This is a genomic window from Virgisporangium ochraceum, assembly GCF_016863655.1.
Classification (GTDB): Bacteria; Actinomycetota; Actinomycetes; order Mycobacteriales; family Micromonosporaceae; genus Virgisporangium; species Virgisporangium ochraceum.
In genome coordinates this window covers 1-56,497 of record NZ_BOPH01000009.1, presented here as the reverse complement: position 1 = coordinate 56,497, position 56,497 = coordinate 1, and the positions used below count along the sequence as shown (strand labels likewise).

Annotated in this window: 51 protein-coding genes (1 of these 51 cut by a window edge); 34 read left to right on the top strand and 17 right to left on the bottom strand. The window is 71.2% G+C overall.

The window, feature by feature from the left end; genetic code table 11:
- The 8 genes from Voc01_RS03520 to Voc01_RS03485 all read left to right on the top strand — a co-directional run.
- Positions 1 to 522, top strand: partial view of an ATP-binding protein gene (locus Voc01_RS03520; RefSeq protein ID WP_203925780.1) — the 3' portion only. 591 nt of this gene lie to the left of the window's left edge; only the last 522 of its 1,113 coding nucleotides appear in the window; its start codon lies off the left edge, out of view; its stop codon occupies positions 520 to 522.
- The gene (locus Voc01_RS03515) at positions 519 to 3,281 is read left to right on the top strand and encodes a DUF5682 family protein (protein ID WP_203925779.1); all 2,763 of its coding nucleotides are present in this window, start codon (positions 519 to 521) and stop codon (positions 3,279 to 3,281) included. The genes Voc01_RS03520 and Voc01_RS03515 overlap by 4 nt, the downstream gene beginning before the upstream one ends.
- Before the next feature lie 73 nt (positions 3,282 to 3,354).
- The gene (locus Voc01_RS03510) at positions 3,355 to 4,620 is read left to right on the top strand and encodes an aldehyde dehydrogenase family protein (RefSeq protein ID WP_203925778.1); all 1,266 of its coding nucleotides are present in this window, start codon (positions 3,355 to 3,357) and stop codon (positions 4,618 to 4,620) included.
- Positions 4,620 to 5,321, top strand: a complete 702-nt coding sequence (locus Voc01_RS03505; RefSeq protein ID WP_203925777.1) for a GntR family transcriptional regulator — start codon at positions 4,620 to 4,622, stop codon at positions 5,319 to 5,321. Before Voc01_RS03510 ends, Voc01_RS03505 begins: the two co-directional genes overlap by 1 nt.
- Before the next feature lie 145 nt (positions 5,322 to 5,466).
- A complete protein-coding gene (locus Voc01_RS03500) occupies positions 5,467 to 6,798 on the top strand; it encodes an MFS transporter (protein ID WP_203925776.1) in 1,332 nt (443 codons plus the stop codon).
- Position 6,799: 1 nt separating this feature from the next.
- The gene (locus tag Voc01_RS03495; RefSeq protein WP_203925775.1) at positions 6,800 to 7,771 is read left to right on the top strand and encodes an SPFH domain-containing protein; all 972 of its coding nucleotides are present in this window, start codon (positions 6,800 to 6,802) and stop codon (positions 7,769 to 7,771) included.
- The gene (locus Voc01_RS03490) at positions 7,768 to 8,058 is read left to right on the top strand and encodes a hypothetical protein (protein ID WP_203925774.1); all 291 of its coding nucleotides are present in this window, start codon (positions 7,768 to 7,770) and stop codon (positions 8,056 to 8,058) included. Before Voc01_RS03495 ends, Voc01_RS03490 begins: the two co-directional genes overlap by 4 nt.
- Positions 8,059 to 8,069: 11 nt before the next feature.
- Positions 8,070 to 8,777 (top strand): class I SAM-dependent methyltransferase, encoded by a 708-nt coding sequence (locus tag Voc01_RS03485; RefSeq protein ID WP_203925773.1) that lies wholly within the window; start codon positions 8,070 to 8,072, stop codon positions 8,775 to 8,777.
- Here the strand turns inward: Voc01_RS03485 and Voc01_RS03480 are convergent.
- Positions 8,761 to 9,414, bottom strand: a complete 654-nt coding sequence (locus Voc01_RS03480; protein WP_203925772.1) for an NAD(P)H-binding protein — start codon at positions 9,412 to 9,414, stop codon at positions 8,761 to 8,763. The two genes, Voc01_RS03485 and Voc01_RS03480, sit on opposite strands and share 17 nt — an antisense overlap.
- A gap of 60 nt (positions 9,415 to 9,474) precedes the next feature.
- Here Voc01_RS03480 and Voc01_RS03475 point away from each other — a divergent pair, with 60 nt between their 5' ends.
- The gene (locus Voc01_RS03475) at positions 9,475 to 9,942 is read left to right on the top strand and encodes a helix-turn-helix domain-containing protein (RefSeq protein ID WP_239159911.1); all 468 of its coding nucleotides are present in this window, start codon (positions 9,475 to 9,477) and stop codon (positions 9,940 to 9,942) included.
- A 10-nt stretch (positions 9,943 to 9,952) separates the two neighbouring features.
- Positions 9,953 to 10,387 (top strand): VOC family protein, encoded by a 435-nt coding sequence (locus tag Voc01_RS03470; protein WP_203925771.1) that lies wholly within the window; start codon positions 9,953 to 9,955, stop codon positions 10,385 to 10,387.
- On the opposite strand, the gene Voc01_RS03465 is transcribed toward Voc01_RS03470, so the two are convergent.
- Entirely contained in the window at positions 10,374 to 11,033 is a 660-nt protein-coding gene (locus tag Voc01_RS03465; protein ID WP_203925770.1) for a hypothetical protein, read from the bottom strand. The genes Voc01_RS03470 and Voc01_RS03465 overlap by 14 nt on opposite strands.
- A gap of 165 nt (positions 11,034 to 11,198) precedes the next feature.
- On the opposite strand from Voc01_RS03465, the gene Voc01_RS03460 reads away from it, so the two are divergent.
- The 4 genes from Voc01_RS03460 to Voc01_RS03445 are packed head-to-tail and all read left to right on the top strand — an operon-like array spanning position 11,199 to position 14,999.
- Positions 11,199 to 13,208 (top strand): sensor histidine kinase, encoded by a 2,010-nt coding sequence (locus tag Voc01_RS03460; RefSeq protein ID WP_203925769.1) that lies wholly within the window; start codon positions 11,199 to 11,201, stop codon positions 13,206 to 13,208.
- Positions 13,205 to 13,846 (top strand): response regulator, encoded by a 642-nt coding sequence (locus Voc01_RS03455; RefSeq protein ID WP_203925768.1) that lies wholly within the window; start codon positions 13,205 to 13,207, stop codon positions 13,844 to 13,846. Before Voc01_RS03460 ends, Voc01_RS03455 begins: the two co-directional genes overlap by 4 nt.
- A 58-nt stretch (positions 13,847 to 13,904) precedes the next feature.
- A complete protein-coding gene (locus Voc01_RS03450; RefSeq protein WP_203925767.1) occupies positions 13,905 to 14,594 on the top strand; it encodes a hypothetical protein in 690 nt (229 codons plus the stop codon).
- A 45-nt stretch (positions 14,595 to 14,639) separates the two neighbouring features.
- Complete coding sequence (locus tag Voc01_RS03445) at positions 14,640 to 14,999, top strand: MmcQ/YjbR family DNA-binding protein (protein ID WP_203925766.1); 360 nt, start codon at positions 14,640 to 14,642, stop codon at positions 14,997 to 14,999.
- Here Voc01_RS03445 and Voc01_RS03440 read toward each other — a convergent pair.
- Positions 14,985 to 15,824, bottom strand: a complete 840-nt coding sequence (locus Voc01_RS03440) for a sigma-70 family RNA polymerase sigma factor (RefSeq protein WP_275423685.1) — start codon at positions 15,822 to 15,824, stop codon at positions 14,985 to 14,987. The two genes, Voc01_RS03445 and Voc01_RS03440, sit on opposite strands and share 15 nt — an antisense overlap.
- Before the next feature lie 67 nt (positions 15,825 to 15,891).
- Between Voc01_RS03440 and Voc01_RS03435 the strand changes: the two genes are divergently transcribed.
- The gene (locus Voc01_RS03435; protein WP_203925764.1) at positions 15,892 to 16,557 is read left to right on the top strand and encodes an NAD(P)-dependent oxidoreductase; all 666 of its coding nucleotides are present in this window, start codon (positions 15,892 to 15,894) and stop codon (positions 16,555 to 16,557) included.
- Positions 16,558 to 16,600: 43 nt separating this feature from the next.
- Here Voc01_RS03435 and Voc01_RS03430 read toward each other — a convergent pair whose 3' ends face one another.
- Positions 16,601 to 18,943, bottom strand: coding sequence for a glycoside hydrolase family 65 protein (locus Voc01_RS03430; protein ID WP_203925789.1), 2,343 nt, complete (start codon positions 18,941 to 18,943; stop codon positions 16,601 to 16,603).
- 92 nt (positions 18,944 to 19,035) lie between these two features.
- Positions 19,036 to 19,785 carry an HAD family hydrolase gene (locus tag Voc01_RS03425; protein ID WP_203925763.1) on the bottom strand — a complete coding sequence of 250 codons (750 nt, stop codon included), beginning with the start codon at positions 19,783 to 19,785 and terminating at the stop codon, positions 19,036 to 19,038.
- Positions 19,786 to 19,941: 156 nt separating this feature from the next.
- Between Voc01_RS03425 and galE the strand changes: the two genes are divergently transcribed.
- Entirely contained in the window at positions 19,942 to 20,928 is a 987-nt protein-coding gene (gene galE / locus Voc01_RS03420; RefSeq protein WP_203925762.1) for a UDP-glucose 4-epimerase GalE, read from the top strand.
- A 4-nt stretch (positions 20,929 to 20,932) separates the two neighbouring features.
- Here galE and Voc01_RS03415 read toward each other — a convergent pair whose 3' ends face one another.
- Positions 20,933 to 21,466 (bottom strand): YbhB/YbcL family Raf kinase inhibitor-like protein, encoded by a 534-nt coding sequence (locus Voc01_RS03415; RefSeq protein ID WP_203925761.1) that lies wholly within the window; start codon positions 21,464 to 21,466, stop codon positions 20,933 to 20,935.
- A 129-nt stretch (positions 21,467 to 21,595) separates the two neighbouring features.
- On the opposite strand from Voc01_RS03415, the gene Voc01_RS03410 reads away from it, so the two are divergent.
- Complete coding sequence (locus Voc01_RS03410) at positions 21,596 to 22,663, top strand: coiled-coil domain-containing protein (protein WP_203925788.1); 1,068 nt, start codon at positions 21,596 to 21,598, stop codon at positions 22,661 to 22,663.
- 4 nt (positions 22,664 to 22,667) lie between these two features.
- Here Voc01_RS03410 and Voc01_RS03405 read toward each other — a convergent pair whose 3' ends face one another.
- The gene (locus Voc01_RS03405) at positions 22,668 to 24,926 is read right to left on the bottom strand and encodes a beta-galactosidase (RefSeq protein ID WP_203925760.1); all 2,259 of its coding nucleotides are present in this window, start codon (positions 24,924 to 24,926) and stop codon (positions 22,668 to 22,670) included.
- A gap of 152 nt (positions 24,927 to 25,078) precedes the next feature.
- On the opposite strand from Voc01_RS03405, the gene Voc01_RS03400 reads away from it, so the two are divergent.
- The 5 genes from Voc01_RS03400 (at position 25,079) to Voc01_RS03380 (ending at position 31,668) form a co-directional block, all read left to right on the top strand.
- Positions 25,079 to 26,080, top strand: a complete 1,002-nt coding sequence (locus tag Voc01_RS03400) for a LacI family DNA-binding transcriptional regulator (protein ID WP_203925759.1) — start codon at positions 25,079 to 25,081, stop codon at positions 26,078 to 26,080.
- Positions 26,081 to 26,199: 119 nt separating this feature from the next.
- Positions 26,200 to 27,867 carry an ABC transporter substrate-binding protein gene (locus Voc01_RS03395; protein WP_203925758.1) on the top strand — a complete coding sequence of 556 codons (1,668 nt, stop codon included), beginning with the start codon at positions 26,200 to 26,202 and terminating at the stop codon, positions 27,865 to 27,867.
- A 40-nt stretch (positions 27,868 to 27,907) separates the two neighbouring features.
- Positions 27,908 to 28,903: an ABC transporter permease gene (locus Voc01_RS03390; protein ID WP_203925757.1), complete on the top strand. Its 996-nt coding sequence runs from the start codon at positions 27,908 to 27,910 to the stop codon at positions 28,901 to 28,903.
- Positions 28,900 to 29,826, top strand: coding sequence for an ABC transporter permease (locus tag Voc01_RS03385; protein ID WP_203925756.1), 927 nt, complete (start codon positions 28,900 to 28,902; stop codon positions 29,824 to 29,826). Before Voc01_RS03390 ends, Voc01_RS03385 begins: the two co-directional genes overlap by 4 nt.
- Before the next feature lie 3 nt (positions 29,827 to 29,829).
- Positions 29,830 to 31,668 (top strand): ABC transporter ATP-binding protein, encoded by a 1,839-nt coding sequence (locus tag Voc01_RS03380; RefSeq protein WP_203925755.1) that lies wholly within the window; start codon positions 29,830 to 29,832, stop codon positions 31,666 to 31,668.
- On the opposite strand, the gene Voc01_RS03375 is transcribed toward Voc01_RS03380, so the two are convergent.
- The 4 genes from Voc01_RS03375 to Voc01_RS03360 form a co-directional block, all read right to left on the bottom strand.
- Positions 31,614 to 32,627: a hypothetical protein gene (locus tag Voc01_RS03375; RefSeq protein WP_203925754.1), complete on the bottom strand. Its 1,014-nt coding sequence runs from the start codon at positions 32,625 to 32,627 to the stop codon at positions 31,614 to 31,616. The genes Voc01_RS03380 and Voc01_RS03375 overlap by 55 nt on opposite strands.
- Complete coding sequence (locus Voc01_RS03370; protein ID WP_307781554.1) at positions 32,621 to 32,944, bottom strand: PadR family transcriptional regulator; 324 nt, start codon at positions 32,942 to 32,944, stop codon at positions 32,621 to 32,623. The genes Voc01_RS03375 and Voc01_RS03370 overlap by 7 nt, the downstream gene beginning before the upstream one ends.
- A 47-nt stretch (positions 32,945 to 32,991) precedes the next feature.
- Positions 32,992 to 34,797 (bottom strand): GH39 family glycosyl hydrolase, encoded by a 1,806-nt coding sequence (locus tag Voc01_RS03365; RefSeq protein WP_203925753.1) that lies wholly within the window; start codon positions 34,795 to 34,797, stop codon positions 32,992 to 32,994.
- Positions 34,798 to 34,918: 121 nt separating this feature from the next.
- Positions 34,919 to 35,071 carry a hypothetical protein gene (locus Voc01_RS03360; RefSeq protein WP_203925752.1) on the bottom strand — a complete coding sequence of 51 codons (153 nt, stop codon included), beginning with the start codon at positions 35,069 to 35,071 and terminating at the stop codon, positions 34,919 to 34,921.
- A 630-nt stretch (positions 35,072 to 35,701) separates the two neighbouring features.
- On the opposite strand from Voc01_RS03360, the gene Voc01_RS03355 reads away from it, so the two are divergent.
- Positions 35,702 to 36,805, top strand: coding sequence for an XRE family transcriptional regulator (locus tag Voc01_RS03355; RefSeq protein ID WP_203925751.1), 1,104 nt, complete (start codon positions 35,702 to 35,704; stop codon positions 36,803 to 36,805).
- Positions 36,774 to 37,922 carry a hypothetical protein gene (locus tag Voc01_RS03350; RefSeq protein WP_203925750.1) on the top strand — a complete coding sequence of 383 codons (1,149 nt, stop codon included), beginning with the start codon at positions 36,774 to 36,776 and terminating at the stop codon, positions 37,920 to 37,922. Before Voc01_RS03355 ends, Voc01_RS03350 begins: the two co-directional genes overlap by 32 nt.
- Here the strand turns inward: Voc01_RS03350 and Voc01_RS03345 are convergent.
- Together Voc01_RS03345 and Voc01_RS03340 are read right to left on the bottom strand one after the other, a co-directional pair.
- Positions 37,894 to 38,979, bottom strand: a complete 1,086-nt coding sequence (locus Voc01_RS03345) for an MFS transporter (RefSeq protein ID WP_203925749.1) — start codon at positions 38,977 to 38,979, stop codon at positions 37,894 to 37,896. The two genes, Voc01_RS03350 and Voc01_RS03345, sit on opposite strands and share 29 nt — an antisense overlap.
- 144 nt (positions 38,980 to 39,123) lie before the next feature.
- A complete protein-coding gene (locus Voc01_RS03340; protein WP_203925748.1) occupies positions 39,124 to 39,843 on the bottom strand; it encodes a FadR/GntR family transcriptional regulator in 720 nt (239 codons plus the stop codon).
- 97 nt (positions 39,844 to 39,940) lie between these two features.
- Between Voc01_RS03340 and Voc01_RS03335 the strand changes: the two genes are divergently transcribed.
- From Voc01_RS03335 to aceB, 4 genes are read left to right on the top strand one after another with little or no spacing between them, the layout of a single operon-like run.
- Positions 39,941 to 41,386, top strand: a complete 1,446-nt coding sequence (locus Voc01_RS03335) for an FAD-linked oxidase C-terminal domain-containing protein (protein ID WP_203925747.1) — start codon at positions 39,941 to 39,943, stop codon at positions 41,384 to 41,386.
- Positions 41,386 to 42,459 (top strand): FAD-binding oxidoreductase, encoded by a 1,074-nt coding sequence (locus Voc01_RS03330; RefSeq protein ID WP_203925746.1) that lies wholly within the window; start codon positions 41,386 to 41,388, stop codon positions 42,457 to 42,459. The genes Voc01_RS03335 and Voc01_RS03330 overlap by 1 nt, the downstream gene beginning before the upstream one ends.
- Positions 42,459 to 43,742, top strand: coding sequence for a (Fe-S)-binding protein (locus Voc01_RS03325; protein WP_203925745.1), 1,284 nt, complete (start codon positions 42,459 to 42,461; stop codon positions 43,740 to 43,742). Before Voc01_RS03330 ends, Voc01_RS03325 begins: the two co-directional genes overlap by 1 nt.
- Entirely contained in the window at positions 43,739 to 45,313 is a 1,575-nt protein-coding gene (aceB, locus tag Voc01_RS03320) for a malate synthase A (RefSeq protein ID WP_203925744.1), read from the top strand. Before Voc01_RS03325 ends, aceB begins: the two co-directional genes overlap by 4 nt.
- Here the strand turns inward: aceB and Voc01_RS03315 are convergent.
- Both Voc01_RS03315 and Voc01_RS03310 read right to left on the bottom strand, forming a co-directional pair.
- A complete protein-coding gene (locus Voc01_RS03315; RefSeq protein ID WP_203925743.1) occupies positions 45,310 to 47,883 on the bottom strand; it encodes a helix-turn-helix transcriptional regulator in 2,574 nt (857 codons plus the stop codon). The genes aceB and Voc01_RS03315 overlap by 4 nt on opposite strands.
- A gap of 18 nt (positions 47,884 to 47,901) precedes the next feature.
- Entirely contained in the window at positions 47,902 to 48,627 is a 726-nt protein-coding gene (locus tag Voc01_RS03310) for a cytochrome P450 family protein (protein ID WP_203925742.1), read from the bottom strand.
- 64 nt (positions 48,628 to 48,691) lie between these two features.
- Between Voc01_RS03310 and Voc01_RS03305 the strand changes: the two genes are divergently transcribed.
- The gene (locus Voc01_RS03305) at positions 48,692 to 49,432 is read left to right on the top strand and encodes an ArsR/SmtB family transcription factor (protein ID WP_203925741.1); all 741 of its coding nucleotides are present in this window, start codon (positions 48,692 to 48,694) and stop codon (positions 49,430 to 49,432) included.
- Here Voc01_RS03305 and Voc01_RS03300 read toward each other — a convergent pair.
- Positions 49,389 to 50,210, bottom strand: coding sequence for a helix-turn-helix domain-containing protein (locus tag Voc01_RS03300; RefSeq protein ID WP_203925740.1), 822 nt, complete (start codon positions 50,208 to 50,210; stop codon positions 49,389 to 49,391). The genes Voc01_RS03305 and Voc01_RS03300 overlap by 44 nt on opposite strands.
- Positions 50,211 to 50,227: 17 nt before the next feature.
- Between Voc01_RS03300 and Voc01_RS03295 the strand changes: the two genes are divergently transcribed.
- Genes Voc01_RS03295 through Voc01_RS03285 form a run of 3 tightly spaced genes read left to right on the top strand, consistent with a single transcriptional unit; the run spans position 50,228 to position 52,315 of the window.
- Positions 50,228 to 50,509 carry a hypothetical protein gene (locus tag Voc01_RS03295; RefSeq protein ID WP_203925739.1) on the top strand — a complete coding sequence of 94 codons (282 nt, stop codon included), beginning with the start codon at positions 50,228 to 50,230 and terminating at the stop codon, positions 50,507 to 50,509.
- Complete coding sequence (locus tag Voc01_RS03290) at positions 50,493 to 51,305, top strand: class I SAM-dependent methyltransferase (protein ID WP_203925738.1); 813 nt, start codon at positions 50,493 to 50,495, stop codon at positions 51,303 to 51,305. Before Voc01_RS03295 ends, Voc01_RS03290 begins: the two co-directional genes overlap by 17 nt.
- A 5-nt stretch (positions 51,306 to 51,310) precedes the next feature.
- Positions 51,311 to 52,315 carry an ABC transporter substrate-binding protein gene (locus tag Voc01_RS03285; protein WP_203925737.1) on the top strand — a complete coding sequence of 335 codons (1,005 nt, stop codon included), beginning with the start codon at positions 51,311 to 51,313 and terminating at the stop codon, positions 52,313 to 52,315.
- A gap of 6 nt (positions 52,316 to 52,321) precedes the next feature.
- Here Voc01_RS03285 and Voc01_RS03280 read toward each other — a convergent pair whose 3' ends face one another.
- Positions 52,322 to 53,827: a class I adenylate-forming enzyme family protein gene (locus tag Voc01_RS03280; RefSeq protein WP_203925736.1), complete on the bottom strand. Its 1,506-nt coding sequence runs from the start codon at positions 53,825 to 53,827 to the stop codon at positions 52,322 to 52,324.
- 81 nt (positions 53,828 to 53,908) lie between these two features.
- Between Voc01_RS03280 and Voc01_RS03275 the strand changes: the two genes are divergently transcribed.
- Both Voc01_RS03275 and pgm read left to right on the top strand, forming a co-directional pair.
- Positions 53,909 to 54,358 (top strand): PaaI family thioesterase, encoded by a 450-nt coding sequence (locus Voc01_RS03275; RefSeq protein ID WP_203925735.1) that lies wholly within the window; start codon positions 53,909 to 53,911, stop codon positions 54,356 to 54,358.
- A gap of 300 nt (positions 54,359 to 54,658) precedes the next feature.
- Positions 54,659 to 56,281, top strand: coding sequence for a phosphoglucomutase (alpha-D-glucose-1,6-bisphosphate-dependent) (gene pgm / locus Voc01_RS03270; protein WP_203925734.1), 1,623 nt, complete (start codon positions 54,659 to 54,661; stop codon positions 56,279 to 56,281).
- Positions 56,282 to 56,497 lie beyond the last annotated feature (216 nt).

Here is a 56,497-nt window from a genome sequence, read left to right as displayed (position 1 = left end):
ATCATCGCCACCGCGAACAGCCGCGACCGTGGGGTCAACGACCTGTCGTCGGCGCTGAAGCGGCGGTTCAACTTCGTGCGCATCCCGGTGGTCACCAACAAGAAGGCCGAGGCGGAGATCGTCCGGTTCCGCACCACCGAACTGCTGCGTCGCCACCAGATCGAGCTTGAGGTGCCGCCGTCGCTGCTCGACATCCTGCTGCAGAGCTTCGCCGACCTGCGGGCCGCCGCCGACGCCGCCACCAGCGACGACGAGAAGCTCGAGTCAGCGCTGTCGACCGCCGAGCAGATCGGCGTGCTCGAAGACGCCATCCTGCACAGCCAGTTCTTCGGCGACCGCCAGCTACGCGCCGACACCCTGGGCAGCTCGCTGGTCGGGTCGCTGGCCCGGCGCAGCCCGGAAGACCTGGCGATCCTGAACAAGTACTGGCACGGCGTCGTCGAGCCCCGCAGCAAGGACGCCGGTGGCGAGTGGCCCGGGTTCCTGGCCGGCGGCAAGCAGACCATCGACACCCTGTCATGAGCGGTCCCGGTAGCGCCGCGCCGTTCGACGCGCTGCGCACCCAACTGCTCGACGCCGCGGCCGCCTTCACCGGCACGCCGGCGGCCCTCGACAGCATCCTCACCGGCATCGTCGACGACGTCGACCGGGCGCTCCGGGAGGAGCTCGAGATCTTCCCGGTCTGCCACCACTCGCCGGCATCGGCGCTGGCGATGGTGCGCCGGCTGCGCGAGAAACAACCGAAGGTCATCTACCTGGAGCTGTGCGAAGACCTCCGTCCGCTGCTCGACGAGCTGCGCAACTGCCGCCTCCCCGTGGCGGTGCAGGCGTTCGCGTCCGACCTCGACCAGTTCCCGAAGGACTGGTCACCGCTGAGTGTCGTGGCTCCGATCACCGAGGCGTCGGCCGAGTACCAGGCGATCGCGTACGCGCTCGACACACCCGGGGTCGAGCTGGTGCTGGTCGACCGGTCCGTCGACCACGTCTTCCAGTGGGAGCCGCGGAAGGAGGAGAAGGAGGAGACGCCCGACGACGAGGAGGCCGCCCTGCACGGCGACGCCGTCGGCGTCGAGATCGGAGACCTGCGGCCCGGCTTCGCCGCGCTGGAGGAGCACCTGCTGCGGCACGGCAAGGTGCGGCACTGGTCGGAGTGGTGGGACCAGTACGTCGAGCAGCCGCTCGGCGGCGCCGACTACGCCACCTACCGGCAGGCGATGGTGCTCATCGGCAGCCTGTTCCGCCGGCTGGGCACCGACCGCCCGGGCAAGGTCCGCGTCGACGAGGACCGCGAACGGTACATGTGGACCCGCATGCGCGAACACCTGGCGCAGTCGGGTGTGGACAGGTCCGACTGCCTCTACGTGTGCGGCGCGTACCACGCCGCCAGCCGGGTGGAGGAGTTCGGCACGACGGAACAGAGTCCACAGTGGACCATCACGCCGCGTACGAAGACGCGGTGGCTCTACGGGCTGATCCCGTCGAGCTACTCCGCGATCGAGGCGCAGTTCGGGTTGGCCTCCGGTTCCGTGTCGATCGCGGCGGCCTCGTACGCGAAGTCGGTGACCCGCGGCAAGCTCAAGCCGTTCCGCCTCGCCGGCCAACAGGGAAAGACACCGAAACTGCCGCCGCCGGTACAGGACACGCCGGCCAAGGACGAGCTGACCGGCTTCCTCCAGTCGCCACCGGTGCTCGACCAGCTCGACGAGGAGGAGCTGCTCGGCTGGTCGGTCGAGATCGTGCGGCTGGCCCGGAAGAACGGCTACCTCGCCAGCACCGCCGACGCGATCGCGGTGTTCGAGACCTCGATCCTGCTCGCCGGCATGCGGGGGCGCGCCCGACCGACCCCGTACGACTTCCAGGACGCGGCGATCACCTGCATCGAGAAGGACGTCGTACCGGGGCGGCGCGACGTGCGGCGGCTGTGCGAGATCCTGCTCGGCGGCGACCGCGTCGGGCAGGTCGGGTACGACGCGCTGCCGCCGCTGGCGAAGGACGTCTACGACCGGCTCGGCCCGCTCAACCTGAACCTTCAGCAGCGCACGCTGCGCAGGGCCCTGCTCGACTTCAACGCCGACCCGCAGCTGCGACCGGTCTCCGACCTGCTGTGGATGCTGCGCTACCTGCTGCCCGAGTACGCGGTACGTCCGATCATGGGTTCGCGCGGGCTCGGCGAACGGTCGATCCAGGAGTCCTGGGACCTCGACATCGCCCGCCACCAGCGGCAGATCATCGAGCTCGGGTACGAGGGCGTCACCGTGGAGCAGGTGCTCGAACAGCGCCTGCGTCGCGAGGTCTGGAAACCCAAGGCCACGGCCGCCGTCGCGCTCAAGGCCGTCGAAGACGCGACGGTGTTCCTCGACAGCCGGAGGTTCACCGACGAGCTGGGCGCGCGGGCCGTCGACCTGCTCTCCAGCGAGCGGACCGTCGACGACGCGCCCGAGGTGCTCAAACGGATCCGGCGCCTGCTCGCGCACTACCGGGCGACCGAGCCGGCGCTGCCGGCCTGGTGCGAGCAGTTCGTCAAACAGGGCTACGCCCACTACTGCACGCTGCTGCCGACGTCGTTCGTCGACGAGGACACCGGCGTGCGTCAGGTCGCCGCGATGCTCGGGTTCCTCTTCTCGATGGAGAGCCTCGCGTTGTCCCTCGGCTGCGACCGGTCGCAGCTGGAGCTGGCCGTGAAGCAGTCGCACCCGGAGGCGCCGGCGAAGGTCGCGCTGCTGTGGGCCGCCCACCACCAGCTCGGGCTGCTGCCGCTGCCCCAGCTGCGGGAGCGCTGCGACGACCTGCTCGGCAACCCGCTGGTGGTGCCGGCGTTCCCGCAGTACCTCAGCGGGTTCGTGCAGGCGCTGGAGCCGGCGCCGACGCTCAGCGCGTTCGTGGTGGAGCTGCTGTCGAAGGCGTTCGCCCGGCTGCCCGACCGGGTGCTGCTGCCCTGGCTCCCCACGCTGATCACCACGTTCAAGGACCAGGCCGGCGAGCTGGTGCCGGTGCTGATCCGCGAGGCCGCCCGCACGTTCCCGGCGACCCTGCCGGCGATCGACGCCTGGACCCCGCCGTGGGAGGGCAGCACGGCGGCGGCACCGAAGAAGGCGCCGGCCGGTGGACCCGCGACCGACCTGCTCCGGGCCCACCCGGAACCGGTCGAGACCCTCGCGGCCGTGCTCGGTTGCACCGGCGGCTGGCAGGAGCAGGATCAGGACGGGCTCGGCGACCTGCGGGCGCTCCTCACGCGGTACCCGGACCCGGCGAACGACCTGGCCGGGCTCATCACGGTGTAGTCGGCTTGACTCCGAAGTGCGGCTGGTGGTTTTGTAGAACAATCCGCCAGTCGCACTTCACCGGAGCCTGCCCATGACCCCGACCGACGCTGCTCGCGCCGTGGCGGACGCCGCTGCCCGCGCCTCGGCCGCCAGCCCCGCGCTCGCCGCCGCGGGCCAGGAGCAGATCGACACCGCCATCCGCGCCATGGCCGACCGGCTCTCCGACGCCGGGGTGACAGCCACGGTCCTCGAGGCCAACCAGGTCGACTGCGCCACGGCCAAGGAAGCCGGCATGGCCGGCGGGCTGCTCGATCGCCTCCGGCTGACCCCGGCCCGCCTCACCGACATGGCCGGCCAGCTACGCCAGCTCGCCGACACCGAGGCGCTGCCGACCCGGCAGAAGGTACGGACGCTCGACGGCGGACTCCTCGTCGAGGAGTGGCGCCGCCCGGTGGGCGTCATCGGGGCGAACTTCGAGGCCCGTCCCAACGTCGCGGTCGACGTCGCGTCGCAGCTGATCAAGTCGCGGAACGCGGGGGTGCTGCGCACCGGCTCGGCGGCGATCGGGTCGGCCGCCGCGCTGGTCGACCTGGTCGTCGCTCCGGCGCTCACCGAGGCGGGCCTGCCGGGAGACGCGGTGCAGCTGCTCCGCGTGCCCGGACGCGAGTCGGCCGAGGCGCTGGTCACCGAGCCGACGAAGATTCCCCTGGTGATCCTGCGCGGCAGCGGCGAGAGCACGCGCACGCTGGCCGCCCGGGCGGCGCTGGCCGGGGTCAAGACGCTGGCCCACGCCGACGGCGGCGGCGTCCTCTACATCCACCCCGCCGCCGACCGGACGCTCGCCGACCGGCTCATCGACGACGGCCTCGACCGCCTCGGCGTCTGCAACCGGCTCAACCTGCTCCTGGTCGACAGGGCGATCTGGGACGAGACGGTGCCGCGAGTCGTCGACGCGCTCGCCGCCCGCGAGCCGAAGATCGCCGCGTCGCTGCCGCCGCACCAGCACGTGGTCGGCTACGAATGGGCGCTCGACGACGACAACGAGGCCACCGTGACGATCGCACCGGCCGACGGCGAGCTCGACGCGGCCGACATCGCCAACCGGGAGACCTCCGGCCTGGCCGCGACGATCGTCACCGAAGACGCACAGGCCGCAAGCCGCTTCCTCAAGGCATACGTGGGCACCGGCGCGTTCTGGAACGCCTCGACCCGCCGGCTCGACGGGTTCAAGCTGCTCGGCGTCCCCGAGACGGGCATCAACGTCGACCGGGTGCCCGGCCCGCGCGGACCGGTGACGTTCCGCGACCTCTACCTCCGGCAGTACGTGGTGGTGCCGGAAGACCGGACGCTGGGCTGATGGCCCGCGGCGAAGACACCTGGGCCGAACGGCTGGCCGAGGACCGGGTCGCGCTCACCGGTGGCAGCCGCTCCCAGCTGCTCGCCGGGAAGCTGCGCCAACGCATCACCGAAGGCGTGTTCCGGCCCGGCGAGCGGCTGAGCGAGGAGGCGTTGAGCGAGGCGCTCAGCGTCTCCCGCAACACGCTGCGGGAGGCGTTCCGCCAGCTCGCCCAGGAGGGCGTGCTCGTGCACGAGTTCGGCCGGGGCGTCTTCGTCCGCACGCTGAGCATCGACGACGTCCGCGACATCTACACGATGCGCCGCATCCTCGAACTGGCCTCGGTGCGCAACCTGCCGAACGCGCCGGCCGGTGCGCTCGACGAGATCCGGCTGGCGGTGGAGACCGCCGAGGAGGCGGCCGCCCGGTCCGACTGGGGCGGGGTGGGCAGCGCGAACATGCGGTTCCACCAGGCCGTCGCGGAGCTGGCCGGCAGCCACCGGGTGCGCGAGGCCCTGCGGCGGGTGCTGGCCGAGCTCCGGCTGGTGTTCGTCGTCATGGACGACCTGCGCGAGTTCCACGAGCCGTACCTGAAGTCGAACCGGGAACTGTACGAGATGCTCGCCGCGGGCGACGTCGCCGGCGCCGAGGTGGCGTTCGCGCAGTACTTCGACACCGCCGAGACCCAGCTCCTCACCGCTTACGCGAAGCAGCGCTCGTAGGGAAAGCGGACGTGGCGGAGCAGCCCGCACGCGCGTCCCATAGAAGATCTTGCTCTTCCCTCTTGACCGATCGGCTTGTTGAACAAAAGAATTGTAGGACGGCAACGACCACGCGGAGGCGGTTCAAGCACGGGAGGTAGGCAGCATGACTCAGCACGTCAAGGCAGGGGCACACAGCAGTCGGCGACGGGTGATCGTCGCGAGCCTCATCGGTACCTCACTGGAGTGGTACGACTTCTTCCTCTACTCCTCGGCCGCGGCCCTGGTCTTCGGCAAGCTGTTCTTCCCGACGTTCGACCCCGTCACCGGCACCCTCCTCGCATTCGCGACCCACGCGGTCGCGTTCGTCGCGCGTCCGCTCGGTGGCATCGTCTTCGGACACTTCGGCGACCGGGTCGGCCGCCGCGGGGTGCTGGTCGCGACGCTGGTGCTCATGGGCACCGCCACGATGCTCATCGGCGTGCTGCCCACCTACGCGCAGTGGGGCGTGGCCGCGCCGGTCGCGCTGGTCGTGCTGCGGTTCCTGCAGGGCCTCGGCCTCGGCGGCGAGTGGGGCGGCGCCGTCGTCATGACGCTCGAACACGGCGAAGAGAACAAGAGGGGACGGGCCGCCGCGTGGCCCCAGGTCGGCGTGCCGGCCGGGAACCTGCTGTCGGCGGGCGTCCTCTGGGTCATGAACTTCGCGCTCACCGACGCCGCGTTCCTGTCCTGGGGCTGGCGGGTGCCGTTCCTGCTGTCGGGCGTGCTGCTGCTGGTGGGCCTGTGGATCCGGGTCGCCGTCACCGAGTCCCCCCAGTTCGAGGCGATGAAGAGCGAGCAGGGCACCGCGAAGGTCCCGCTGTTCGAGGTGCTGCGCACGCACCCGCGCGGCCTGCTCACCGCGATGGCCGCCCGCATCGGCACCGACGTGGCGTTCTACGTGTTCACGCTGTACCTGCTGACGTACGTGACGACCACCGTCGGCCTGCCGCGGCAGGCCGGGCTCACCGCGGTGCTCGTCGGCTCGGGTCTGCAACTGTTCCTGATCCCGTTCTTCGGCGCGCTGTCCGACCGCGTCGGCCGGCGGCCGGTGTACGCGGCCGGTGCCGTGGCGGCGGCGGCCTGGGCGTTCGCGTTCTTCCCGCTGCTCGACACCGGCAACCGCCTGGTGATCGTGCTCGCGGTGGTGGTCGCGCTGATGACCCACGCGGCGATGTACGGGCCGCAGGCCGCGTTCGTCGCGGAGATGTTCTCCACGCGGCTGCGCTACTCGGGCGCGTCGATGGGATACCAGGTGGCCGGCATCCTCGGCGGCGCGCTGGCGCCGATCATCTCGGTGAAACTGGTGCAGACGACGGGATCCGCGCTCTCGGTGTCGGTGTACGTGCTGGTGGCACTGATGATCACCGGCGTGGCGCTGTGGTTCGCGCCGGAGACCGCCCACGTGTCCGAACGCGCCGCGACGGAGCCGGCCGCGCGCGAAGGGGTGGCGGCCTGACATGCGGGGGTTCAGCTTCGGCGCGTTGGGCGTCGCGCTCGTCATCGCCCTGGTGGGGTCGGTCGTCGGCCTGTGGGCCGGGTTCGCGAAGACCGACGGCGGCGAGGTCGCCGTGGTCCGCAACGGCGGCTGGTTCGACGACAACCGGATCCGCCAGGTGATCCAGCCCGCCTCCGGGCTCACGTGGGTGGGCATGTGGTCGAAGGTCCACCGGTACCCGGCGCAGCAGCGCTACTACACGATGACCGCCGACCCCGAGCGCGGCGGCCGGCCCGGCATCGACCTGGCCCGCTCGCCGTCGGGCGACGGCGTGGAGATGGGCATCGAGGCGACGATGTACTTCACGTTGAACCTCGACGCGCAGGTGCTGCGCACCTTCGACGACAAGTACGGCACCCGCCAGTTCCGCTACGGCAAGGACGACCTGCTGTACGCCTGGGACGGCGTCGACGGGTGGAACGCCTTCTTCGACGGCGCGGTGCGTCCCGTGATCGACAACGCGCTGCGGTTCCAGCTGAGCACGGTGACGTGCGCGGAACTGGTGTCGTCGTGCGCGCTCGTGCAGTTCGGTGCCAACGGCACGGTGCCGGCGTCGACGCCCACGGTCGCGGCGGCGGGCGCGCAGAACAACGCCAACATCTCGAAGATCGAGGCGGCGCTGAACGAGACGCTGGCCAAGGACATCGAACGCAACCTCGGCGGCCCGTTCCTGCAGAACATCCGGTTCAACCTGGTGCGGGTCACGCTGCCCGGTCCGGTGCAGGAGGCGGTCACCAAGGCGCAGGCCGCGTTCGCCGCGGTGAGCGAGGCGCAGGCGCGGGTCGCGCAGGCGCAGGCCGAGGCCGAGGCGAACAAGAAGCGGCAGGAGGGCTACAACGCCTGCCCCGCCTGCGCGCAGATCGACATGATCAAGGCGCTTCCGCCCGGCGTCACCACGTACGCCCCGGGCAGCGGCGTGGCGGTCGGGCAATGAGAACCGCCCTGCTCGCCGTGGTGGTCGTGCTCCTGGAGCTGCTGGTGATCTGGGGACGCGAGGCGGTGCTGCGCTACCGCGGGCGCCGCCCGACGTGGGAGGTGGCCTCGTACACCGACCGCGACCGCACGCTCGTGCTCCTGCGCCTGGTCGACCGCGCCGGGACGGTCGTCGACGAGCACCTGGTGGCCGCCGTCCCCGGCGACGCCTACGACCGGCAGCGCCACCTCCTGCAGGCCCACCTCGAAGCCGAAGGACGAGCGATGCGCATGAACGGCGCGAGGTAACGTCGCCGTGCATGGAGGCACCCTCGCCCGGCGACCGGGCCCGCCGGCTGGCCGCGGAGGCACTGGCGGCCGACGACCCGACCGGCTGGTTCGAGCGGCTCTACCGCGGCGACCAGACCGTCCCCTGGCACCAGGGCGGGCCCGACCCGTTCCTGGTCAGGTGGGCGGCCGACCGCAACCTTGACGGCAGCGGTAACTCGGCGGGCCGCTTGACCGCGGGCGAAGAAGTGCGCTTCGCCCGCTCGCGGCCCGCTGGCCTGACCGCGCTGGTGATCGGAGCCGGGCTGGGTGACGACGCGGAGTTCGTCGCCGGGCTCGGCTTCGACACGGTGGCGTTCGACGTGGCGCCCAGCGCGGTCGAGCGGGCGCGACGGCGGTTCCCGGACTCCACGGTGCGGTACGAGGTGGCCGACCTGCTCGACCTGCCGGCGGACTGGCGGTTCGACCTCGTGGTCGAGAACTTCACCGTGCAGTCCCTTCCGGTGGGACTGCGTGAGCGGGCGATCGCGGCCGTGGCGGCCACCGTCGCGCCGGGCGGCACGCTGATCGTCCACGCCACCTACCGCGACCCGGCCGTGGAGCGTCCGGGGCCGCCGTGGCCGCTCACGCGGTCCGATCTCGAGCTTTTCGCCCTTGAACCGGTGACGGTGACGCAAATCCCCGAGCCGGGCCACCCGGAGCTGGCAACCTGGCAGGCCGAGTTCACCCGTCCGGGGTAGCGAGCCGCTTCAGGTCCCTCGTGCGGAGGATGCCGCCCTCGGCGTCGCCGAGAGCGGCTTCGATCAGGCCCCGCGCGAGCTCGTCGGCGGTGATGGCCAGGCCGGGCGTGGTCGCGTTCAGCACCGGGAACACCGCGCGCGTGAACGCACCGGCGCGGTCCCCGGCGGGCCGGATGTAGCCCGGACGCGCGATGAACAGCCTTCGCAGCCCGTTGCCGCCCAGCTGCCGCTCGGCCTCGGCCTTCACCCGGGCGTAGGGGAGCGGCAGCCGACCGGCGCCGGCTGCACTCAGGTGCACGAACGTGTGCTCCGGACTGCGTTCGCGGAGGATGTCGGCCGCGGCCAACGGATAGGTGAGCGTCACCTCGCGGTAGGCGACGGCGCTGCCCGCCCGCCGGCGTGACGTGCCCAGACAGAAGAAGCACGCACCCACGCCGGTCAACTGGTGGGCCAGCGACTCGGGGTGGCTGAAGTCGTGACAGTGGATGTCGACCAGCCGCGGGTGCTTGACGCCGATCGGCCGGCGGGTGATCGCCCGAACCTCGGCGACGCGCTCGTCGGCCAGGCACCTGGCGACGACAGCCGAGCCGGCGGTGCCGGTGGCGCCGAACACCACGACCCGCACCGGATCGGACATCCGCTGTGCCTCCCCGAAGCTATCCCCTGACCCGGCCGCACGAATATTAGCCTGACGGACGTGACCCACTCCGTGGCCGTGCAGTTGCTCGCGCACCTGCGCCGCGCCCGCGATCACATCGACCGGCACTACGCCGAGCCGCTCGACCTCGACTCGCTCGCCAGGGTGGCGGGCGTGTCGAAGTACCACTTCGTGCGCAGCTTCGAGGCCGCGTACGGCGAGCCGCCCATCCGCTACCTGACCCGCCGTCGCATCGAACGGGCACAGGACCTCCTCCGGCACGCCAACCTGACCGTCACCGAGATCTGCATGATGGTCGGGTTCGCGAGCCTCGGCTCGTTCTCGTCGAGGTTCACCCAACTGGTGGGGGAGAGCCCGACCGCCTACCGCGACCGGTGGGCCGCCCGCGGAGCGGCCCACGTGCCGGGCTGCTGGCTCTTCATGCGCGGTGTACGGGACCACGGCGGTACAAGTACAGGCACGAGTTCAGCAACCTCGGAGAAGCACACAGAGCAACAGCGCGAGTAGCGTCAGCGACATGATCACAAACGTTTCCCTGGTCACGCTGTACTGTCTCGACCAGGAAGAAGCCAAGAACTTCTACGTCGACGTGATGGGCTTCGAGGTCGGCGTCGACATCACCATGGGTGAAGGGTTCCGGTGGGTGACCCTCAAGCAGGCCAGCCAGCCCGAGCTCGAGATCACGCTCATGGTCCCCGGCCCGCCGCTCAACGAGGAAGCCGCCGCGTTCTACCGCCGGCAGCTGGAGAAGGGTGAGAAGGGCGGCCTGGGCCTGCAGGTCGACGACTGCCGCAAGACCTACGAGGAGCTGGTCGCCAAGGGCGTCACGTTCATCCAGGAACCGGCTGACCGCCCCTACGGCGTAGAGGCGGTCATGCGCGACATTTCCGGAAACTGGATCGTGCTGGTCGAGAAGAAGGCCTTCACACCGGCTGACTTCACCGACGCGTGAGCTCCGGGCGGAAGGCCAGGATCAGGCCGAGCGCGAGGTAGCCGACCAGCAGGTGACCGATCGCGACCACCAGCGCGACGGTCCCACCGACCGCCACGAACACCGGAACGGTCACCGGCGCCCAGCTCTCCGCCACCATCGGCCAGCCGCGGGCCGGCCCGCGCCACCGGCCGGTGATCGCCACCTTCACGCCGATGATCGCCATGCCGAGCATCGACAGCGGCCAGAACGCGTCGAGGATGGCCAGCCACAGGTCGTCCCGGAAGGCGGGGACGGCGCCGTGCAGCACGGTCCAGACGGTGGCGAGGGTCAGCAGGACGTACTCGACCCGCAGCATGCCGCGGGCGATCTTCGACACGCCCGTGGCCCGCGTCTTCAGCTGAGCGCCGACGAGCGCGAACAGGCCGATCTGGAACGGTAGGGCGCTGAGGTCGCCGATCGTGATGCCGATCGAGGACTCCGGGGTGTTGCCGACCAGCGCCAGCCCGGTCACCCAGCTGAGCGTGCCGGCGGCGACCATGATGCCGGCCCGGCGCACCGTGCGGTCGGTCGCGGCCGCCGAGGCGGCGGAGGCCTCAGCGGTGGCCGGGGAGGAGGCGAGCGGGACGTCGGTGCGGGCCGGAGCGGGGTTGGTCGAGATGCTCATGTCAGGTCCTTCGGAAGAGGTCGTGGTGACACCGAGAACTCTCGGAGAACCGCGTCCCGGGCCGGCAGGGCCCGCGATCCCGGATCGGGTCCCGCCCGGTGTCCCGACCCGGACGGGACCGTTGTCCCGACGACTGCGGGACTGCTGACCTGCGACGATCCGTATGTGAAGCACATAGCGGTGATCGCCGTGGCCGTCGCGGCGACGGTGGCCGCGGCCGTCCTCGACCTCCAGGTGCCGGGCGCGCACCGCCGGTTGCTCGACCTGGAGGCGGGGTGGCTCGCCGGCATTCCGGGTGTGGCGCTCGCGGTTCCCGGCGCGCTGCTGCTCGGACGGATGCCGCGCCACCCGGTCGGCTGGATCCTGTGCGTCACCGGTCTGCACTGGAGCCTCGACGGCTTCGCGTCGAGCTGGCTGGCCTACGCCACCCTCGACACGCCCGCGAAGCCCGGTGCCGAGCTCGCGTTCTGGGCCTACCAGCGGCTCGGTGCCAGTCTCCTGCTCGCGCTCCCGCTGGTCCTGTTGTTCTATCCCGACGGACGCCTGCCGGCCGGACGGTGGTGGCGCACGGCGGCGCTCGCCAGCCTGGCCGCGACGGCGTCGTTCCCGCTGGTGCTGCTGCTGGTGCCGGCGGGCATCGCGCAGGAGCAGCAGACCGGCGAGGCGCTGCCGCCGCAGTTCGCCGCCCTGGACCTCGACCTGACCACGGTCGCGCTGCGGGAGAGCTTCTGGCAGCCGGCGTTCGCGGTCTCGCTCGCCCTGGCTCCGCTGAGCCTGCTCGTGCCGTTCGCCGTCGTCGTGCGGAAGTACCGGCAGGACCGCAACCGGATGCGCTGGCTGCTCTGGGCGGCGGTCGTCGACCTGCTGGTGATGCTCTCGACGCTGGTGCTGCCCGGCGCGTTCACCTCGCCCGGGCTGACCGTCGCGGTGTGCGTCACCGGGGTCGCGGTGACGATCGGGATCGTGCGGCCCGATGTCACCGACGTCGACGAGCTGCTCAACGGCACGCTCCGGTACGGCGCGCTGGCGTTCGCGGTGGTGGCCGTCGACGCGCTCGTGCTCGCGGTCACCAGCGCGGTGGCCGAGCGCGACGCGGCGGTGCTCGCGCTGCTGCTGGTCACGGCGGTCTACGGTCCGCTGCGGCACCGCCTGTGGCTGCTGGCCCGGCGGGTGCTGTTCGGTCGCCGGCACGACCGGTACGGGGTGGTCGCGAGCCTGGCCGAGCAGCTCGAACGGTCGCCGGCGCCGGAGGAGCAGCTGCTCGCGGTCGCGCGGACGGTCGCCGAGGCGTTCCGGTCGCCGTTCGTCGCGGTCGAGGTCGACCGCGCCGGTTCGGCGTCGTTGGTGGCGTCGTACGGGACCCGTCCGGAGCGCACCCAGGTGCTGCCGGTCACCTACCGCGGTGAGGCGGTCGGCCGGCTGGTGCTCGGGCGGTCCGGTCGGCTCCGGTCGCTGTCCGCGCGCGACGAAAGGCTGCTGTCGGACGTGGTGCGCCAGGCGGCCGCGGCCGCACGGGCCGGGCACCTCGCGGAGGAGCTGCAGCGCAGCCGGCACGCGATCGTCACGGCGCGGGAGGAGGAGCGCCGGCGGCTGCGCCGCGACCTGCACGACGGGCTGGGTCCGAGCCTGGGCGCGGTCGCGCTGCGCATCGACGCGGCCCGCAACGTGCTCCGCAGGGACGCGGCCCGTGGCGACGAGATGCTGGTGCAGGCCCGGGAGGACGCGCGGGCGGCGCTGGCCGACGTGCGGCGGCTGGTGCACGACCTGCGCCCACCGGCGCTCGACGACGTCGGCCTGCTGGGCGCGGTGCGTCAGCAGGCGGCCCGGATGCCGGCCGGCCTGACCGTGCGGGTCGACGGCGAGGGCCTCGACCGGTTGCCGGCGGCGGTGGAGGTGGCCGCGTACCGGATCGTGTCGGAGGCGCTGGCGAACGTGGTCAAGCACGCGTCGGCGTCGTCGTGCGCGGTGCGCCTGGCCGTCGAGGGCGACGAGCTGGTGGTCGAGGTGACCGACGACGGCGTCGGCATCCGCGCCGACACCCCGGCCGGCGTGGGGCTGGTGTCGATCCGCGAACGCGTCGCTGAGCTGGGCGGACACTGCCGGATAGAGTGCCCGGGCGAGCACGGGACCGTGGTGCGCGCGGTGCTGCCGATGCTGGAGGTCGTACCCACATGATCAAGGTCCTGGTCGCCGACGACCACCCGGTGTTCCGTGACGGGCTGGCGATGCTGCTGGGGTCGGTCGACGGTTTCGAGGTGGTCGGCACGGCCGCCAACGGGGTCGCGGCCGTCGCATCAGCGGTCGAGCTGCGCCCGGACGTGGTCGTGATGGACGTGCAGATGCCCGAGCTGAACGGCGTCGACGCGACCCGTCGCCTGGTCGCCGAGGCGCCCGAGGTCGGGATCCTGGTGCTCACGATGTCGGAGGACGACGGCACCGTGTTCGCGGCCGTGCGGGCCGGCGCCCGCGGCTACCTGGTCAAAGGCGCCGAGCAGGAGGAGATCGTGCGGGCGATCACCACGGTCGCGTCGGGCGGGGTGGTGTTCGGCGCGGCGTTGGCGATGCGCGTCGCGGAGTTCTTCGCCGGGGCGCCGGCGTCGGCGGTGGCCGAGCCGTTTCCGCAGCTCACGGCGCGTGAGCGGGAGATATTGGACCTGTTGGCGGCCGGCCGGTCGAACGGTCAGATCGCCGCCACCCTGTACCTCTCGCCGAAGACGGTGCGCAACACCGTCTCGAACGTGTTCGCGAAGCTGCAGGTGGCCGACCGGGCGGAGGCCATTGTCCGGGCCCGGGAGGCGGGCCTGGGGCAGTAGCGGTAGCCGGTTGGTTGCAGCCGCTCAGCCCGTCGTCCGGTACGCCGATGGGTCCCGTGTGAGCAATGCCCCTCGGCTGCGGCGGTCCGCGCCCCGGCCCGAGCGCCCCGCGCCCGACGAGCCCGCGCCGCGCCCGCGCGACCGGATGTTCGTCGTGTCGCTCGCGGTTGCCCTGGCGACCGTGCTGGGCGGCTGCTCGCTGCTCGGGCTCGGCTCCGACGGGGAGTCGGACTCGTCGGGTGGTCAGGACGGCAGCACGATCGCCGGCGAGGGCGCCGAGTGGTTCTGGTACCAGCAGGGCCAGCGGGCAGCCTCACCGGCCGCGCCCGCGCTGCCGGCGCCCACGACGGGCGGCCCCATCACCGTCACCGTTCCGGGCACCCCCGCCCAGCCGCCCTACAGCGGCCGCCCGTACTGCCTGGGCCGCCTGCGCGCCGACACCATGTACTGGCTCAACGCCACGCCCGGGGTCGGACAGGCCAGCGTCAGCTGGATGAGCCTCGGCGACCCGCGCATCGTCGAGTACAAGATCGCTGCGGTGCTGCAGAACCGTCCGGGTGGCTCGGTGCCGCCGGCCACCTGGACCACCGTTCCCAAACCCAACGGCTGCCAGCAAATGAACGCCACCGTCACCGGCCTGACCAGAGGAAACTGGTACGTCTTCTGGCTCGATGTCGTGGTCACCACGTTGCCCACCGGTCGCCGCGAGCCGATGATCGGCCGGTCGCCGGCGTTCCTGGTGCAGTAGCGCGCGGGCCGAAAGGTACAAGACGGCCGGCCTACGCTGACAGACATGGCGACCTGGGACGACGTGCGCCGGCTCGCGCTGGCGCTGCCCGAGACCACCGAAGACGGCATGAGCTGGAAGGTGCGGGGCAAGGCGTTCGCCTGGGAGCGCCCGCTCCGCAGGAAGGACCTCCAGGACCTCGGCGACGCGGCCCCCGACGGTCCCATTCTCGGCGTGCGCACCGACGGCATCGGCCCGAAGGAGACGCTGCTCGCCGACAGCCCGCACATCTACTTCACGACGCCGCACTTCAACGGCTACCCGGCCGTGCTGGTGCGGCTCGGCGAGATCGGCGTCGACGAGCTGGCCGAGATCCTCCGGGACGCCTGGTACGTGCAGGCCCCGAAGCGCCTACGGCAGGCTTGACGGAAGGCTCAGCCCGGCCAGCCGGTCGGGGTCGGCGAGGATGTGGATCGCCGTCACCCGGTCGCCGCGCACGGTCAGCGCGATCACCGCGAACGGCTGGCCGCCGGGTGCCGGCACGAACCCGACCGCGCCGTTGACCAGCACCCGCCGGGCGAACGGCGCCATCCGCGCGTAGCTCAGCACCTGCGGCGCCACGTCGTCGGCGCCCCGGAGCGCCACCGGCGTCCCCGCGTCGGCCCGCAGCACGACGTCGGGGGCCAGCACCTCGACCAGCGCCGTGAAGTCACCCGCCCGGGCGGCCGCCAGGAACGCGTCGGCGACCTTCCACTGGCGGGTCAGGTCGGCGTCGGGCTGCACCGCGGCGTCGCGGATCCGCCGCCGGGCCCGGCTGGCCAGCTGCGCGGCGGCGTTGGGCGACCGGCCGACCAGCCGGCCGATGTCGTCGAACGGCACGCCGAGCGTGTCGTGCAGCACGAACGCGAGCCGCTCGGCCGGGGTCAGCGTGTCGAGCACCACGAGCAGGGCCAGCCCGACGGCGTCGGCGAGGAGCACCTCGTGTTCGGGGTCGAGCCCGTCGGGGGCGGTGACCACGGGGTCGGGCAACGGCTCTTCGGGACGCGCGGCGCGCCGGCGCAGCTGGTCGAGGCAGACCCGCGCGGTGATCGTCGTCAGCCAGCCGGCGACGTTGGCGACGTCGCCGGTGTCGGCGCGGCTGGCCCGCAGCCAGGTCTCCTGCACGGCGTCGTCGGCCTCGGTGAGCGAGCCGAGCATCCGGTATGCCACGGCCCGCAGCCGGGGCCGGTGGGTCTCGAAGTCCACGGTCAGGTTCCTCCGTCGGGGTGCGTCATCAAGGTGACGGATCAGCGCCCGCAAACCTGACGAGGAGTCTCCAGTGAACCTGACAATCGTCGCCGCCACCGGCGGCATCGGCCGGCAGCTCGTGACCCAGGCCCTGGCGGCCGGCCACACGGTCACCGCGGTCGTCCGGAACCCGGCCGCGGTCCGGGCTGACCTCCGGACGGTGAAGGTGGATCTCACCGCGCCCGACCCGGCCGCGCTCGCCGACGCGGTGGCCGGCGCCGACGCCGTGCTGTCGGCCGCGGGCGCCCGGGCGCGGTCGGACTCCGGGGTGGCCGAGCGCGGCACGCGGGCGGTCGTCGACGCGATGAAGGAGACCGGCGTGCGCCGGCTCGTCGTGGTCAGCGCCGCGCCGATCGGCACCGTCGCCTCACCGGACCGGCCGCACCCGCCCCGCCACGACCCCGGCGAGGGCGTGGTGATGCGGTACCTGCTCACGCCGATCGTGAAACGCGTGTTCCGGGCCAACTACGCCGACCTGGCCCGGATGGAGGACGTGATCCGGAACAGCGGCCTCGACTGGACGATCGTCCGCCCGCCCAAGCTCACCGACAAGGCGCTCACCGCGTCCTATCGAACCGCCTACGGCCGCAACCTGCGCGGCGGCCTCAACGCCTCGCGCGCAGACGTGGCCCACTACATGCTGCGGTCGCTCATCGAACCGGAGTCGGTGGGTAGGACGGTGGGGATCGCTTCCTGAAGGGATGGAGCCCGGGTTCAGCCGGGCTCCTCCACTTGTCGAACTACCTGGGTGCGCGCTTCACCGGTGCGCGGCCGTGGGGCTGGTGCACCGGCGGCCGGTTCTGCGGCAGCGGCGGGATCTGCATCACGGTCGGCTGGCCGCTGGTGATCGTGACCAGCTCACCGTGGTGATGGATCGACAGCGTGCTGTCGTGGCTGCCGTTGCGCAGCGAGTACGTCACCTCGGTGGGCCGGACCTCCAGGCGGATCCGCAGGCCCCGCCACAGCAGCGAGAACTCCATCCGCTCCAGGTGCTCCGGCAGCCGCGGGGCGAACGACAGCTCGCCGCCGTGGTCGCGCATGCCGCCGAAGCCGCACACGAGCGCCAGCCACGAGCCGGCCAGCGCCGCGACGTGCAGACCGTCGCCGGTGTTGCCGGCCAGGTTGTGCAGGTCGACCAGCGCGGCCTCGGCGAGGTAGTCGTGCGCCAGCTTCAGGTAGCCGACCTCGGCCGCCAGCACCGACAGCGTGCACGCCGACAGCGACGAGTCGCGCACCGTGAACTGCTCGTAGTGCACGAAGTTGCGCTGCTTCTCCTCGAACGTGAAGGAGTCGCCGCACCAGTGCAGCGCGAGCACGAGGTCGGGCTGCTTGATGACCTTCTTGCGGTAGATGTCGAAGTACGGGAAGTTCAGCAGCAGGGGGTACTTCTCCTGCGGCGTGTTCTCGAAGTCCCACTCCTGCAGCCGGGTGAAGCCCCCGTGCTGCTGGTGGACCCGCAGCTCCTCGTCGTACGGCAGGTGCATGGCCGCGGCCGCGACCCGCCACGCCTTGGTCTCCTCTTCACTGACGTCGAGCTCGGCGGCCTTCTCCGGGTGCCGGTTGGCCGCGTCGGCCGCGCACACCAGGTTCCGCTGGGCCATCAGGTTCGTGTAGAGGTTGTCGTTGACCACGGCGGTGTACTCGTCGGGGCCGGTGACCCCGTCGATGTGGAACTTCCCGTGCCGGTCGTGGTGCCCGAGCGAGTGCCACAGCCGCGCGGTCTCCACCAGCAGTTCCAGGCCGGTGTCGCGCTCGAAGTCGAGGTCGCCGGTGGCGTTGACGTAGCGCACCACCGCCGACGCGATTCCCGCGTTGTTGTGGAACGCCGCCGTACCGGCCGGCCAGTAGGCCGAGCACTCCTGGCCGCGCACCGTGCGCCACGGGAACGCGGCACCGTTGAGCCCGAGCGTCTGCGCGCGCTCCCTGGCCAGGTCGAGCGTGCTCTGCCGCCAGCGCAACACGTGCGCGACCACGTCCGGATGGGTGTAGGTCAGCGCCGGCAGCATGAACATCTCGGTGTCCCAGAAGATGTGGCCGTCGTAGCCGGGGCCCGACAGGCCCTTCGCCGGGATCGACCGGTTCTCCGAACGGGCACCGCTCTGCAGCAGGTGGAACAGCGCCAGCCGCACCGCCTGCTGGATCTCCGGGTCGCCGTCGAGCTGCACGTCGGAGGCGTCCCAGAAGACGTCGAGGTACTCGCGTTGCTCGCGGCACAGGCCGTCCCAGCCGGCGTACCGGGCACTGGTGATCGCGGCGCCGACCTGGTCGCGCAGCGCCGGCAGCGACCGCCGGCTCGACCAGCCGTACCCCACCATCTTGACGATGCGCAGCTTCTCGCCCGGCTTGAGCACGCACGCGACGGTGGTGCGCACCCAGTCGGGGAACGCCTCCGTCTTCACGTCGACCTTGCCCGGGCACTCGACGATGTGGTCCATGGCCGCGGCCATGCGCAGCCCGCTGGCCCGCGTCTGGTGCACGAGCAGGCCGCCGGAGTTGCCGGTGACCAGGTGCTCCTCCGACACAAGCGGCGCTTCCAGGGCCTTCTCCACGCGGGGGTCGGCCCGCGTCGTCGGCAGCTGCTCGTTCGCCACCAGTTCCGACTGGACGATCAGCCGCAGCGTCTCGTCGACCGCCTCGACCTCGTAGCAGATCGCGGCGATGGCCCGGTGCGTGAACGACACCAGCCGGGTGGAGTTCACCCGCACGGTGTCACCCGCCGGTGACGCCCACTCCAGCTCGCGGTGCAGGGTGCCGGCCCGCAGGTCGAGGACCCGGTCGTGGCAGCGCAGGTCGCCGTAGCGCACGTCGAACGGCTCGTCGTCGACCAGCAGCCGGATCGGCTTGCCGTTGGTGACGTTGATGATCGACTGGCCGGACTCCGGGAACCCGTAGCCGGCCTCCGCGTACGGCAACGGGCGCAGCTCGTAGAACGAGTTCAGGTAGGTGCCCGGCAGGCCGTGCGGTTCACCCTCGTCGAGGTTGCCGCGCAGGCCGATGTGCCCGTTCGACAGGGCGAAGATCGACTCCGACCAGGCCAGCTGCTCCAGGTCCAGGTTCTTCTCCCGGACGGCCCACGGCTCGATCTCGTACTCCGGGCGGGGACCCGCCTCGACGTCGACGACCTGGACGTAGTCGTCGCCCTGGACGTACTCGTCGGGAGTCTGGACGTACTCGGTCACTTCGCGTCCTCGTCCAATAGCTCTGAAAGATCGCGCACGACGATGTCGGCACCCTGTTCGCTCAGCTCCGCCGCCTGCCCGACCCGGTCGACGCCCACGACGTAGCCGAAGTCGCCGGCGCGGCCCGCGGCGACGCCGGCCAGCGCGTCCTCGAACACGACGGCCTCGGACGGCGCGACGCCCAGGTGGCGTGCGGCGGCGAGGAACGTGTCGGGCTCCGGCTTGCCGCGCAGACCCTCCTGGCGCGCGACGATGCCGTCGACGATGTGCTCGATGTACCGGTCGAGGCCGGTGGTGCGCAGCACGTCACGGGCGTTGGCGCTGGCGGAGACGACGGCCCGGCGGAGACCGGCGGCTTCGGCGGCACGGAGGTAGGAGACCGAGCCCTCGAACACGTCGACGCCCTGTTCGCGGATGGTCTTCAGCAGCAGTTCGTTCTTCTTGTTGCCCAGGCCGTTGACGGTGTCGGCGCCGGGCGGGTCCTCCGGGGTCCCCTCGGGCAGCGTGATGCCACGCGAAGCGAGGAAGGTTCGGACGCCGTCGGCCCGCGGGCGGCCGTCGACGTAACGGTTGTAGTCAGCCTCTGTATCGAACGGAACGAACGGTTCCCCGGTCTCGTCTGAACGGTCCTTCAGGAACTCGTCGAACGTCGCCCGCCATGCCGCATTGTGAACGGCAGCGGTGTGGGTAAGCACGCCGTCGAGGTCGAACAAGCATGCTTTGACGGTGGTTGGCAGGCCTAGCACGGAGAGAATGTACATGCCGGTAACCAATGTCACCCACCGGTCTGAAACTAAGGCGGCCGCAACTCTCCGTGGCACAATGGCGCGGTTCCGATAGGGGGATCGTGAGGGCTCGTTCTCCTTCGGTTCGAAGGAATTCAGCGTCGTCGAGGAGTGCAGATGAAGGTTCTGGTCACCGGTGGGGCGGGTTACATCGGCAGCACTGTGTGTTCGGCCCTGCTCGATCGGGGGATCCAGCCGGTCATCCTCGACAACCTCGTCACCGGTCGCGAGCAGTTCACCGAGGGCCGCGTCTTCTATAGGGGTGACATCGCCGACGGCGCCCTTGTCGACGAGATCTTCGCGGCGCACCCCGAGACCGGGGTGGCCATCCACTGTGCCGCCCTCATAGTGGTACCCGAGTCGGTCGACAACCCGCTGCGCTACTACCGCGAGAACGTCTCCAAGACCGTCGACCTGCTCGAGCATCTTCGCCGTAATGGCTGCGAGAGGGTCCTTTTCAGTTCATCGGCGTCGATGTACAAGCCCGGCGAGGACTTCGCTGTCGACGAATCCGCGGCGATCGAGCCGACCAGTCCGTACGCGCGGACCAAGTTCATGGTCGAGGGAATCCTAGGGGACGTCGCAGGGGCGGGGCAGCTCCGCGCGATCTCGTTGCGCTACTTCAACCCGATCGGCGCCGACCCGAAGATGCGCACCGGCCTGCAGACGCGCAACCCGTCCCACGCCCTGGGCAGGATGATCGTGGCCTGGGAGGCCGGCGAGACGTTCACCATCACGGGGGTCGACTGGCCGACCCGCGACGGCACGGGCATCCGCGACTACATCCACGTCTGGGACCTGGCCCTGGCCCACGTGCAGGCCGTCGTGCGGTTCGACGAGATCCTGCCGGAGCCCGGCTACCGGGCGATCAACCTGGGCACCGGCAACGGCACGACCGTGCGCGAACTGGTGGCGGCGTTCAACGCGGTGATCGGCGGCGAGCTGCCGGTGGCCGAGGCGCCGCCCCGGTTGGGCGACGCGGCGGGGGCGTTCACGCGCTCGTCGCGCGCGGCCACGTTGCTGGAGTGGGCGGCCGAGTTCAGCATCGAAGACGGGATCCGCCACTCGTTGGAGTGGCGGACCCTCGACAACGAGCGCGCGTGAGCTGTCAGCGCTGGTACGTCCCGCGGAGGATGCCGCGGGCGAGCGTGTGGAACGTGAGGTTGAACCCGACGTAGGCGGGCGTCGCCGACGAGTCGAGGCCGAGGTCCTCGACGTCGAGCGCGTGCACGGCGAACACGTACCGGTGCACGATGTCACCCTCCGGTGGCGCGCATCCGCCGTAGCCGGCCTGCCCGTAGTCGTTGCGGGCGTGGAACGCGCCGCCGGGCAGCGGGCCGGAGCGGGCGGCGTCGGTGAGCAGCTCGGTGGTGTCGGCGGGGATCCCGACGAGCACCCAGTGCCAGAAGCCGCTGCCGGTGGGCGCGTCGGGGTCGTAGCAGGTCACGGCGAAGCTCTTCGTCTCCGCGGGGAAGCCCGACCAGCGCAGGTGCGGGCTGGCGTTGTCGCCGCCGGCGCTGTCGTGCGCGTGCCGCTTGTCCAGCGGTTGGCCCTCGCTGAAGTCGTTGCTGGTCAGCTCGAAGGTGGGCTTGGCCGGCAGAAGGTCGAACGGGTCGGGCGCGGTGCCGCGGTCGAGGCTCATGGCGGGCTCCTTCAGGCAGGTGCGAATCACGAACCACGCTACCGGGAGCGCCCGGTCCACCCGACCCGGGAACCCGTTATCAATCGGTGACGTACCTGTACGTGAGGTTTACGTTCGGTTGGGGTGATCATGGTGCTCGTCCGGTCCGCGGTCGCAGGTCTCGTCCTCGTGGCGGCGTGCCTGTTCGGGGTCGCCGCTCCCGCCCATGCCGACCCGGGTGAGGACCTGGCGGCCGACCTGCAGAGCCAGCTCGAGGCCGCCAGCCGCGGCTACCTCGACGCCGAGGCGAAGCTGGCCGACTCCCGCAAGCGGCAGGCCGACCTCGCGTCGAGGCTGGCCGCCGCCGAGGCGAAGGTGGCCGCCGCCCAGCCGCAGGCGAACGAGATCCTCGCGGCCACCTACCGCACGGGCGGAACGGCCAGCGCCGCGTCGCTGCTGCTCGGTGCCGGCTCGGCGGGCGGCTTCGTCGACCGGGCCGCGAGCCTGCGGGTGGTCGCCGCCCGCAATGAGCGCCTGCTGCGGGACCTGACCGAGTCGCGCCGGCAGCTGGCCGCCGCCAAGGCCGCGATCGACGCCGAGGTCAAGCTCCAGGAGCAGCAGGTAGCCGTGATGGCCAAGAGGAAGGCCGACGCCGAGCGCGCGCTGGCCAACTACGGCGGCGGCGCCACCGACGGTCCCACGGCGCCGGCACAGCCTCCGGCCGGCTCCGGCTCTTCCGGCTCCTCCGGCGGCTCGTCCGGTGGCGGCTCGTCCGGCGGTGGCAAGCCGCCGCCCGCACAGCCGGCCCCGGGGAACGGCACCTTCCCGGCCGAGCGCTGCTCCGCCGACGACCCCACCACCAACGGCTGCCTGACCCCGCGCACGCTCCACGCGCTGAAGCAGGCCCAGTCGGCCGGCTTCACCCGGCACGTCGGCTGCTACCGGTCCCAGGAGGACGGCGGCGAGCATCCCCGCGGCCGGGCCTGCGACTTCGCCGCGCAGAAGAACGGCTTCGGCGGTGTGGCGTCCGGCGGCGACCGCACCTACGGCGACAACCTGTCGGTCTACTTCATCGACAACTCCCGGCGCCTGGGCGTGCTCTACGTGATCTGGTTCAAGCGCATCTGGCTACCGTCGAGCGGCTGGCGCGCCTACACCCGCGGCCGCGGCGACCCCAGCAGCGACCACACCAACCACGTCCACCTGAGCATCCGCTGACGTTCTAGAAGCGGACCCGGACGCGGGCGTCGGTGGCCGTCACGACGGGGCCGTCCGCTGTCCCGCCGTCGACGTCGGCCGGGTCGCGGTCGAAGACCGCGAGGTCGCCATGGGGCCCCTGGGTCGGCCGGAGCACCACCTCGTCGCCCGTGCGGGCGACCAGCTCGCACGTGGTCTCCAGGAGGGTGGCCGTACCCACGCCGACGCCGTACGGCAGCATCACGCCGGCGCGGGCGGGAACGTGCAGCCGCCGTCCGGTCAGCACGGGACGGTCGCGGTAGGACAGGGCGAAGTCGGCGTCGCTCGGGCCGAGGTTCAGGACGTGCAGCAGCCGCTGGCCGGAGGTGTCCACTGTGGACGTCAGCAGCAGGCCGGGTTCGGCCGCGTCGTGGCGCAGGCGCGGGGTGACGCCCAGCGTGGCCATGCAGGTACGCCAGAAGTCCAGATGGGCCGGGTAGTCGGTGGCGACCAGCAGCGCGACGCCGGCGCCGTGGTGCACCCGGACCCCGCACACGGCCTCGGATCCGGCCACGCGGAGCACCGGGTCGCCGCCGGCGAGGTACTGGGCGTAGCCGACCCGCACCTCCGGCCGTCCGTCGGCGACGACCGACGGGAAGTAGTGCGGCGTGCCGTCGACCCGGCCCGTCACGCGGACGCCGAGCGCGTCGGCCAACGCCGTGCACGGTGCGCCGTCGGCGTCGTACCGCGGGAGGACGCCGTTCAGCAGCAGCCGCCCGCCGTCGGACACGTAGGCGGCCAGCCGCTCCTGCACCGCGCGTCCCAGCGTCGACGCGCTCGCCAGCACCAGCACGGGCGGAAGAGCGCCCGGGGACTGCACGTCGACGGCCGGGAACGAGTACCCGGCCAGCAGCAGCGAGCGGGCCAGGATGTCGCGCGGGCCCATGCCGCGGAACCGGGCGAGGTCGGCCACCTGCTCGGCCCGCGCTGACGACGCCGGGTGGTGGTACTCGGTCAGGTAGTGGTCGGGTACGAAGGCCAGCGCGAAGCCGTCGTCCTCCTCGTCGCCGTCCGCCAGAAGCTCCGACGCCCCGCGCACGGCGGCGAACGCGTCGCGGACGGCGCTGAACGCCGCGCCGCACCGGCCCTCCGGATCGACCGGGGCCGCGAACCCGTGCCGCTCGCCGGTGAACGCGATGCGGTCGTTGCCGTCGCCGACGGGCCTGTCCAGCAACGGGTTGCGGCCACCGGTGAACAGGTACAGGTTGAGCAGCCGGTTGCCCTGGGCCACGCACATGCGCGTCTTCAGGTCGACGGCCTGCGGTGGAACCAGCTGCGACAGGTCCTCGGCGTAGTCGCCGGAGCCCGCCTCGAACTCCAGGGACGTCAGCGGCTGGTCGGCGTCCAGCGACGCGGCCAGGAACGCGTTGGAGGTGTAGAGGTCCGGCGCGTTCCCGACGGTGAGGTCGCCGAGGTAGTGGTCGGAGCCGGCGGTCAGCTGCGGCACACCGCGGTAGCTCTCGAAGAGCTGGCTGATGCCGATCGGGAACGTGCGGCCGCGGCCCTCGTCGGTGCCGTGCACGTTGATGAGAAACGGAACGCCGTCGACCCCCTGCCTGATCGCAGCGTCGCGCAGGAACGCGACGTAGCGGCGGTAGCGGTCGCGCATGTAGCGGCCGAGCTCGTCGTGTACCGCCAGCGAGCGGTCCTCGGTCGGGTGGTGGAAACGTTCGTCGGGGAGGTCGGGGGAGTTCGAGACCCACGACAGCATGCCGATCTCGTTGTCGAGCTGGACGCCGATCACCGGGCCGCCACGGGGCGCGAGCCGCGCCGCGAGCATCGGCATGACCGCCGCGTACCAGCCCTCGGCGGCCGCGAGGAAGTCGGCCGCCAGATAATCCAGCGTCCTGGTGGGTACAACCCCACCATCCCAGGTGGTGGGTTGCAGATGCGGCGTATCGGTGTACAGGCGGTAGGGCACGCCCTCGTTCTTGAGCTCGGCCATGACGAACGGTCCGGGCCGGGCGATCGCGCGCAGTCCCTTGCCGTGCGCCAGATCGAGGAAGCCGGCGACGTCGCGCCGCGGGTGGGTGCGCCCGGTGAGGTCGACGCCGCGGTCGGGCAGCTCGTGCCACAGCCACGGGATGTAGGTGGCGACCGTGTCGCAGCCGGCCTCGCGCAGCTTGTCGAGCCGGTCGCTCCAGTCGCCCGGGTCCAGCCGGAAGTAGTGGACCTCGCCGGAGAGCACGAGCTGCGGCCGCCCGTCGATCAGGATCCGGCGGCGGCGCAGTTCAACCTGGGACATCCGGGGCCTTCCATATGTCGATCAGACATAGCGGGCGCATCTGTTGCGGAGTTCTCGGGGCCTGCTTATGGTTCCTGTAACCGGTTTCTGTGAAACGCACGTTACGGAAGAGGGATGTCTTGAGCAACTCCCACCGGATGACCGTCCGCGAGATGGCGCGCCTGGCAGGCGTGTCGGTGGCGACGGTGTCCCGCGTCTTCAACGGCACCGGGCAGGTGTCGGAGGAGATGCGGCAGCGGGTCCTGGAGTCCATCAAGGCGCACGGCTACCAGCCCGACCACCGGGGCCGGGCGCTGGCCGCCCGCCGCCACAACGCGATCGGACTGGTGTTCCCGGGCCTCGCCGGGCCGTACTTCGGCGAGCTGATCCAGGGCTTCGAGCTGGAAGTGGTGCAGTCGCAGGCCGCCGTGCACATCCTGTGCACCCACATGCGCAGCGACTCCGACGAGCAGGTCATCGAGATGGCCCGGCGCGTCGACGGGCTCGCCGTGCTCGGCGGCACGGTGTCCGACGACGCCGTGCTGCGGCTGGCCGGCGCGCTGCCGGTGGTCGTGCTCGCCGGTAAGGGTCCCGGAGCGGTGCCGTCGATCCGCGCCGAGAACCACGACGCGATGCGCGCGCTCACGACGCATCTCCTGGAGACGCACGGGCTGCGCGACCTCATCTTCGTCGGCAGCCCCGACGGCTCACCCGACATCAGCGAGCGGTGGGACGGCTTCCGCGCCGCGCACCGCGACACCGGCCGCGCGCAGCGGCGGCGGCCCGTCCGCGCGGCGCTCCGGCAGGAGGACGGCGTGCAGGTGGCGACCCAGCTCCTGAAGCGCGGCCCGCTCCCGCAGGCGATCGTCTGCGCCAACGACGAGACCGCGCTCGGTGTGCTCGTCGGCCTGCTGGGCGCCGGCGTGCGCGTGCCCGAGGACGTTGTCATCACCGGGTTCGACGACGTGCAGATGGCCGGCCTGGTCGCACCGGCGCTGACCACCGTGCGGCAGCCGATCCGGGAGCTCGCGGCCGAGACCGCGCGGCAGCTGCTGCGGGCCAGCACCGACCCGCCGCAGAGCCGGCTGCTCCCCACCGAGCTTGTGATCCGCCGCAGCTGCGGCTGCGCCGGAGCAAGGAACACCACGGGGGATCCCGCCCGCCGGGACCCGTAAACACACCTCTCTCAGACCCGAAACGCACCACATCCGAGGCCGGCGGCCGCGGGTGCGATGCCCTACACCCCCGAACCGTCTGGCGCCCGTCGGGCGTCGCAATCAGGAGGTCGCGCAACGTGAGACGCGGAAAGCGCTTCCGGATCGCCGTCATAGCCACCGCCGCCGCACTCGTGGTGTCCGCCGGCTGCACCGGAACCGAAGGCCAGAGCGGCACCAGCTCCGGAGACAGGATCGACTACCTGAACTTCGGCGGCTTCGGCGGCGGCAGCAACCCGCAGCCGAACTACAACCCGTACCTCGAAGCCACCCGGCTGGAGGCCTACGGGTATCTGTTCGAGCCGCTGATGCAGTTCGACAACTACGCCTGTGAAGCCAAGCCGTGGCTCGCCACCAAGTGGGAGTGGAAGGACGCGTCGACGCTCGTCTTCACGATGCGCGACAACGTGAAGTGGAACGACGGCCAGGCGTTCACCGCCAAGGACGTCGAGTTCACGTTCAACATGCTCAAGCAGCACAAGGCGCTCGACCTCCGTGGCCTGTGGCGCTACCTGTCCGCGGTCACCGCGCCCGACGACAAGACCGCACAGTTCACGTTCAACGGTCCCGGAGCCGCCGCGTTCACCGAGATCGACGACGTGCGGATCGTTCCCAAGCACATCTGGGAGAAGCAGTCCGACCCGGTGACGTTCGTCAACGCCGACAACCCGGTGGGCACCGGGCCGTTCACGGTGAAGTCGTTCAACGGCCAGCAGTTGGTGATCGCGCGCAACCCCACCTACTGGCAGGCCGACAAGGTGAAGGTCGACGAGGTCCGCTTCAACAGCGACCAGGGTGACTCGCAGGTCAACCAGCTCAAGCTGAGCCGCGGCGAGTTCGACCACAACGCCATGTTCGTGCCCGACATCCAGAAGACCTACGTCGACCGGGATCCGAAGAACAACCACTACTGGTACCCGGCCGAGGGCACGATCGCGTTCTACATGAACCTCACCAAGGCGCCGTTCAACGACGTGGCGTTCCGCAAGGCGCTGCTCACCGCGATCAACCGCCAGGAGATCGCCGACAAGGCGCAGCTCGGCTACGTGAAACCGGCCAGCCAGACCGGCATCCGGATGCCCAACCAGGAGGACTTCATCCCGTCGGACATCGCCGACAAGGGCGTGCAGAAGTTCGACAGCGCGAAGGCCGACGCGGCGCTCACCGCCGCCGGCTACAACAAGGGCGCCGACGGCAAGCGGCTCGACAAGAGCGGCAAGCCGATCGCGTTCAAGTTCGCGGTGCCCGGCGACTGGAGCGACTGGGTGGCCGCCCAGCGGATCATCATCGAGAACCTGAGCGCGCTCGGCTTCAGCATCACCCAGGACGGACCGGCGTTCCCGGCGTACGAGAACGACCGCGCGATCGGCAACTTCGACGCGGTGCTCGGCGTGTACGGCGGAACCTGCAACATGTTCCGCAACTTCCAGGAGGCGCTGTCGAGCGACGTGTCGGCACCGGTCGGACAGAAGGCCACGAGCAACTTCGTGCGTTGGAACGATCCCCGCACCGACGAGCTGATCGACAAGCTGTTCGGTGCGCAGGACAAGAACGCGCAGAAGCCGATCGTCGCCGACCTGGCGAAGATCATGATGGACCAGGTGCCGGTGATCCCGCTCTGGTACGGGGCCCGGTGGTTCCAGTACTCGACGAAGAAGGCCACGGGCTGGCCCAACGAGAAGGAACCGTTCGCCATGCCCACGGACAACCTGCTCTGGATCACCAACCTGAAGCCGGCCGCGGGGTAGGTCCCCCGCCCGGTCTCTATCCACGGAAGGAGCTCACGCCGTGGCCTACTTCGCCAGACGATTCCTCTTCTTCATCGGCACTCTATGGGCCGCGGTGACCCTGAACTTCCTCATTCCGCGGCTGCAGCCCGGCGACCCCGCCGACGCGATCGTGCAGCGGCTGGTCGGCAAGGGCGGGTCGGTCGACCCGGCTCAGGTCGAAGCCATCCGCACGATGCTCGGCACGCCCGACGGAAACCTCCTGGAGCAGTACTTCCAGTACCTGGGTGCGCTGTTCCGGGGGGACTTCGGGGTCTCCTACACGTACTTCCCGTACACGGTCACCCACATGATCGGGGAGACCCTGCCGTGGACGGTGATCCTGGTGGGGGTCACGCAGATCCTGGCTTTCGTGATCGGCAACCTGCTGGGGACGTGGGCGGCCTACCGGCGCAACAGCCGGCTCGACTCCGTCATCACGCTCGGGTCCACGTTCGTCGGCACGTTGCCGTTCTTCTGGATCGCGATGCTGCTCATCTACACGTTCGCGTTCACGTTGCCGTGGTTCCCCGCCGACGGCGGACACGGGCCCGGCAGCTCGCCCGGGTGGAACTGGGTGTTCATCTCCGACGCGATCCAGCACAGCGTGCTGCCGGCGGTGGCGCTGCTCATCACCGGTCCGATCGGCTGGATCATCGGTATGCGCAACAACATGGTGCAGAGCCTTGGTGAGGACTACACCCGGCTCGCGATGGCGAAGGGCCTGAAGGGACGGCGCATCGCGTTCACCTACGGCGGCCGGATCGCGATCCTGCCGAACGTCACGGGGTTCGCGATCGCGCTGGGCAGCATTCTCGGTGGCACCGTGCTGGTGGAGACGGTGTTCAACTACCCGGGGCTCGGGCGGCTGCTGCTGGAAGCGGTGAGCAACCGCGACTTCCCGCTGATGCAGGCCATCTTCCTGTTCACCACCGTCGGGGTGCTGATCGCCAACTTCGGCGCCGACCTCCTCTACGGCTTCCTGGATCCGCGGGTGAGAAAGGGCGCGCACACATGAGCACTCCGGTACAGGCCGCACCGACCCACGCGGTGCAGACCGAGGGGCTGCAGGCCGAGTCCGCCGAGATCCGCCGCAGGTGGGTCCCCGGCTGGTTCGTGATCCTGTGGCGCAACCGCAAGTGCCGCGTCGGTCTCGTCATGCTCGCGGTGTTCGTGCTGGCGGCGCTGCTGGCACCGGTGATCACGCCGGCGGACCCGCGTTACGACGACTTCGCCCGGTCGGCCGGCCCGTCGGCCGACCACTGGCTCGGCACCACGGCACAGGGCGAGGACGTGTGGTCGCAGCTCGTCTACGGCGCGCGCGCCTCCCTGATCGTCGGGGTGGTGGCGGGTGCCATCTCCACGGTGGTCGGGCTGGTGATCGGTCTGCTGGCCGGTTACAAGCAGGGCTGGACCGACGAGATCCTGTCCTTCTTCATCAACCTGGGCCTCGTGATCCCGGCGCTGCCACTGATGATCACGCTGGCCGCCTACGCTCCGGTGCGCGGGCTGTGGCTCATCATCATCGTCATCAGCATCACCGGGTGGGCGTACGGTGCGCGCATCAAGCGGTCCCAGATCATCACGCTGCGGACGCGCGACTACATCACCGCGGCGCGGTTCGCCGGCGACGGCACGTGGCGCATCATCTTCCGCGAGATCGTGCCGAACATGACCTCGCTGATCGTGGTGGGGTTCATGGGTGCGGCGCTCGGCGCGATCGGCGGCGAGGCGGGCCTCGCGTTCCTCGGGCTCGGTGACCCGCAGACGGTCAGCTGGGGCACGATGCTGCACCAGGCCAGCCTCGGTGGGGCAATGCTCACCGGGCAGTGGGCCTGGCTGATCGCGCCCGGTCTCGCGCTGTCGTTGCTGATCCTGTCGTTCACGCTCATCAACTTCGGCATCGACGCGTTGAGCAACCCGCACCTCCGGGAGGACTGAGAGATGACGCTGTTGTCGGTTCAGAACCTGTCGGTGACCTACACCCCGCGTGACCACGCGGCCGTGCGGGCCGTGCACGACGTGAGCTTCACCGTCGACGACAACGAGTTCGTCGGGCTCCTCGGCGAGTCGGGCTGCGGAAAGTCCACATTGGGCAACGCGATCCTGCGGCTGCTCACCCCGCCGGCGCGGATCAGCGGCGGCACGGTCGAGTTCAACGGGCGCGACATCACCACGGCGAGCCAGGACGAGCTGCGCGACATGCGCTGGGTCGACCTGTCGACGGTGTTCCAGAGCAGCATGAACTCGCTGAACCCGGTGATCCGCGTCGAGGACCAGTTCGAGGACACGTTCGAGGCGCACCGGGAGGCGCCACGCACCGACCCCGCCGAGCTGCTACGGATGGTGTCGCTGGAACCGCACGTACTCAAGGCGTTCCCGCACGAGCTCTCCGGCGGCATGAAGCAGCGGGTCGCGCTGGCTCTCGCGCTCGCGTTGCGTCCCAAGCTCGTGCTGCTCGACGAGCCGACCACCGGGCTCGACGTCGTCGTGCAACGCAGCATCCTCGACGAGCTGCGGACGCTGCGCGAGCGGCTCGGGTTCGCGGTCATCTTCATCAGCCACGACCTCGGCACGGTGCTCGAGCTGGCCGACCGGGTGATGGTGATGTATGGCGGCGAGCTCGTCGAGGACCGGCCGGCGGCGGAGATGCTGCGCGACCCGCGGCACCCGTACACGCGCGGGCTGCTGGGCTCGTACGCCGACCCGCGGCTGGCCGAGGTGAAGGTCAGCTACATCCCGGGCCGGCCGCCGGACCTCAGCCGCGAGCACCGGGGCTGCCTGTTCACGGCCCGCTGCCCGTACGCCGAGGACCAGTGCCGGGAGACCCATCCGGACCTGCTCGAGAACCATGGCGGCCTGGTGCGGTGCCACGTCGCGCAGCAGGAGCGGCTGCCCGACACGCCGCCGGGCGCGGTCGAGGGCGCGGCGCCGATCGGCGCGTTCTCCACGGTGTCCCCGGCCTCCGACACCGCCGAGGTCGAGGTGCGTCCGGTGCTCACGGTCGAGAACGTGTCGATGACCTACCGGACGCGCCGCGGGCTACGGACCAGCTCGACCGAGGCGGTGCGCGACGTGTCGTTGGCGCTGTTCGGCGGGCGGGTGACGGCGCTCGTCGGGCAGAGCGGCAGCGGCAAGTCGACGATCGCGCGGCTCGTCACCGGTGTGGAGCGGCCGACCTCGGGAACCGTCAGCTTCGGAGAGACCCGCGTCGACAAGCTCCGTGGACGCGCCCTGCGCAACTACCGCCGTCACGTGCAGATGGTGTTCCAGGACCCGTTCAGCGCGCTGAACCCGACCCGCACCGTCGCGTACGCGCTCTCGCGTCCCCTCGTCAACTACCGCGGGTTGCGCGGCGGCGCGGTCCGCGACCGCGCCGCCGAACTGCTCGAGAGCGTGGGACTCTCGCCGGCCGGGCAGTTCCTCGACAAGCTGCCGCATCAGCTCTCCGGCGGGCAGCGCCAACGCGTGGTGACCGCGCGGGCGCTGGCCCCCGAACCGGAGATCCTGATCGCCGACGAGCCGATCTCGATGCTCGACGTGTCGATCCGGGCCGAGATCCTCGAACTGCTCGGCGACCTGGCGCGCACCCGCCGGCTGGCGATGCTCTACATCACCCACGACCTGCTGAGCGCGCGCCTGCTCGCCGACGAGGTGCTGGTGCTGAACAAGGGCCGGCTGGTCGAGAGCGGCGCCACGCTCGACGTCATCGGGTCGGCGCAGGACGACTACACGCGGCTGCTGCTGGAGTCGATCCCCAACCCGTTCGCCAGGGCCCGCTGACGGGAGTTGGCCACGAGGAAGGCGACCCCGAACGCGGCGACCGCCAGCAGTACGTGCGGATAGGAGCTGACGAAGAAGTAGATGTTCCGGGCCGAGTGGAAGCTCGCCGCGCCGGTGTCGACGGCGGACTCGAACGGGTCCGGCGGCACGAGCCACTGCGCGAACCACTTCCACATCTCGGTGCGCGGCGCCGTCGACGGTCCGAACTGGACGAACGTGGCGACGGTGACGGCCAGGCCGGCGATCAGCGTGCTGACGCCGGCCACGGCCAGCACCGGCCGCTTGAGGGCCAGCCGGCGGACGACCCACGCGAGGAGCACGAAGGCGACCAGCCACACCACCCAGCTCGTCACCATGCCGTACGGCTGGCTGCCGAAGTGGTAGCTCATGGTCGGCGGCAGCGGGGCGCCGGTCGGGAACGCGATGTACTCGTGCAGCAGTCGCTCCGCGAGGAACCCCAGTCCGACGCACGCGGCGACCACCGCGATGAGGCACAGCCCGAGCGGCGTCGACCGCACCCGCCGGTCTGAGTACCGCCGACCCAGCCACCACCCGGCAACCGCGGCCAGCAGCACCGGAAGCAGCGCGACGGCGGCCTGCACCAGCCGGGCCCACAGGCCGCTGTCGTCGATGACCGGGCGCTCACCTTCGTTCATCGACTGGTAGACCCACGACCAGCCCTGCTGGATCGTCGCGAGCACCAGCAGGTACGCCGAGGCGATCGCGACCACACCCGCGCCCCGCTTCCAGCCGAGCGCCGGTTCCCCGCCGGGCCGGGCGGCCGCGAGGCTGACGCTGAAGCCCAGCATGATCCGGGCCCGCTGGAACGCCGACAGGCTCGGGTCACGCGCGATCGTGTGGACCTCGGCCGTCCACTCGCGCAGCAGCTCCTCGCGGAGCTCCACCGGCCACCGGTCGGCCGCGACGCGGATAAGCCACAACGCCGTCCGGGTCACCATGCCGGCCTCGTGCTGTTCATCGGCGTACCGACGGCGGTCTGCGCCCGCAGTTCGGCCAGCGCGGTGCGCGCCTGCTCGGCGCCCTCCGCGGTGAGCTGGTAGTACCGGCGGACGGGCCGGCCGGCGTCGGAGGGGTCCTCGTCCTCCCAGCGGGCGGTGAGCCAGCCGGCGTTCTGCAGCCGGGTGAGGACCGGGTACAGGGTGCCGCTGGCGATACCGGTCTGCTGCATGAGCTGCAGGCCGTAGTGCTCGCCGGTCGGATCCGCGAGGAGGGCGGCGAGCACCTTCGCCACCGGTACCGTCAGCTTGATGGGCATGCTCGGCACTCTACATAGCCCCTTGCTCGCCTGTCTACATAGGGTGCCTACAGCTCGATGAGCACCGCTCCTGGCTGCGGAATGTCGAGTTCCAGGACGCCATCGTGTGCCACGGGCTCGGCGTGCAGGGTGTCGGCCGCGCGGAGCGCGTCCCACTGGTCGTCGCGCGGCCAGTCCCCGATGCCGAGCCGCGCGGCCAGCGTCGTCAGGTCACCGTGGTCGCGGTCGAGGCGGGTCACCGTGGCGGCGCGGCCTTCGGCGCCGGTCACGGTGAGGGTGACGCGCCGCGCCAGCGCCGGGTCGCCGTCGCGCTTGGACTGGTCCAATGTGGACACCCAGACGAGGACCGCGAGGCGACCGTCGCGGTGGCGGCTGGCCCACGTCTGCACGAGCCCGTTGGCGCCGTCGCCGCTCGCCTCCACCGGTAGCTCGGTGTCGCCGAGCGCGGCGAGCAGCCGCAGGGCGTGGTACCGCGGCTTCGCGATCCCGCCGACGCTGATGAGGCCGAAGCCGCCGTGCAGCAGGCGTGGTGGACGTCCGAGTTCCTCGAAGTGGTCGCTGGCCACCCAGTAGGACAGCGCGTCGACCCGGCCGGCGGCCGACCGCATGCCGGTGAGCAGGAACGTGGCCGCGGAGACGCCGTCGTTCACCGGGTTGAAGTGGGTGGGCGTCACGCCCCACTCGGTCCACAGGATGCGGGCGTCCGGGCGGCCGTACCGCTCCAGCGTCGGTCGCAGGTCGAGCGGCGGGCTGCCGTACGTGTGCGTCGAGACGAAGTCGACCGGTGCCCCGCTGTGGCGCGCGTGCTCCAGCAACGCGTCGACCCATCCCGCCGCCGCCGACGACGGACCACCGACCGGCATGCGCGGGTCGACGTCCTTCACGGCTTTCGCGGTGACGTCGTAGAGCCGCATCCACTCCTCGCGGGTGCCCGACCAGAACACCTCGAGGTTGGCTTCGTTCCAGACCTCGAAGTCCCACGACAGCACCTCGTCGCCGTACCGGTCGAGCAGGTGGGTGACGAGCGCGCGCACGAGGTCCGCCCACCGGTCCCAGTCCTTGGGTGGCGAGATGATGCCGCAGTACCCGAACACGGTCCGGTCCGGGTCGCTCGCCAGGTCGCGCGGCATGAACCCGATCTCGACGACGGGCCGCAGCCCCGTCTCCAGGAGCAGGTCGTACACGCGGTCGACCGTGGTGAAGTCGTGCACCGGCTCACCGTCGACCTCGGTGTAGACGGCGAGGTCGTCGTGCAGGATCGAGTGGGCGCGCACGGTTTCCACGCCCACCTCGGCTCGGATGCGCCTCAACGCGGCGAGCAGTTCGGTGCCGATCTCCCGGCCGCCGCTCTCGTCGCGGCAGAGCAGTTGCGAGAGGCGCTCGCTGCCGATCATCGGCTTCCACGGCCGGTGCAGCGGTCGGCCGGCCGCGTCGGCGTCCAGTCTCAAGTGGACGGTCGCGTCGCGGCCGTCGCGTGACGCGGCGGTGACGGTCGCGCTCAGCGGGCCCACGGCGGTGACCTCGGGCACGGCCGCAACCGCGTACGTGTACGTCGTTCCGGGCGTGCCGGTGGTGTCGACGTACCAGGTGTCGGGCACCGACAGGACGTCGCCGCCGAGGTGGTTCACCGGCTCAAGCTCGGCCTCGGCCCCGGACTCCGCGCGGTGTACCAGATACCCGACGGCCCCGGGAACCGCCTTCCACGACAGGCGAACGTGCCCGGTACCGGGGTCTGCCGTCAGCCCGGTGGGCGGTTCGAGCTCGGGTAAGAAAGCGCCGGCGACGTTGTCGCGCAACGCGATCCGCTGCTCCCAGTCGGCGCGGGCAGTGGAACTCTCGGCAGCGTGCGTCACCGGGGACCTCCTCGTATCGGGCTGTCTCCATCGCACGGTAACCGGTTTCCGGCAGCGTCGCAGTTCGAGCGTCGCAGTGCGAGCGCCGCCCCGTCAGGACGGCGCTCCGGTTCGGTCGACGTCAGCTGAGCGTGACCCAGGCGACGAGTGCCATGCCCGCCCCCGTGACGGCGGCGGCGCTGGCGAACATGGCGAGAGCGGCGACCACCCGGCGGAGGATGGCCATGAGATCGGCGAGGGCCGCGGCCATGACCGCGGTGGCCTTCATTGTCACCACGAATACGATCGCGAATCCGGCCATGACAATGAGGTAGGCGCTACCGGTGCCGCCCCCTGCGGCAGTGGTGGCGTTGTCTGTGGTGGCCGTCGCGCACCCCCCGAGCGCGACGACCGTGGCTACGGCGAGAAGAGCCGCGAGAACTGCCGGTTGTCTTCTTCGTAGGCCCGGTCGTAGATTGGACACGTCGGTTCCCCCCTTGCGATGCCCAAGCTTGCGAGCCGACAACGGGAACCTCGATAGAGATCTCGACGGCGAATCGGGATCTCTTTCAGCGCGGCTTCTGGACGCAGGTTCTGGGTTGAGGCCGCGCTGTTCTCGTTGTCGAGAGTCCTGTACGCCTGACCTCCCCTCCACGGCGGTGGAGAGCTTCACTGAAAGTGAAGCGGTAAGGGGATGGTAGGTCCGTGAATGCAGTTGAGGCAATGCGGCTTCAGTCTCACTTTCCTGAATATCCGGTGGTCCGGTGCCCTCGGCGGAGATCACATTCCTGAATTGATCTCCATTTGCGCAGGCCAATAGGATTGCAATTGACTCGGCGGTGGTCGTATGGTGTACGGCACATCGGTTCACTGAAATTTCAGTCGTCGGGAGTGAAGATTCGTGCAACCGGCGGATGGCCACCCATTGGCGCTGCGGCTCCGGGCCCTGCGCGAATCACGCTGGCCCGATCTGCGAGTCACCCAGTTTCACCTGGCTGAAGCGTTCGGCGGTGAGAAGCCGCTGAGCCTGTCGCTGATCTCGTCCTGGGAGTCGACCCGCAGTGCCGCTCTGCCGCCCGTTCACCGGCTGAACCAGTATTCGATCTTCTTCGCGACGAGGCGCTCGGTGTCGGGCGCGCGTGCGCGTCTCCTGACGGAAGGCGAGCTGACCCCGGCGGAACGCGTCGAGCGCGACGTCCTGTACGAGGAGCTGTCACGGCTGCGGTATCCGGAAGACGGCTCGGAGCCGGCCGTGGTGCGGCGACCGCTCGCCGCACCGGGAGACGAGATCGGTGGTGGGCCGTTCCACTTCGTGGACCAGAAGCCGGTCACGATCGTGTGCTCGCGGCTGCCGGCCGAACTACGTGCCGAGCTCCCCTACACCGATCCGCGGGATCCGGACTACATCCGTTCGTTCAGTTATGCGGACAATGACGCCCTCATCGAGCTTTACGGGCATGTCCGGGCGGTCAACCCGACCATCGCGGTGAACATCCGCACCGCCGACGTCCTGGAGGAGGACGACTACACGACGCACCTCGTGCTCCTCGGCGGCACCGACTGGAATCCGGTGACGGCGGACATTCAGCGCCGCTCGAACATGCCCGTGCTGCCGGGCACCCGGACCAGCGAAGATCTTTATGGCGGCCATTTCACCGTCGTCGATGGGGCGGACAAAGGTCGGATCTTCGCGCCCATTCTCGACGAGACCACACCTGGAGAACGACCGATTCTGGTCGAGGACGTTGCCCACTTCTTTAGGGGCCAGAACCCGTATAACAGGGCGCGCACCCTGACCCTGTGCGATGGTATGTTCGCCCGCGGCACGTACGCGGCTGTGCGCACTCTCACCGATGTGCGGTTCCGAGACAGGAACGAGCGGTTCCTGTGGGATCGGTTCAACGGATTCGAGCAGTTCAGCGTGCTCGCGCGTGCTGTGATTACCCCCAAGGGTGAGGTGGTCACTCCGGATTGGACCGTCGAGGAGAACCGGTTGCATGTCTGGCCGCTCATGGATGACGAGGTCTAAGCCCGCACCGGCTCACCACTATTCGCACCGTGGTCTCCTCCGTCACCATCTGCCGTGGGGGCGCCGCGCGCGGCTCGACGCGATCATCGTGCCCAGCGCGCGTTCCGCCGGTGCCGTGGAGCACGCGGGTGACCTCGCTCGGCAGGTCGACTGCGCCCTGATCGTGCTGGCGAGCCGTGCCGCCGTCGGCGCGGAGATTCTCGAGACGCTCGCTCCGTTGAAGCTCAGACAGCTGTTCGTGGTCGACGTGCCGGAGAAGATCGCCAAGCTGCCCGTGTTCGAGACGTCGGGGATCCTGCGCCGCGAGAACATGGCCCGGTCCACCGACGTCAGCGCGAAGCGCAACGTCGGTCTGGCGGTCGCCCGGATGGCTGGCCTGCACCGCGTGCTGTTCCTCGACGACGACATGAGGATCCCCGAGGCGGAGTCTCTCAAGGTGGCGGCGGGCCTGCTGCGCAGCCACGACGCCGTGGGGCTGAAGTTGGAGGGTTTCCCCGACAACTCGGTGGTGTGCCACGCCAACCGGGAGACCGGCGGCTTCCAGGACACGTTCGTCGGCGGCGGCGCGCTCCTGGCCGCGACCGAACGCGAGATGTCCTTCTTCCCGGACGTGTACAACGAGGACTGGTTCTTTCTCCTGAACCGGTCGCGCCTTCGCCCGGTGACCGTCGCGGGACGGGCGGAGCAGGACGCGTACGACCCGTTCGCCACCGAGGAGCGTGCGCGGCTCGAAGAGTTCGGAGACGTGATGGCGGAGGGCATTTTCGCCATTCTCGACGACGCCGGCGAATTGGGCGAGGCCGACCGTGAGTATTGGCGCGGCTTCCTCGACCGGCGGCTGGAACTGATCGAGCGGACCCAGCTGAGAATCAATCTGGTGCGGCGGGCCGATCGGAAAAAGGTCGCCCGGTCTCTGCGCGCCGCCCGGGATCAACTGACGAGTCGAATTACCCCGGAACTGTGTGTGGAATACCTTCACGCCTGGCAGCGGGATCTCGCCAATTGGATCGACGTCTGTGACCGGCTGGAAAAGAAGCGGACCGTCGAGGAGGCACTCGGCTATTTCGGTCTCACATGCGCGGAGCCCGCTAAGGCGGATTGTTTCGCATCGGTCTGACCGCCGACGCGCAACCGGCGACCCCGAGAGCCAGAACCGGAACCGCCAGCAACGCCACTCCGAGCCCGGTCCGTTCAGCCAGCGGGCCGAGAGCGAGCGGACCGACGAACCCGGCCCCGTAGCCGATCGTCGTCAACGCGCCGACCACCTGGTCGGCACCGGGTTCCGTGCCACCGGCGGTGACGACGACCGGGAACACCACGCAGATTCCGAGTCCCCACACCGCCGCGCCCGCGTACACGATCGCATCGAGCGGGGCGAGCACGGTCGCGATGACGCCCGCTCCCGCCAGCAACGCTCCCGCCCGCACGAGCCGGTCGGGGGTGACCCGCCGGTACAGCCGTGCTGCCGCGAACCGCCCGGCGGTCATCGCCGCGACGAAGACCGCGTACGCCACGGCCGCCCTGGCATGGGAGAAACCGCGCTCGTCGGCCAGCATCACCGCGAGCCAGTCGTTCGCCGCGCCCTCGATGAAGCCGCCAGCGAGGATCAGCGAACCGAGCAGTGCCAGCCGGCCGGTGACCCGTACCGGTTTACGGTCGTCCGCCGGTGGGTCGCCGACCGGGACGCGGGAACCGAGCCATACCAGGTACGTCGCCGCTCCGGCGACCACGACGCACTGAACCCCGACCGGTACGCCGCCGCGCGCCGCGATCGCGCCCGTTCCCGCTCCCACGACCGTTCCGATGCTCCAGAAGCCGTGGAACCGGGCCATCAGATGGCCACCGAGTTCCTGCGCCACGGCGACACCCTGGATGTTCATCGCCGCGTCCCAGGCACCGATCGTCATGCCGAACGTGAACGACGCGCCGACCAACGTCAATGCGGTGGGAGCGAGCGCGGCCACGACGAGAGTGGCGGCCGTGCCCAAGGCCGAGGCCAGGATCACCCGGCGGCTGCCGAGCCGCGTCGACAGGCGTCCCGTGACGAACATGCCCGCGATCGTGCCCATCCCCAAGGCGCCGAGGGCCAGCCCCAGTTCGTCGACGCCCAGCCGCAACCGCTCCTGGACCGCCGGCAGCCGTGACACCCAGGACGCCTGGACCGCTCCGCTCACCGCGAATACCAAAGCCGTACCGCGCTCCGGACTCAGCATCCGTGCGCCCACCGCCTCCTCGTCGCGACGGCGAGGTGGGAACCCGAGGCAAGCGGAGCAACATCGACGTCGGCCGAACTCTCTCAGCCGAGTGTAGCCAGGCGACTACGGTGATGCCGCGATGACCGCTTCGCCCCAGAAACGGATGTGGGCGGCCGTTCGCTCCTCCGCCAGGGCGGGATCGGCGCCCGCGACCGCGTCGTAGATGGCCTGGTGCTCCGCGATCAGCCGGGGCCGCACCGAGACCCAGTCGTTCGCCACCAGTGCCACGTCCGCGACCAGCGCCCGCAGCGTGCTGTCCGCCGCTGTCTCGACCAGGTTCACCAACCGGTTGCCGGCGGAGCGCACCAGGGTCACGTGGAAGCTCGCGTCCAACTGGTGGAACGAGGCCTGGTCGAGGAGTGGGTCGGCCATGCGGTCGAGCAGTGACCGCAGCGTCTCCAGGTCGGAGCCGTGGTTGGAGGCGAGGCGACGGACGGCGTTGGTCTCCAGCATCACGCGGAACTCGACGACGTCGGCCAGGGGGACGTGCCGCAGGGCCACCAGCAGGTCGAGCACCGTGGTGAACGCGTTGCCCGGCTCGTTCAGCAGCACCGCCCCGTTGTCGGCGCCGCGCCTCGTGCCCACCAGGCCGAGCGCCTCCAGCACCCGCAGCGCCTCGCGCACCGAGGCCCGCGACACCCCGAACTGCACCGCCAGGTCGCGTTCCGAGGGGAGGCGCGAGCCGGCGCGCAGCGTGCCCGCCGAGATGGCCTCCTTCAGTTGAAGAAGGATCGCCTCGAAGGCGCGCGGCGTGCTGACCGGCCGAAACGCGGGTAGCGACATCCAGGCGAGGGTACAACGAAGTGTTGACCCTCCAACCGCCTTGGTCCTATGGTCAGACCAATGCCGCCATCCCGGAGCGGAGGGGAGCGGAGGGCCGATGGAACCTCTCATCCAGCGGCTGCGCGACATCGTCGGCGACGAGTGGGTGTTCACGCATGAGCACCAGCTCCGCACGTACGAGAGCGACGGCCTGCTCCAGTACCACGCCCTGCCCGCCGTGGCCGTTCTTCCGGGGGACGGGGAGCAGGTGCGCGCCATCGTCGAAGCGTGCCGCGACGCCAACGTCCCGTGGGTGCCCCGGGGAGCCGGCTCGGGCCTGTCGGGTGGCGCGCTGCCGGTGGCCGACGGCGTGCTCATCGTGCTCTCGCGGCTCACCCGGGTGCTCGAGGTCGACCTCGAGAACGGGCGCGTGTGCGTCGAGCCCGGGGTCACCAACGTCTCCGTGTCGGCCGCCGTGGCGCCCGACTTCTTCTACCCGCCCGACCCGTCGAGCCAGATCGTCTGCTCGATCGGCGGCAACGTGGCCGAGAACTCGGGTGGCGCGCACTGCTTCAAGTACGGCTTCACCACGAACTACGTCACGGGCCTCGAGGTGGTGCTCGCCGACGGCGAGGTCATCGAGCTCGGCGGCCCCGAGCTGGACGCACCGGGCTACGACCTCCTCGGCGCGTTCGTGGGCGCCGAGGGCACGCTCGGCATCGCGACGAAGGTCTGGCTCCGCGTGGTGCCGGTGCCCGAGTCGACGCGCACGCTCGTCGCGTTCTTCGACAGCACGAGGCAGGCCGGCGAGGCCGTGTCGGAGATCGTGCAGGCGGGCGTCGTGCCCGGCGCGATCGAGATGATGGACGCGGTGACGATCGCGGCCACCGAGGCGATGGCCAACGCCGGCTACCCGGTGGGCCGGGGCGCAGCCCTGCTCGTGGAGCTCGACGGCTCCGAGCGGGAGTGCGTCGCCCAGTTCGACGAGGTGGTGGCGATCTGCCGGCGGTGCGGGTCCGACGACGTGCGGGTCAGCCGCGACGAGGCCGAGCGCGCGCTCTTCTGGAAGACGCGCAAGGCCGCGTTCCCCGCGATGGGACGCATGGCGCCCAACTACTTCGTGCAGGACGGCGTGATCCCCCGCACCAAGCTGCCCGACGTGCTGACCCGCATCGACGAGCTGGCGAAGGGGTACGGCCTCACCGTCGCCAACGTCTTCCACGCCGGCGACGGCAACCTGCACCCGCTGGTCTGCTACGACGGCCGCGTCGAGGGCGAGGCCGAGCGGGCCGAAGAGCTGTCCGGCCGCATCCTCGACGCCTGCCTGGAGGCCGGCGGCTCGATCACCGGCGAGCACGGGGTGGGCGTGGACAAGAAGAAGCACATGACGAAGATGTTCGCCGAGGCCGACCTCGACGCGTTCCAGCGGCTGCGGTGCGCCTTCGACCCGGCCGGGCTGGCCAACCCGGGCAAGGTGATGCCGACGCCCCGGCTGTGCGGCGAGGTCCCGGGGCCGTACCGGCAGCACCCGCTGGAGAAGGCCGGACTGGCGGAGCGGTTCTGATGCTCGAACCATCCACAGTGGACGAGGCGGCCGCCGCCATCAAGACGCTCGACGGCCCGGTGCATCCGACCGGCGCAGGATCCCACGGGGTACCGGCCGTCGGCGACACGCTCAGCACGGGGAAGCTCAACCGCATCCTCGAGCACAACCCCGGCGACTTCACGGCGGTGCTGGAAGCCGGTGTGCCCCTGGCCGAGGCGCAGGAGGCGTTCGCGAAGGCCGGCCAGTGGCTCGCGCTCGACCCGCCCGCCGGCGGAACGATCGGCGGTCTGGTCGCCACGGCCGACTCCGGTCCGGCGCGGCACCGCTACGGCGGCGTGCGTGACCTCGTCATCGGGATCACCGTCGTGCTCTCCGACGGCACCGTGGCCCGCGCGGGCGGGAAGGTCATCAAGAACGTCGCCGGCTACGACCTGGCGAAGCTGTTCGCCGGCTCGTACGGCACGCTCGGGCTGATCGCCGAGGTGGCCGTGCGGCTGCACCCGTTGCCGCTGCGCACCGCGACGCTCACCGGCGCCTCCGCCGATCCGGGGCGGCTGCAGGCCGCGGTACGGAAGCTCAACAGCCGCCCGCTGGAGGCGAACTGCCTCGACATCGCCTGGACCGGCCACAGTGGACAGGTCCTGGTGCGGTTCGGCGGCCACACCGCCGCCGAGCGCGCCGAGGCGGCCCGGCCACTGCTCGACGGCCTCGACGACGTCACCGTCAGCACCGACGATGACGCGATCTGGGCCGCGCAACGGCAAAGCCAGCGCCACCCGGACGGGGTGACGCTGAAGGTCTCCGGCCGGCCCACCGACCTCGAGAAGGTGCTCGCGCGAGGGGAACCCGTCGTCGGCCGGGCCGGTCTCGGCCTGTACTGGGTGCGCGGCCCGGCCGAGGCGGAGTGGGTGGCCGACGTCCGCGCCGCCCTCACGCCACGTGCGTGCTCCATCGTCGACGGTGCGGCGCCGGCCGGCGTCGACCCGTGGCCCGCGCCCGACCGGGGCGCGCTCGAGGTGATGCGCCGGGTCAAGGCCCGCTTCGACCCGGCCCGGGTGTTCCGGCCCGGCGCGTTCGTGGGAGGGATCTGATGACCGCCTGGGACACCCAACGGCCGCCCTCGCCCGAGCTCATCAAGGACTGCGTCCACTGTGGATTCTGCCTGCCGACGTGCCCAAGCTACGCGGCGTTCGGCGAGGAGATGGACTCGCCGCGGGGCCGGATCCTGCTCATGCGGGTCGGGCACGAGGAGGGCGAGAAGCTCTCGCTGCCGATGCTCAACCACTTCGACCGGTGCCTCGGGTGCATGGCGTGCGTCACCGCGTGCCCGTCGGGCGTGCAGTACGACCGCCTCATCGAGCAGGTCCGTCCGCAGTTGGAGCGCAACGGGCCCCGCACGCCGGCGGAGCGTCGGTACCGCAGAGCCATCTTCGCGTTGTTCACCCACCCCGGGCGGCTGCGCGCGGTGGTGCCGGCGCTCGCCGTCGACAGCCGGCTGGGGGCGGGGCGCCGGCTCGCGAAGCTGATCGGGCGGCGCTTCCCCGCGTCCAAGCTGAAGGCCCTCATGTCGCTGGCGCCGCGCGTGCCGGTGAGCGCGGCCACGAGACGCCTCGCACCGCTCACCCGGCCGGCAAAGGGAACCGAGAAGCGCGGGCGGATCGCCCTGATGCAGGGCTGCATCAACCGTGTGCTGTTCGGCGACGTGAACGCGGCCACCGTCCGGGTTCTCGCCGCGGAGGGCTACGAGGTGCACGCGCCCCGCCAGCCGAGGTGCTGCGGCGCGCTGCAACTGCACAGCGGGTTCGAACCCGAGGCGCTCGGGCTCGCGAAGGAGACGATCGCGAAATACGAGGGGTTCGACGCGATCGCGGTGAACGTGGCCGGCTGCGGCTCGGCGATGAAGGACTACGGGCACCTGCTCGCCGACGATCCACAGTGGAGCGAGCGGGCCAAGGCGTTCTCCGCCAAGGTGAAGGACGTGCACGAGCTGCTCGCCTCGGCGCAGCCGCAGGCGAAGCGGCACCCGATCGAGCTCGCGGTCGCGTACCACGACGCCTGTCACCTCGCACACGCGCAGGGCATCCGGCAGCCGCCGCGCGCGCTGCTGAAAGGCATCCCCGGCCTGACGCTCGTGGAGCCGAAGGAGTGGGAGATGTGCTGCGGCTCGGCCGGCATCTACAACCTGACCCAGCCGGAGGCCGCGGCGAAGCTCGGCGCGCGCAAGGCCGCCAACCTCGCGGCGACGAACGCACAGGCGATCGCGGCCGCGAACCCCGGCTGCGCGTTGCAGATCTCCGCACATCTGGCCGAGGCGGTGCCGGTCTACCATCCGATGACCCTGCTCGACGCGTCGATCCGAGGAGTGCAACCGTGACCGTCAACTACACGCCTCACCCCGAGCTCGACGAGCGCACCCGCACCGAGGTGCTGACGCCCGACGCGTTGGCGTTCCTCGGCGAGCTGCACGGCCGGTTCGACGCCCGCCGCAGGGAGCTGCTCGCCGCCCGCCGGGAACGAATGGCGCCGGAGGACTTCCTCCTCGAGACGCGTGACGTGCGGGAGGCCGACTGGCAGGTGGCGCCGCCCCGGCCCGACTACGCCGACCGGCGCGTCGAGATCACCGGACCGACCGACCGCAAGCTCGTCATCAACGCGCTGAACTCGGGCGCGAAGGGCTTCATGGCCGACTTCGAGGACGCCAACAGCCCCACGTGGAAGAACCAGGCCGAGGGCCACGTCAACCTCATCGACGCGATCGAGGGCACGATCACCTACGAGTCCTCGGAGGGAAAGCACTACGCGCTCGGCGACAACCCGGCCACGCTGCTGGTGCGCCCGCGCGGCTGGCACCTGCCCGAGAACCACCTCACCGTGGACGACCGACCCATCGCCGGCGCGTTCATGGACTTCGGGCTCTACGCCTACCACAACGCGAAGCGGTTGCTGGCCAAGGGATCGGCGCCGTACTTCTACCTGCCGAAGCTGGAGCACCACCTCGAGGCCCGGCTGTGGAACGAGGTCTTCTCGTTCACCGAGGACACGTTGGGCATCGAGCGCGGCTCGATCCGGGCCACAGTGCTCATCGAGACGCTGCCGGCCGCGTTCCAGATGGAGGAGATCCTGTTCGAGCTGCGCGAGCACTCGTACGGGCTGAACGCCGGCCGCTGGGACTACATCTTCTCGATGATCAAGTCGTACCGGAACGAGCCGGGCTTCGTGCTGCCCGACCGCACCGACGTCAAGATGACGGTACCGTTCATGCGCGCCTACACCGAACTGCTCGTGGCCACCTGCCACCGCCGGGGCGCGTTCGCGATGGGCGGCATGGCCGCGCTCATCCCGTCGCGTAAGGACCCCGAGGCCAACCAGCGCGCGATCGACGCGGTCGCGGAGGACAAGCGGCGCGAGGCCGGTGCCGGGTTCGACGGCACCTGGGTCGCGCACCCCGACGTGGTGTCGGTCGCGTTGGCGGCGTTCGACGACGTGCTCGGCGACCAGCCGAACCAGATCGACCGGCAGCGGCCCGACGTCACGGTGGCCGCCGCCGACCTGCTCGACGCCGGCGCCACGCCGGGCGCCGTCACCGAGGCCGGGCTGCGGAGCAACCTCGCCGTGGCGTTCCAGTACATCTCGTTCTGGCTCAGCGGCCGCGGCGCCGCCGGCATCAACAACCTCATGGAGGACGCGGCCACCGCGGAGATCTCGCGGTCGCAGATCTGGCAGTGGATCCGCCACGGGTCCACATTGGACAACGGCGAGACCGTGACCCGCGAGCTCGTGGTCCGCTACCTCGACGAGGAGCTGGCGAAGATCCGGGCCGAGGTGGGCGACGAGACCTGGGAGAAGGGCCGTCCCGCCGAGACCCGCGAGGTGTTCGAGAAGGTCGCGCTGGGTGACGAGCTGCCGGAGTTCCTCACGCTGGTCGCCTACGACAAGCTGGGTTAGGAGAACAGCTTCGCGAGCTCGATCCGCGACCGGATCCCCAGCCGGACGAAGATGTTGCGCATGTGGTGGTCGACGGTGCGGGTGCTCAGGTAGAGCTGCGCGGCGACCTCCCGGTTGGTCGCGCCGGCCGCCACCATGCGCGCGATCTGCAACTGCTGCGCGGTGAGGGTGCCCGTCGTCGGGTCCTCGTCGGCGGCGCGCAGCGCGTCGCGGGCGCGGGCCGCCCACGCGTCGAGCCCCAGCCGCTCGAACGTGGCAAGGGCACTGCGAACCTGGGTGCGCCCGCGGGACAGCATTTCGGTACGGGCCCGTTCGAAGTCGTTGCCGGTGGCCCGGTGCAGCCGCAGCGCCTCACGGAAGTGCGTCTCCGGTCCGTCTCCGCGGTGGGCCAGCGCACGGCACCGGGCGGCGAGGGCGCGCCGCAGCGGGTCGCCCGTGCCCTCGGCCCATTCTGTGAACGCGCCGACGTCGACCGGTGCGGCCTCGGCCAGGTCGGGGGTGGCCATCATGTACACGACGAGCTGGCCGCGCCCGGTCCGCGGGTCGGCGATCGTCGTGATGCGCGCGGCGGCGTCGGCGGGGCGGTCGGCGGCGAGGTCGAGCAGCGCGAGCGCCCACTCGCTCAGCGCGTGCGGCCGGTTCATCAGGTCGGCGCTGGGCCGGCGGGTCGCCAGGGCCGCGTACCGGCGGCAGGCCGCCCCGTCACCCCGCCGCGCCGCCATCATGGCGAGCAGCCCGGCGAACGTGTCGGCGACGTTGTCCTGCGCGGCCGCTTCCGCTTCGCGCATCCCGTCGAGCGCGGTGGTCTGCGCGGCGTCGAGCCGGCCCAGCCAGTACTCGGCGTACGCGCGGATCTCCAGCGCCCGCGGCCGCGCGGAGACGTCACCGGCCTCGGCGGCACGCCCGGCGAGGTGGTCGGCGCCGGCGTCGTCGGCGAGGAGCAGGCAGGCGGTGGCGGCCCAGATGAGCTCGGTCGGGTCGTTCGACGGGGAGCCCAGCTCCACCACCCGCCGCAGGTCGGTCACCGCGTCGCGGTGCCGGCCGCGCAGCATCGCGGCCATCCCCGCCAGGTACCGCACGGGCAGCTCCGCGGGCAGCTCCGCGGGCAGGGCCGCGGCGCGCCGGGCCAGGCCGGGCAGGCGGGCGTGGTTGCCCGCGTAGCACAACGCGTCGCCGGCGAACGCCAGCGCCCGCGCCGCGAGCGCCGGTGGCAGCCGGTCGGCGGCGGTCAGGAGCGTGCGCAGCGCGCTGGCCGGCGGACCGGACCGCAGTTCGATCTCGCCGGCGAGGAGGTCGGCCGCCCCACCCTGGGCGGTCCGGCGCAGCAGCATCCGGGCGCGGTGCGGCTGGCCGGCGGTCCACGCGTGCCGGGCCGCGGCGACCAGACGCGCCGACGCCAGCGCGGGATCGGTGGTCAGGTCGGCGGACCGCTCCAGCGCCTCGACCGAGCCGCTGCCGCAGGCGGCCAGGTCGTCGGCGTCGGCGGCCGTGGGTTCGGTGGCGCCGGCGACCCGGTGCAGCGCGACCCGCAGCCGGTGCCGGACCGGGTCGAGCGTCGCGGCCAGCAGCCGGTGGGCGGCCTGCCGCTGACCCATCGGGGCCTCGTCGTAGGTCACCGTGCGGGCGAGCGGCCGCGGGAACGTCAGGCGGTCGCCGTGGACGCGCAGCACGCCGCACAGTTCGGCCGCCGCGAGCGCGGTGAGGTCGGTGCCGCTGGCGCGCGCGGCCCGTACCAGTTCGGTGGCGTCGAGGTGGTCGTCGGCCGCCGCGAGCAGCAGCAGCCAGCGGGTGTCGGCCGGGAGCAGTGCCAGTTGCGCGCGGTAGGCGCGGCGCAGCGGGCTGTCGAGCGGCAGGCCGCGGGGCAGCGGCGCCTCGCCGCGGCACTGGGCTGGAGTCAGCGACCGCGCCAGGTCGACGAGCGCCTGCGGGTTGCCCCGGGCGAGGTCGACGAGCGCGCCGGCCACGTCGGTGGGCAGCCCGCCCGGCACGACGTCGCCGAGCAGGGCGCGGCTGTCGGGTTGGGCCAGCCCGGAGATCCACCGGCACGGGACCCCGGGCACCGGGTCGTCGGCCGCGCCGTCACCCCCGGCGGTGAACACGACCGCGACGCGGTGCGGGCCGACCCGTCGCGCGACGAACCCGAGCGTGTCGGCGGAGGCGGGGTCGAGCAGGTGCGCGTCGTCGACACAGCAGACCACGGGTGCCGACGAGGCGAGCAGGTCCAGCACGGCCATCGACAGCCGCACCCGGTCCTCGGGCGGGCAGCCGCCGCCCGAGATGGCCCGCTCGACCAGGTCGGGCGGGCGGTCGGACAGCGGCTGGAGCAGCCGGTGCAGCGCGGCGTAGGGCAGTGCCGCCTCGTCGGCGAGGCCGGCGGTGCGCAGCACGGTGCCGGTGGCGGCGCCGGCGACGTGCCGCAGGAGGGTCGACTTTCCCGTGCCGGGCTCGCCGCGGATCAGCAGCGCTCCACCGCGTCCGCCGGCCGCGCGGCGCAGGAGGGCGTCGAGCACGCGCTGGTCGGCCGCGCGCCCACGGATCGGGACTTTTTGCATGGTCGCTGTCACAACCATGCCCCGTAAGTTAACCGATCAGTAACGGAAGAAAAAGGCCCGTGGCCATAGTAAATCGACCATAACCGATGCAATGGCGACCGCGTGCGCCCGTCCCGGGCACTCGTGCGGGCCGGCTCCGAACGGATGTCCGCGGAGCTCGACCGGCACGACCGCCCCGTTCCGCACCCGCCGGGTCCGCGGCACCGGCGGGTCGTCGCGCAGCGCGGCCTGCACCGATCCGTGCCGCAGCCCGTTGCGCACCAGCGCCGCGGTCGCCTCGCACGCCTGCACCAGCAGCCCGATCCGCGCCGCCGACCCCTCGCTCCGGTCGCCGGCCGCGAGCGCGTCCACGGCCGCGTCGGCGCGCCGGGCGGCGTCCCGGCCACCGTCGTGGTCGGGCTGGTAGGCCCGCGCCGCCGCCGCGACCCGTGCTGTCAGATCGTCGTCCGGGACCGCGAGAGCGCGGCCGAGCACGGCGACCGGCACCGGCCGGGCAACGGCCGACATCAGATCCACCGGTTCCCGGCCGGTGCCCGCCGCGGCGATGCGTTCCAGCACCGCGCCGGTCTCGGCGGCCGCGTCCCGGGCGAGCGCCGCCGGGTCGAGCCGGTCGAGCATCGCGACCGCGTACGCGCGGCGACGCCGGTGCGCCGGCCCGTCACTGAACCGGGCCACGCTGGCCCGCAACCATCCGATGCCTGACGGAGCCGGTGGTACCGGCGGCATCCGGTACCGCTCGTCGTCGGCGAGAACCTCGATCATGTGCCGACGCTAGGCGCCCGACCGTTCGGCGCCCGCCGAACCGTCGGGCTGGCACGATGGGCGGATGCCGCGTGCCGCGAAGGCGCTGGCCGGGTTCGCCGGCCTGCTCGCCGACCCCACGAGGGCGGCGTTCTGCCTGGCGCTGCTCGACCGGCGCGCCTGGACCGCGGGCGAGCTGGCCCGGCTGGCCGGTGTCACGGCGCCCACCGCGTCGGAGCACCTCGACCGGCTGCTCGCCGGTGGCCTGGTGGCCGAGCGCCGGCAGGGCCGCCACCGGTACGTCGAGCTGGCCGGCGAGGGCGTCGCCCACGTGGTCGAGACGCTGCTGGCCGCTACGACCCCGCCCGAGCCGCCGCGCACGCTGAAGGCGTCGAACGCCGCCGCCGCGCTGGAACGCGGCCGCACCTGCTACGACCACCTCGCCGGCCGGCTCGGTATCGCCGTGACCGACGCCCTCGCGTCCCATGGCCTTCTCGACCGGACGGCGGGCCTCTCGCTCACCCCGGCCGGACGCGCGTGGCTGACCACCGACCTCGGCATCGCGCCGGACCGCCTGAACGGCAGCCGACCGCTGGTACGCGAGTGCCTCGACTGGACCGAGCGCCGGCCGCACCTCGCCGGTCGGGCCGGCGCCCTGATCTGCGAGACGTTCCTGGGCCGGGGCTGGCTCACGCGGGTGGGCACCGGCCGGGCGGTGCGTCCCACCCCGGCGGGAGAGCGGGCGCTGCGCGAGCTGCTCGGCCTCGACCTCGGCCCTGACCTCAGGCTCGATAGCTCTCGATCGGCATCGTCTTCCGGTAGATGAGGTCGAAGATCCGCCGGTACTCGGCGAGCTCGTCGGGCTTCTCGAGGTAGCGCGCGCCGGTGTGGGTCTCGGCGTGCACCACGGCCGGGTCGTCGTCGTGGTGGAAGTCGAGGATCGTGAACGCACCGAGGCGCATCGCGGGGTGCGGGCCGGCGTCCCAGGGAAGGACGCGGATGTCGATGTGGTCGCGCCGGTTCAGGGCGCGCAGGCGCGCGAGCTGGTCGGCCATGACGGCCGGCCCGCCGACCGGACGCGTCAACGCCCCGGCACCGAGCACCGCCGCGAGCCGCGGCCGCGGAATGCGCGTGAGGAAGACCTGCTGGCGCTCGACCTGCAGCTTCACCTGGCCGCGCGCGTGCTCGTCGGTCACGTCGGGGTGCGTCGTCAGGCAGATGGCGCGCGTGTAGTCGGGCGTCTGCAGCAGGTCGTGGACGAGCTCGGTGTTGTATGTCCGCAGCTCGTCGGCGATCTCCTCGAGCCCGTGCCGCATGCTGAACCACTTCTCGCCGTAGTCCTCCCACCAGTCGTGTTCGCGGGTGCCCAGGGCGAGCATCGACAGCGTGTCGGTGGTCTTCGCGTCGGTGCCGTAGAGCCAGCACAGCCCGCGCACGTCGCCGACCTTCACCGCCACCTTGCCGGTCTCGATGCGCCACAGCTTCACGCGGGACGCGATGTTGGCCTCCTCGACGTCGGCCTCGGTCTTGCCCGCGCCGTGCCGCAGCCGCCGCAGGTGCCGGCCCAGCTGCCGGCGCGCAACGGTCGAACCTACCAAGGGCATTGCTTCCCCCGCCCGTCATGGAAACCGAAGTGTTGGTTTCCATCCTTAACGGCAAAGGGTGGTTGTCGTTAGATTTCTTTGATCAGGAACCATCGGCTGCTGTTGTATTCCAAAAATCAACGTTGATGCTTGTGGTGGGTGCGACAACGCTGATCGAGCGTGGTGATCGCGCCGGCGTGTGGTTCGTCAGAACTGCTACGTGGGGTTTCTTGCTGCCCCGAGGCCGGCGCGGGTTGTTTTTGTCACCGGATCCGGGTCGTCGTCGAAACGGAGTACTAGCAAATGACAACAGCTACTAGCTCATACACCCTTGACAACGGCCGGCCGGGTGCCGGCGGCATGCTCGACTGCCTGTCGGCGGTTCTCGACCAGTCCACTGTGGAGCTGATCGCACCACTGGTTCAGCTCGGCGCGCACTGCCTGGAACTGGGCGCGGGGAACGGAAGCGTGGCCCGGTGGCTCGCCGACGCGGTCGGTACCGGGGGCCGGGTGGTGGCCGTCGACCTCGATCCCGGACTCGTGCGGGCCGAGGTGCGATCACGGCAACAGGTGCAGGTGCTGCGGCGGGACCTGCGGACCGATCCGCTGCCGGAGGGCCCGTTCGACCTCGTGCACGCCCGGCTGCTGCTCGCGCACCTGGGCAACCGCGACGCCCTGGTCCCGGCGTTGGCCGGGCTGCTGGCGCCCGGCGGGGCGCTGGTCGTCGAGGAGTGGGGTGCCGCCGGTCCCGGTGTGGTGCTGTCGTCTCCGTGGCCGGAGACCGCGGAGCTGTACCGGCGGTACCAGACGGCGTTGGTGGCCATGTTCGGCTCCGCCGGCAACGACCCGACGTGGTCGGTGCGGGTGCACGCGGCGATGGCCGCCGCGAGGCTCGCCGACGTGCGCACGGTCGTGCGGGCGCGGTCGTGGACCGGCGGCACGGCCGGGTGCCGGTTGCCGATCGAGGTGTCGGGACAGGTCCGGGAGCAGCTCGTCGGGCACGGCCTCGACCCGGCCGACCTCGACGCGTTGCGGGAGCAGCTGGGCGATCCGCGGGTCGTGGTGATGGGCAACCTGACGTGGTCGACCATCGGGCACAAGACGGTCGGGGGCTGACCGTGGTGCTCACCCGTCGATCGATGCTGACCAACCTCGGTGCGGCCGCGACCCTCGCCGGGTGCGGCAAGGAGGAGAACAGGCCGAAGCCCGGCACCGGGAAGGTCGAGGACGTCACGTTCGTGACCGGGTTCAACATCACCGGTCAGGACTCGTACGTGTTCGCCGCGATCGAGAACGGCTTCTACCGCGACGCGGGGCTGAACGTCACGGTGGTGCCCGGGGTCGGCACCCGCGGCAACCTCCAGTACCTGGCCCGCGACACGGCCCAGTTCGCGACGATCGACATCACCGGCGGGCTGCTCGAGATCGACGGCGGCAGGCTGACCGACTTCCGGGTGTTCGCCGCGATCTACCAGCTCACGGTGTCGTGCATCGTCGCGTTGCCGGCGGCGAACATCGCCTCGCCACGCGACCTGGCCGGCAAGCGGATCGGCTACTCGGAGGGCGGCGTCAACAAGACGATCTTCCCGGCCTACGCCCGCCTCGCGGGCCTCGACGAGGCGACGGTCAGGTGGGTGTCGCTGGCGCCGCCGCTGATCCGGCCGGCGCTGCTCAGCGGACAGCTCGACGCGTCGACCGAGATCGTGGTGGGCCGGCCCGCGCTGGAGGCGGCCGCGAAGCAGTCGGTGACGATGCTGCCGTACTCCGACGTCATGCGGGACCTGTACGGCAATGCGATCGGCGCGTCGACGAGCCTCATCGAGCGGAACCCCGGCCTGGTACGCCGGTTCCGGGACGCGTCGCTGCGCGGAATGCGATGGACCCTCGACAACCCCGACGCGGCGGGTCGGGTCATGGCGAAGCACAACCCGACCTACCGGGCCGAGGTCGCCGCCGCGGAGGTGCGGCAGACCGTCACCTACGTGCGCGGCGGCGCACCCGTGCTCGGCCACCTCGATGAGGCCCGGATGGCCCGCTGCATCGCGGTGGTGCAGAGCATCGGCCTGGTCCGGCCCGGGCTCACCCCGGACCGGATCGCGGCGTTCGACCTGGTGCCGACGGCCTGAGGCCCGTCAGTCGGCGTCGGCCTTGACCGTCGCCCGCAGCCGCTTGCGGTCGAGCTTTCCGACCGACGTGAGCGGGATCGCCGGCACGATCGTGACGCTGCGCGGGTACTTGTGCGCCGCCAGCCGCTCCTTCGTGAACGCGATCAGCTCCTCCTCACCCACCGAAGCGCCCTCGGCGAGCGAGACGAACGCGACGACCTCCTCGCCGAGGCGCGGGTCGGGCCGGCCGACCACGGCGGCCATCGACACCTGCGGGTGGGCGAGGAGCGCGTCCTCGACGTCGCGCGGATACACGTTGTAACCGCCGCGGATGATCAGGTCCTTGATACGGTCGACGATCGTGAGATAGCCGTCGCTGTCGAGGCGGCCCACGTCACCGGTGTGGAACCAGCCGCCGTCGCCGAGCGGCTCACCCCGCCAGTACCCGCGCATGACGTTCGGCCCGCGCACCACGATCTCGCCGTCCTCGCCGGCCGGCACGTCGGTGCCGTCGGGACCCACTATGCGCAGCTCGACGTCGTCGACGACCTTGCCCACCGTGCCCGGCCGCGGCTCCAGCGGCGGCGTGCCGCTGACGATGCCGCCGGTCTCGGTGCAGCCGTACCCCTCCATCACGGTGACCGACGGGACGCGCCGCTCGAAGTCCTCCCGGACGGCCGGCGACAGTGGTGCGGCTCCCGAGTAGACGTACCGCAGCTCGCTGAGGTCCAGCTCCTCAAGTGGGAACTGCAGCATCATCGCGAGCATCGACGGCACGACCGCGAACGTCTGGCTCCGGTGCTCCACGGCCAGGTCGAGGAACGACTTCGGCTCGAACCAGCGCTGCAGCACCGTCGAACCCGCTTCCGGGACGTGCATCGCGCCGACGGTCACCAGCAGTCCGAACGCGTGCGACAGCGGCAGCGAGATCTGCCCCCGGGTGATCCCGTCGACGTGGCTGCGCGCCCGCGACGCCTTGCCCGAGTAGGCGAGGTTCTCGTGCGAGAGCGCGACGCCCTTGCTCCGGCCGGTGGTGCCGCCCGTGTACATCAGGGCGGCGAGGTCGTCGGGGGACCGGTCGACGATCGGGAGGACCTCGGTGTCCTTCTCCAGATCGGCGAAGCTCACGTGGGTCCCATCGGCTTCTCCCAGGACCACGACGGGCAGTGACCGGCCCTCCAACGCCTCCACGACCTTCGGCAGGATCTCCGGGGTGGTGAAGACGGCCGTGGCACCGGAGTCGTCGATGATGTGCCGCAGCTCGGGGGCGGTGACCAGGAAGACGACCGGCGTGACGGCGGCGCCGGCCCGCCAGATCGCGTGGTACAGGATGGTGACCTCGGGGGCGTTCGCCATGATGACCACCACCCGGTCGCCGGGGGCGATGCCGAGCCGCACCAGGCCGTGCGCGAGGTGCTGGCTCCGTTCGTGCATCCGGTGGGACGAGTGCCAGGTGCCCTCGAAGAACAGCGACGGATGGTCGCCCAGCCGATCGTGGGCCAACTCTGCGAGGCGGGCGAGATTGGTTTCCATCCGGCGGCTCCCGTTCGGGGGTGGGGGTTTTTACACTGCCTATGCCAATACCCGCAGCGGTGTCAACTACCAGGAGGCCTCATGCCGAACAGCCCGATCACCGCTGGTGAGCGGTTCGCCGATCTCGACTCGTTCAGCAAGCGCGGAGCCGACGGGCCGAATCTCTGGCGCACCCTCGGGTTCCGGCGTACCGCGTGGGGGCCCGGATCGTCAACCGTCGAATGGGACGCGACCGTCGACTACGGTTTCTCCACGCCGTCCGGGCCCGTGATCCAGGGCGGCCTGGTGACGGCGATCCTGGACTCGGCCATGGGCGGCGCCTGCTGGACCACGCTGAACAACCACGAGGTGTTCCTCACGGCTGACCTGCGGGTCGAGTTCTTCCGTCCGACGAGGCCGGGCACGCTGCGCGCGGTGGGCGCGGTGGAGCGCCGGACCAGCCGGGTCGTCTTCTGTTCGGCCGAACTCCTGGACGCCGAGGGCACGACCCTGGCCGCCAGCCGGTGCACCCAGGTGGTGCTGCCGGCGTAAATCGCTTGTATCTTGCCGGTCCGTCAGGGCTCCTATATGTCGAGTCTGCAGCTCGTGCTCAAGATCCAACGATGTTGAGGAGCGCACCATGACGCACACGTTCTGGGCCGGACCGACACGCCACGCCTGGGCCGGGCCTACGTAGTAACCGGCCGGCGGCCCGGGGGGAGATCGGGCCGCCACAGGACCGGACCCGGCTGACCGGGGGGTTCAGCCGGGTCCGAACGACCCTTCAAAGGGAACTGCCTGCCGGGTGGTGGGAGCATGAGCATCACGTTCCTAGCACCCGGGAGGCTCCCCATGTCGGTCCACCCTCGCGCCGGTCAACGCGCGGAACCGGGCGACCTCATCGACCCGGCCGCCGTCCGCGCCGCCTACTTCGACCGGCATCCCGACCCGTCGAACGTCGCCGAGCAGGTCGCCTTCGGAACCTCCGGGCACCGGGGGTCGTCGCTGAACACGGCGTTCAACGAGGACCACATCGTCGCGATCAGCCTCGCGATCGCCGAGTACCGGCGTGACCAGGGCATCACCGGTCCGCTGTTCCTCGGCGCCGACCCGCACGCGCTGTCCGGACCGGCGACCCGGACCGCGGTCGAGGTGCTCGTCGCCAACGGCGTCACCGTGCTCGTCGACAGCCGCGACGGGTTCGTGCCCACGCCGGCGCTGTCGCACGCGATTCTCACCTACAACCGGTCGGGCCGGTCCGACACCGCCGACGGCATCGTGGTGACCCCGTCGCACAACCCGCCGGCCGACGGCGGCTTCAAGTACAACCCGCCCAACGGCGGCCCGGCCGACACGTCGGCCACGAAGTGGATTCAAGACCGGGCGAACCAGCTGATCGCCGCCGGCCTGTCCGGCGTGAAGCGCAGCTCGGACCGCCCCGGCACCTACGACTTCCTCGGCAGCTACGTCGACGACCTGCCGTCGGTGCTCGACATCGAGGCGATCCGGCGGGCCGGGGTGCGCATCGGTGCCGACCCGCTGGGCGGTGCGAGCGTCGCCTACTGGGGCGAGATCGCCGCCCGGCACGACCTCGACCTCACGGTGGTCAACGACACCGTCGATCCGGCCTGGCCGTTCATGACGCTCGACTGGGACGGCAAGATCCGCATGGACTGCTCGTCTCCCTACGCGATGGCGTCGCTCATCGAGAACAAGTCCGCCTACCAGATCACCACCGGCAACGACGCCGACGCCGACCGGCACGGCATCGTCACGCCCGACGCCGGTCTCATGAACCCCAACCACTTCCTCGCGGTGGCGATCCGGTACCTGTTCACCAACCGCTCGTCCTGGCCGTCTTCGACCGCGATCGGCAAGACGCTGGTCTCGTCGTCGATGATCGACCGGGTGGCCGCCTCGTTGGGCCGCACCCTGCTGGAGGTGCCGGTCGGCTTCAAGTGGTTCGTGTCCGGCCTGCTCGACGGCTCGGTCGGCTTCGGTGGCGAGGAGAGCGCCGGTGCGTCGTTCCTCCGCCGCGACGGCAGCACCTGGACCACCGACAAGGACGGCATCCTGCTGTGCCTGCTGGCGTCGGAGATCCTCGCCGTGACCGGGCGGTCGCCGAGCGAGCACTACCGCGACCTGGTCGCCGAGCACGGCGAGCCCGCGTACGCCCGCATCGACGTGCCGGCCACCCGCGAGGAGAAGGCGGTGCTGGGGAAGCTGTCGCCCTCGCAGGTCACCGCCACCAGCCTGGCTGGCGAGAAGATCACCGCGACCCTGACCTCGGCACCCGGCAACGGCGCCTCGATCGGTGGCCTGAAGGTCACCACGGAGAACGGCTGGTTCGCGGCGAGGCCCTCCGGCACGGAGGACGTGTACAAGATCTACGCGGAGTCCTTCCGCGGGCCGGAGCACCTGGCGCAGATCCAGGACGAGGCCCGCGGCGTGGTATCGGCGGCACTGACGGCGTGACCCGCTTGTGCTTTTCGACATAAACGACGCTCTATCCAGTGCAGTGGCGCGGCGAATGCCCGCACCGGATAGAGCGTCGTTCATGTGTCGGCGTACGCCGAGCAGCGCGTGGTCGGGTTCTCGTAGTGTGTCGTGGCCCCAACCGTCTGGGCACCGGCCGCTGCCGCGCCTGTCGATCCCCGCCGCGCCATGGTCGAGCCCCGCGTCGATCTTGCA

Bases quoted from the DNA above. Each gene is read 5' to 3' on its own strand.
- Voc01_RS03515 (WP_203925779.1), top strand. From the start codon at position 519: ATGAGCGGTCCCGGTAGCGCCGCGCCGTTCGACGCGCTGCGCACCCAA.
- Voc01_RS03510 (WP_203925778.1), top strand. From the start codon at position 3,355: ATGACCCCGACCGACGCTGCTCGCGCCGTGGCGGACGCCGCTGCCCGC.
- Voc01_RS03505 (WP_203925777.1), top strand. From the start codon at position 4,620: ATGGCCCGCGGCGAAGACACCTGGGCCGAACGGCTGGCCGAGGACCGG.
- Voc01_RS03500 (WP_203925776.1), top strand. From the start codon at position 5,467: ATGACTCAGCACGTCAAGGCAGGGGCACACAGCAGTCGGCGACGGGTG.
- Voc01_RS03495 (WP_203925775.1), top strand. From the start codon at position 6,800: ATGCGGGGGTTCAGCTTCGGCGCGTTGGGCGTCGCGCTCGTCATCGCC.
- Voc01_RS03490 (WP_203925774.1), top strand. From the start codon at position 7,768: ATGAGAACCGCCCTGCTCGCCGTGGTGGTCGTGCTCCTGGAGCTGCTG.
- Voc01_RS03485 (WP_203925773.1), top strand. From the start codon at position 8,070: ATGGAGGCACCCTCGCCCGGCGACCGGGCCCGCCGGCTGGCCGCGGAG.
- Voc01_RS03480 (WP_203925772.1), bottom strand. From the start codon at position 9,414: ATGTCCGATCCGGTGCGGGTCGTGGTGTTCGGCGCCACCGGCACCGCC.
- Voc01_RS03470 (WP_203925771.1), top strand. From the start codon at position 9,953: ATGATCACAAACGTTTCCCTGGTCACGCTGTACTGTCTCGACCAGGAA.
- Voc01_RS03465 (WP_203925770.1), bottom strand. From the start codon at position 11,033: ATGAGCATCTCGACCAACCCCGCTCCGGCCCGCACCGACGTCCCGCTC.
- Voc01_RS03455 (WP_203925768.1), top strand. From the start codon at position 13,205: ATGATCAAGGTCCTGGTCGCCGACGACCACCCGGTGTTCCGTGACGGG.
- Voc01_RS03445 (WP_203925766.1), top strand. From the start codon at position 14,640: ATGGCGACCTGGGACGACGTGCGCCGGCTCGCGCTGGCGCTGCCCGAG.
- galE (WP_203925762.1), top strand. From the start codon at position 19,942: ATGAAGGTTCTGGTCACCGGTGGGGCGGGTTACATCGGCAGCACTGTG.
- Voc01_RS03415 (WP_203925761.1), bottom strand. From the start codon at position 21,466: ATGAGCCTCGACCGCGGCACCGCGCCCGACCCGTTCGACCTTCTGCCG.
- Voc01_RS03410 (WP_203925788.1), top strand. From the start codon at position 21,596: ATGGTGCTCGTCCGGTCCGCGGTCGCAGGTCTCGTCCTCGTGGCGGCG.
- Voc01_RS03405 (WP_203925760.1), bottom strand. From the start codon at position 24,926: ATGTCCCAGGTTGAACTGCGCCGCCGCCGGATCCTGATCGACGGGCGG.
- Voc01_RS03400 (WP_203925759.1), top strand. From the start codon at position 25,079: ATGGCGCGCCTGGCAGGCGTGTCGGTGGCGACGGTGTCCCGCGTCTTC.
- Voc01_RS03385 (WP_203925756.1), top strand. From the start codon at position 28,900: ATGAGCACTCCGGTACAGGCCGCACCGACCCACGCGGTGCAGACCGAG.
- Voc01_RS03380 (WP_203925755.1), top strand. From the start codon at position 29,830: ATGACGCTGTTGTCGGTTCAGAACCTGTCGGTGACCTACACCCCGCGT.
- Voc01_RS03375 (WP_203925754.1), bottom strand. From the start codon at position 32,627: ATGGTGACCCGGACGGCGTTGTGGCTTATCCGCGTCGCGGCCGACCGG.
- Voc01_RS03370 (WP_307781554.1), bottom strand. From the start codon at position 32,944: ATGCCCATCAAGCTGACGGTACCGGTGGCGAAGGTGCTCGCCGCCCTC.
- Voc01_RS03350 (WP_203925750.1), top strand. From the start codon at position 36,774: ATGTCTGGCCGCTCATGGATGACGAGGTCTAAGCCCGCACCGGCTCAC.
- Voc01_RS03340 (WP_203925748.1), bottom strand. From the start codon at position 39,843: ATGTCGCTACCCGCGTTTCGGCCGGTCAGCACGCCGCGCGCCTTCGAG.
- Voc01_RS03335 (WP_203925747.1), top strand. From the start codon at position 39,941: ATGGAACCTCTCATCCAGCGGCTGCGCGACATCGTCGGCGACGAGTGG.
- Voc01_RS03330 (WP_203925746.1), top strand. From the start codon at position 41,386: ATGCTCGAACCATCCACAGTGGACGAGGCGGCCGCCGCCATCAAGACG.
- Voc01_RS03325 (WP_203925745.1), top strand. From the start codon at position 42,459: ATGACCGCCTGGGACACCCAACGGCCGCCCTCGCCCGAGCTCATCAAG.
- Voc01_RS03315 (WP_203925743.1), bottom strand. From the start codon at position 47,883: ATGGTTGTGACAGCGACCATGCAAAAAGTCCCGATCCGTGGGCGCGCG.
- Voc01_RS03310 (WP_203925742.1), bottom strand. From the start codon at position 48,627: ATGATCGAGGTTCTCGCCGACGACGAGCGGTACCGGATGCCGCCGGTA.
- Voc01_RS03305 (WP_203925741.1), top strand. From the start codon at position 48,692: ATGCCGCGTGCCGCGAAGGCGCTGGCCGGGTTCGCCGGCCTGCTCGCC.
- Voc01_RS03300 (WP_203925740.1), bottom strand. From the start codon at position 50,210: ATGCCCTTGGTAGGTTCGACCGTTGCGCGCCGGCAGCTGGGCCGGCAC.
- Voc01_RS03295 (WP_203925739.1), top strand. From the start codon at position 50,228: ATGGAAACCGAAGTGTTGGTTTCCATCCTTAACGGCAAAGGGTGGTTG.
- Voc01_RS03290 (WP_203925738.1), top strand. From the start codon at position 50,493: ATGACAACAGCTACTAGCTCATACACCCTTGACAACGGCCGGCCGGGT.
- Voc01_RS03280 (WP_203925736.1), bottom strand. From the start codon at position 53,827: ATGGAAACCAATCTCGCCCGCCTCGCAGAGTTGGCCCACGATCGGCTG.
- Voc01_RS03275 (WP_203925735.1), top strand. From the start codon at position 53,909: ATGCCGAACAGCCCGATCACCGCTGGTGAGCGGTTCGCCGATCTCGAC.
- pgm (WP_203925734.1), top strand. From the start codon at position 54,659: ATGTCGGTCCACCCTCGCGCCGGTCAACGCGCGGAACCGGGCGACCTC.